Source organism: Pseudomonas xanthosomatis, assembly GCF_019139835.1.
Lineage (GTDB): Bacteria > Pseudomonadota > Gammaproteobacteria > Pseudomonadales > Pseudomonadaceae > Aquipseudomonas > Aquipseudomonas fakonensis.
In genome coordinates, this window is record NZ_CP077075.1 from 3523898 (window position 1) to 3581568 (window position 57671).

The 57671-nt window shown below is 63.1% G+C and carries 47 protein-coding genes and 1 pseudogene (2 of these 48 running past the window's edge); 23 read left to right on the plus strand and 25 right to left on the minus strand.

Features of this window, described 5'->3' with window-relative positions; genetic code table 11:
* On the minus strand, positions 1 to 516 hold the 5' end (the start) of the coding sequence (locus KSS93_RS15815; RefSeq protein WP_217884927.1) for an aminotransferase-like domain-containing protein. The gene continues 867 nt to the left of window position 1, outside the view; the window shows 516 of its 1383 coding nt (coding positions 1-516); its start codon is at positions 514 to 516; its stop codon lies beyond the left edge, outside the window.
* A gap of 121 nt (positions 517 to 637) precedes the next feature.
* On the opposite strand from KSS93_RS15815, the gene KSS93_RS15820 reads away from it, so the two are divergent.
* Positions 638 to 1507, plus strand: a complete 870-nt coding sequence (locus tag KSS93_RS15820; protein WP_217884928.1) for a DMT family transporter — start codon at positions 638 to 640, stop codon at positions 1505 to 1507.
* 211 nt (positions 1508 to 1718) lie between these two features.
* On the opposite strand, the gene KSS93_RS15825 is transcribed toward KSS93_RS15820, so the two are convergent.
* The 6 genes from KSS93_RS15825 to KSS93_RS15850 form a co-directional block, all read right to left on the minus strand.
* Positions 1719 to 5804 (minus strand): DEAD/DEAH box helicase, encoded by a 4086-nt coding sequence (locus KSS93_RS15825; RefSeq protein ID WP_225917197.1) that lies wholly within the window; start codon positions 5802 to 5804, stop codon positions 1719 to 1721.
* A gap of 171 nt (positions 5805 to 5975) precedes the next feature.
* Complete coding sequence (locus KSS93_RS15830) at positions 5976 to 7229, minus strand: arsenic transporter (protein ID WP_217884930.1); 1254 nt, start codon at positions 7227 to 7229, stop codon at positions 5976 to 5978.
* Positions 7230 to 7307: 78 nt separating this feature from the next.
* A complete protein-coding gene (locus KSS93_RS15835; protein ID WP_217884931.1) occupies positions 7308 to 8588 on the minus strand; it encodes a TRAP transporter large permease in 1281 nt (426 codons plus the stop codon).
* A complete protein-coding gene (locus KSS93_RS15840; protein ID WP_217884932.1) occupies positions 8582 to 9187 on the minus strand; it encodes a TRAP transporter small permease subunit in 606 nt (201 codons plus the stop codon). Before KSS93_RS15840 ends, KSS93_RS15835 begins: the two co-directional genes overlap by 7 nt.
* Positions 9188 to 9211: 24 nt before the next feature.
* Complete coding sequence (locus tag KSS93_RS15845; protein ID WP_225917198.1) at positions 9212 to 10261, minus strand: TRAP transporter substrate-binding protein; 1050 nt, start codon at positions 10259 to 10261, stop codon at positions 9212 to 9214.
* 49 nt (positions 10262 to 10310) lie between these two features.
* The gene (locus tag KSS93_RS15850; protein WP_217884933.1) at positions 10311 to 10982 is read right to left on the minus strand and encodes an RraA family protein; all 672 of its coding nucleotides are present in this window, start codon (positions 10980 to 10982) and stop codon (positions 10311 to 10313) included.
* 112 nt (positions 10983 to 11094) lie between these two features.
* Here KSS93_RS15850 and KSS93_RS15855 point away from each other — a divergent pair, with 112 nt between their 5' ends.
* Positions 11095 to 11994 (plus strand): LysR family transcriptional regulator, encoded by a 900-nt coding sequence (locus KSS93_RS15855; RefSeq protein ID WP_217884934.1) that lies wholly within the window; start codon positions 11095 to 11097, stop codon positions 11992 to 11994.
* Positions 11995 to 12043: 49 nt separating this feature from the next.
* Here KSS93_RS15855 and KSS93_RS15860 read toward each other — a convergent pair whose 3' ends face one another.
* From KSS93_RS15860 to glcC, 6 genes are all read right to left on the minus strand, one after another.
* Complete coding sequence (locus KSS93_RS15860) at positions 12044 to 12844, minus strand: HpcH/HpaI aldolase family protein (RefSeq protein WP_217884935.1); 801 nt, start codon at positions 12842 to 12844, stop codon at positions 12044 to 12046.
* Between the two features lie 17 nt (positions 12845 to 12861).
* Positions 12862 to 13665 carry a carbon-nitrogen hydrolase family protein gene (locus KSS93_RS15865; protein WP_217884936.1) on the minus strand — a complete coding sequence of 268 codons (804 nt, stop codon included), beginning with the start codon at positions 13663 to 13665 and terminating at the stop codon, positions 12862 to 12864.
* Positions 13666 to 13717: 52 nt separating this feature from the next.
* Positions 13718 to 14713 (minus strand): TRAP transporter substrate-binding protein, encoded by a 996-nt coding sequence (locus KSS93_RS15870; RefSeq protein ID WP_217884937.1) that lies wholly within the window; start codon positions 14711 to 14713, stop codon positions 13718 to 13720.
* A gap of 27 nt (positions 14714 to 14740) precedes the next feature.
* Positions 14741 to 16024, minus strand: coding sequence for a TRAP transporter large permease subunit (locus tag KSS93_RS15875; protein WP_217884938.1), 1284 nt, complete (start codon positions 16022 to 16024; stop codon positions 14741 to 14743).
* Positions 16024 to 16530, minus strand: a complete 507-nt coding sequence (locus KSS93_RS15880) for a TRAP transporter small permease (protein WP_217884939.1) — start codon at positions 16528 to 16530, stop codon at positions 16024 to 16026. The genes KSS93_RS15875 and KSS93_RS15880 overlap by 1 nt, the downstream gene beginning before the upstream one ends.
* A 429-nt stretch (positions 16531 to 16959) precedes the next feature.
* On the minus strand, positions 16960 to 17718 hold the full coding sequence (glcC, locus tag KSS93_RS15885) for a transcriptional regulator GlcC (protein WP_217843226.1): 759 nt from the start codon (positions 17716 to 17718) through the stop codon (positions 16960 to 16962).
* Between the two features lie 226 nt (positions 17719 to 17944).
* Here glcC and glcD point away from each other — a divergent pair, with 226 nt between their 5' ends.
* Genes glcD through KSS93_RS15905 form a run of 4 tightly spaced genes read left to right on the plus strand, consistent with a single transcriptional unit; the run spans position 17945 to position 22150 of the window.
* A complete protein-coding gene (gene glcD / locus KSS93_RS15890; protein WP_217884940.1) occupies positions 17945 to 19444 on the plus strand; it encodes a glycolate oxidase subunit GlcD in 1500 nt (499 codons plus the stop codon).
* Positions 19444 to 20487, plus strand: coding sequence for a glycolate oxidase subunit GlcE (gene glcE / locus KSS93_RS15895; protein ID WP_217884941.1), 1044 nt, complete (start codon positions 19444 to 19446; stop codon positions 20485 to 20487). Before glcD ends, glcE begins: the two co-directional genes overlap by 1 nt.
* Positions 20488 to 20490: 3 nt before the next feature.
* Positions 20491 to 21735 (plus strand): glycolate oxidase subunit GlcF, encoded by a 1245-nt coding sequence (glcF, locus tag KSS93_RS15900; protein ID WP_217884942.1) that lies wholly within the window; start codon positions 20491 to 20493, stop codon positions 21733 to 21735.
* Between the two features lie 13 nt (positions 21736 to 21748).
* Positions 21749 to 22150 carry a heme-binding protein gene (locus tag KSS93_RS15905; RefSeq protein WP_217884943.1) on the plus strand — a complete coding sequence of 134 codons (402 nt, stop codon included), beginning with the start codon at positions 21749 to 21751 and terminating at the stop codon, positions 22148 to 22150.
* A 16-nt stretch (positions 22151 to 22166) separates the two neighbouring features.
* On the opposite strand, the gene KSS93_RS15910 is transcribed toward KSS93_RS15905, so the two are convergent.
* Both KSS93_RS15910 and KSS93_RS15915 read right to left on the minus strand, forming a co-directional pair.
* A complete protein-coding gene (locus KSS93_RS15910) occupies positions 22167 to 22529 on the minus strand; it encodes a hypothetical protein (RefSeq protein ID WP_217884944.1) in 363 nt (120 codons plus the stop codon).
* Positions 22530 to 22656: 127 nt separating this feature from the next.
* Positions 22657 to 22902: a hypothetical protein gene (locus tag KSS93_RS15915; protein WP_217884945.1), complete on the minus strand. Its 246-nt coding sequence runs from the start codon at positions 22900 to 22902 to the stop codon at positions 22657 to 22659.
* A gap of 304 nt (positions 22903 to 23206) precedes the next feature.
* On the opposite strand from KSS93_RS15915, the gene KSS93_RS15920 reads away from it, so the two are divergent.
* The 3 genes from KSS93_RS15920 (at position 23207) to KSS93_RS15930 (ending at position 24170) form a co-directional block, all read left to right on the plus strand.
* Entirely contained in the window at positions 23207 to 23509 is a 303-nt protein-coding gene (locus tag KSS93_RS15920; RefSeq protein WP_217884946.1) for a hypothetical protein, read from the plus strand.
* A 226-nt stretch (positions 23510 to 23735) separates the two neighbouring features.
* Complete coding sequence (locus KSS93_RS15925) at positions 23736 to 23969, plus strand: PLD nuclease N-terminal domain-containing protein (RefSeq protein ID WP_217884947.1); 234 nt, start codon at positions 23736 to 23738, stop codon at positions 23967 to 23969.
* 9 nt (positions 23970 to 23978) lie between these two features.
* Positions 23979 to 24170, plus strand: a complete 192-nt coding sequence (locus KSS93_RS15930; RefSeq protein ID WP_217884948.1) for a hypothetical protein — start codon at positions 23979 to 23981, stop codon at positions 24168 to 24170.
* Positions 24171 to 24388: 218 nt separating this feature from the next.
* Here the strand turns inward: KSS93_RS15930 and KSS93_RS15935 are convergent, their stop codons facing one another.
* Entirely contained in the window at positions 24389 to 25246 is an 858-nt protein-coding gene (locus KSS93_RS15935; RefSeq protein WP_217884949.1) for an SDR family oxidoreductase, read from the minus strand.
* Positions 25247 to 25443: 197 nt separating this feature from the next.
* Here KSS93_RS15935 and KSS93_RS15940 point away from each other — a divergent pair, with 197 nt between their 5' ends.
* A complete protein-coding gene (locus KSS93_RS15940; RefSeq protein ID WP_217884950.1) occupies positions 25444 to 25968 on the plus strand; it encodes a hypothetical protein in 525 nt (174 codons plus the stop codon).
* A 60-nt stretch (positions 25969 to 26028) separates the two neighbouring features.
* Here KSS93_RS15940 and KSS93_RS15945 read toward each other — a convergent pair whose 3' ends face one another.
* Positions 26029 to 26568, minus strand: a complete 540-nt coding sequence (locus KSS93_RS15945; protein ID WP_217884951.1) for a type 1 glutamine amidotransferase domain-containing protein — start codon at positions 26566 to 26568, stop codon at positions 26029 to 26031.
* A gap of 171 nt (positions 26569 to 26739) precedes the next feature.
* Positions 26740 to 27432, minus strand: coding sequence for a DUF421 domain-containing protein (locus KSS93_RS15950; protein ID WP_217884952.1), 693 nt, complete (start codon positions 27430 to 27432; stop codon positions 26740 to 26742).
* Between the two features lie 196 nt (positions 27433 to 27628).
* Here KSS93_RS15950 and KSS93_RS15955 point away from each other — a divergent pair, with 196 nt between their 5' ends.
* Both KSS93_RS15955 and KSS93_RS26535 read left to right on the plus strand, forming a co-directional pair.
* A complete protein-coding gene (locus KSS93_RS15955; protein ID WP_217884953.1) occupies positions 27629 to 27871 on the plus strand; it encodes a hypothetical protein in 243 nt (80 codons plus the stop codon).
* Positions 27868 to 27967, plus strand: a pseudogene (locus KSS93_RS26535) (exodeoxyribonuclease III); the annotation flags it as partial. The gene KSS93_RS15955 and the pseudogene KSS93_RS26535, both read left to right, overlap by 4 nt.
* A 110-nt stretch (positions 27968 to 28077) precedes the next feature.
* On the opposite strand, the gene KSS93_RS15960 reads toward KSS93_RS26535, so the two are convergent.
* Positions 28078 to 29865, minus strand: a complete 1788-nt coding sequence (locus KSS93_RS15960) for a thiamine pyrophosphate-requiring protein (protein ID WP_217884954.1) — start codon at positions 29863 to 29865, stop codon at positions 28078 to 28080.
* 149 nt (positions 29866 to 30014) lie between these two features.
* Between KSS93_RS15960 and KSS93_RS15965 the strand changes: the two genes are divergently transcribed.
* A complete protein-coding gene (locus KSS93_RS15965; protein WP_217884955.1) occupies positions 30015 to 30530 on the plus strand; it encodes a cupin domain-containing protein in 516 nt (171 codons plus the stop codon).
* A 2-nt stretch (positions 30531 to 30532) separates the two neighbouring features.
* Here KSS93_RS15965 and KSS93_RS15970 read toward each other — a convergent pair whose 3' ends face one another.
* Positions 30533 to 31447: a LysR family transcriptional regulator gene (locus tag KSS93_RS15970; protein ID WP_225917199.1), complete on the minus strand. Its 915-nt coding sequence runs from the start codon at positions 31445 to 31447 to the stop codon at positions 30533 to 30535.
* A gap of 208 nt (positions 31448 to 31655) precedes the next feature.
* Between KSS93_RS15970 and KSS93_RS15975 the strand changes: the two genes are divergently transcribed.
* Together KSS93_RS15975 and KSS93_RS15980 are read left to right on the plus strand one after the other, a co-directional pair.
* Positions 31656 to 32678 carry a zinc-dependent alcohol dehydrogenase family protein gene (locus KSS93_RS15975; protein WP_217843307.1) on the plus strand — a complete coding sequence of 341 codons (1023 nt, stop codon included), beginning with the start codon at positions 31656 to 31658 and terminating at the stop codon, positions 32676 to 32678.
* A 187-nt stretch (positions 32679 to 32865) separates the two neighbouring features.
* The gene (locus KSS93_RS15980; RefSeq protein WP_217884956.1) at positions 32866 to 34296 is read left to right on the plus strand and encodes a hypothetical protein; all 1431 of its coding nucleotides are present in this window, start codon (positions 32866 to 32868) and stop codon (positions 34294 to 34296) included.
* Positions 34297 to 34618: 322 nt separating this feature from the next.
* Here KSS93_RS15980 and KSS93_RS15985 read toward each other — a convergent pair whose 3' ends face one another.
* Positions 34619 to 35143 carry a GNAT family N-acetyltransferase gene (locus KSS93_RS15985; protein ID WP_217884957.1) on the minus strand — a complete coding sequence of 175 codons (525 nt, stop codon included), beginning with the start codon at positions 35141 to 35143 and terminating at the stop codon, positions 34619 to 34621.
* A 71-nt stretch (positions 35144 to 35214) separates the two neighbouring features.
* Between KSS93_RS15985 and KSS93_RS15990 the strand changes: the two genes are divergently transcribed.
* Complete coding sequence (locus KSS93_RS15990; protein ID WP_217884958.1) at positions 35215 to 35778, plus strand: helix-turn-helix domain-containing protein; 564 nt, start codon at positions 35215 to 35217, stop codon at positions 35776 to 35778.
* Between the two features lie 56 nt (positions 35779 to 35834).
* Here the strand turns inward: KSS93_RS15990 and KSS93_RS15995 are convergent, their stop codons facing one another.
* The 4 genes from KSS93_RS15995 to KSS93_RS16010 form a co-directional block, all read right to left on the minus strand.
* Positions 35835 to 36290 carry a fasciclin domain-containing protein gene (locus KSS93_RS15995; RefSeq protein ID WP_263975050.1) on the minus strand — a complete coding sequence of 152 codons (456 nt, stop codon included), beginning with the start codon at positions 36288 to 36290 and terminating at the stop codon, positions 35835 to 35837.
* A gap of 179 nt (positions 36291 to 36469) precedes the next feature.
* A complete protein-coding gene (locus KSS93_RS16000) occupies positions 36470 to 37177 on the minus strand; it encodes an anti-sigma factor (protein WP_217884960.1) in 708 nt (235 codons plus the stop codon).
* Complete coding sequence (locus tag KSS93_RS16005; RefSeq protein ID WP_217884961.1) at positions 37174 to 37749, minus strand: sigma-70 family RNA polymerase sigma factor; 576 nt, start codon at positions 37747 to 37749, stop codon at positions 37174 to 37176. The genes KSS93_RS16000 and KSS93_RS16005 overlap by 4 nt, the downstream gene beginning before the upstream one ends.
* Before the next feature lie 233 nt (positions 37750 to 37982).
* Positions 37983 to 39482: a sensor domain-containing diguanylate cyclase gene (locus tag KSS93_RS16010; RefSeq protein WP_217884962.1), complete on the minus strand. Its 1500-nt coding sequence runs from the start codon at positions 39480 to 39482 to the stop codon at positions 37983 to 37985.
* Positions 39483 to 40501: 1019 nt separating this feature from the next.
* Here KSS93_RS16010 and KSS93_RS16015 point away from each other — a divergent pair.
* The 7 genes from KSS93_RS16015 to KSS93_RS16045 all read left to right on the plus strand — a co-directional run.
* Positions 40502 to 42151, plus strand: a complete 1650-nt coding sequence (locus tag KSS93_RS16015; RefSeq protein WP_217884963.1) for a VRR-NUC domain-containing protein — start codon at positions 40502 to 40504, stop codon at positions 42149 to 42151.
* Entirely contained in the window at positions 42148 to 44403 is a 2256-nt protein-coding gene (locus tag KSS93_RS16020) for an ATP-dependent DNA helicase (protein WP_217884964.1), read from the plus strand. Before KSS93_RS16015 ends, KSS93_RS16020 begins: the two co-directional genes overlap by 4 nt.
* A 79-nt stretch (positions 44404 to 44482) precedes the next feature.
* Complete coding sequence (gene pgm, locus KSS93_RS16025; RefSeq protein ID WP_217884965.1) at positions 44483 to 46120, plus strand: phosphoglucomutase (alpha-D-glucose-1,6-bisphosphate-dependent); 1638 nt, start codon at positions 44483 to 44485, stop codon at positions 46118 to 46120.
* Between the two features lie 192 nt (positions 46121 to 46312).
* Positions 46313 to 47200 carry a pirin family protein gene (locus tag KSS93_RS16030; protein ID WP_217884966.1) on the plus strand — a complete coding sequence of 296 codons (888 nt, stop codon included), beginning with the start codon at positions 46313 to 46315 and terminating at the stop codon, positions 47198 to 47200.
* Positions 47201 to 48291: 1091 nt separating this feature from the next.
* On the plus strand, positions 48292 to 52887 hold the full coding sequence (locus KSS93_RS16035; RefSeq protein WP_217884967.1) for an Ig-like domain-containing protein: 4596 nt from the start codon (positions 48292 to 48294) through the stop codon (positions 52885 to 52887).
* Between the two features lie 33 nt (positions 52888 to 52920).
* On the plus strand, positions 52921 to 57450 hold the full coding sequence (locus KSS93_RS16040) for a Tc toxin subunit A-related protein (protein ID WP_217884968.1): 4530 nt from the start codon (positions 52921 to 52923) through the stop codon (positions 57448 to 57450).
* A gap of 42 nt (positions 57451 to 57492) precedes the next feature.
* Positions 57493 to 57671, plus strand: the 5' end (the start) of a protein-coding gene (locus KSS93_RS16045) for a hypothetical protein (RefSeq protein ID WP_217884969.1). The gene runs 2404 nt beyond the window's last position; 179 of the gene's 2583 nt are visible here — the first part of the coding sequence; the start codon lies at positions 57493 to 57495; the stop codon falls past the right edge of the window.

Sequence of the window (57671 nt, forward strand, 5' to 3'; positions counted from 1 at the left end):
CATGATCTGCTCCAGCGGCGCTTGCAGGCCGATACCTGCCAGCCGGCGCGAGAGGAACTGGCGCAGCGGTGGGTGTCCCAGCGGTGAGGCGTATTCGGCAAGTTGCACGGTGTCGAGCCGGGCAACGTTGCGCAGCGCCTTGCGCAGGCCCGCCTCGAACATCCAGGACGCCGGCAGCCAGCCGCAGCCGGGTTTCAGCGCATCGCTGGAGGTTTCCAGTGCCTGGCGCGAGATCCACAGCGGGTCGACGTCACGGTCCAGCCGGGGGCCAAGTTCGGTCAGTGCCAAGGGCGCCACGGGCCCGGCCACGTAAAAGCCCGAGCCACGCCGGGCGCTGAGTACGCCTTCGGCCATCAACCGCTCGTAGGCTTCCAGCACAGTGGACACCGAGACCTGCATGGCCTGGGCCATGGCCCGCACCGATGGCACGCGCGCGCCTGGCGTGTAGGTGCGCGAGGCGATCCTGGACTGGATCTGGGCCATGACTGTTTGAATTCGCGTGCCGTGCCGTTTCATCGCACCCTCAACTGTGCTGGAGTTGTTTGCATAACAGTTCGGTAAAAGTGTATTGGATTGTACATGGCCTTGTTCAGCCTGTGGGTGCTGTACTGAACCCCGGCTTATCAAGGACATGACCATGGAAAAATCAACAAGCGGGTGGGTCAACGGCTTTATCGGCGTTGCCATCTTTGCCGGCTCCTTGCCGGCAACCCGCGTGGCAGTGACCGCCTTCGAACCGACCTTTTTGACCTGCGCCAGGGCAACGATCGCCGCGTTGCTGGGGGCGCTGTTTCTGATCGTGCTGCGCCAGCCCTGGCCTGCGCGCGCGGCCTTGCCGTCACTGGCCATTACCGCGTTGGGCGTGGTCATCGGCTTTCCGCTGCTGACAGCACTGGCCCTGCAGCATGTCACCTCGGCCCATTCGATTGTGTTTGTCGGGCTGTTGCCTCTGTGTACCGCAGGCTTTGCCGTGGTGCGCGGCGGGGAGCGGCCGCGGCCATTGTTCTGGTTGTTCTCGCTGGCGGGGGCCGGGTTGGTCACAGGCTATGCCTTGAGCAATGGCGCAGAGGCGTCGCTGCTGGGCGACCTGCTGATGATCGCGGCGGTGGTGGTGTGCGGGTTGGGCTACGCCGAAGGGGCGCGGCTGTCGCGCACACTGGGCGGCTGGCAGGTGATCAGCTGGGCCTTGCTGGTGGCCTTGCCGTTCATGTTGCTGCTGAGCATCGTCAACCTGCCTGCGCTCGATGCCTTCGCCAAGGTAAGCGCCCCGGCGTGGTTCAGCTTTGGCTACGTGTCGCTGTTCAGCATGCTGATCGGCTTTGTGTTCTGGTACCGCGGGCTGGTGCAGGGCGGCATTGCGGCTGTGGGCCAGTTGCAGCTGGTGCAGCCGTTCATCGGGCTTGGCCTGGCAGCCTTGCTGCTGCACGAGCACGTGAGCTGGATGATGCTGGTGGTGACGCTGGGGGCGGTGGCCTGTGTGGCCGGGGCGAGGAAATACGCCCGTTAGTGGCTGCTGCAGGGCCGCATAACCTTCAGGCCGGCGCTGTGCCTGCAGGAGATCACCCGGCCCCGAGGGCTGGGTGATTTGCTACCGGTACGGCACTGACCTGAAGCTCATGCAAACCCTGTAGAGCTGGCTTGCCAGCGATGAGGCCGGCACAGGTTGCACAAGAGCGCCCCGAAAAGATCGAGGCCGCGCTCGCCTTGGCCCCCTGCTATCACTGCCCCCCGCCTGCCAGCAGCGCCAAAAGCGCATCGGCATCCAGCTTGGCGCTCACCTCGCCACCCTCCAGCAAGCTGTCAGCCAGGTCACGTTTGCGCGCGTGCAGGCCGACGATCTGCTCCTCGATGGTGTTTTCGGCAACCAGCCGGTAAATCGTCACCGGGCGCTGCTGGCCGATACGATAGGCACGGTCACTGGCTTGGTCCTCGACTGCCGGGTTCCACCATGGGTCAAGGTGGATCACATAATCGGCGGCGGTCAGGTTGAGGCCGCTGCCACCGGCCTTCAGGCTGATCAGGAAGATCTCACCCGCGCCAGCCTGGAAGGCGTTCACCCGGCGTTCGCGGTCTTTGGCAGGTACGCTGCCGTCCAGGTACTGGTAGGCAATGCGTTTTTCATCGAGCAAGTTGCGCACGATGCTCAAGTGATCGACGTACTGGCTGAACACCAAGGCCTTGTGGCCATTGTCCAGCAACTCTTCGACGAGGGCAGTGAAGGCCTGCAGCTTGCTGCCTGGCAGGGTCGATTGCTCGACCACAAGGGTTGGGTGGCAGCAGAAGCGGCGCAGGCGGGTGATTTCCGTCAGTATCTGGAACGACCTGCCTGCTCCGGGAGCTGACTCGGACACGTTATCCAAGGCTTGTTGACGAAGCGCTTCGTAAAGATGCGCTTCCTCGTCGGACAACGGAACCTTGTAGGTGATCTCTGTGCGTGCGGGCAGCTCGTCGAGCACCTGGCTTTTCAAGCGGCGCAGAATGAAGGGTTGAATAAGCGCCTTCAATGCCCGTCGAGCGGCCGCATCGCCTTGTTCGATGGGGTTGGCGAAGCGGCTGTTGAAGCTTTCCTGGCTGCCGAGCAGGCCTGGGTTGATGAAGCGGAACAGGCTCCACAGCTCGCCCAGGTGGTTTTCCAATGGCGTACCCGTGGCGACCACGCGCATGTTCGCCTGCAAGGCCATGACCGCTTGTGAGCGCTTGGTCTGGGAATTCTTGATGGCCTGGGCTTCGTCCAGAACCACTGTATGCCATTGGCAGGCGCCGAAGGCTGCGCTGTCCTGCTGCATCAGGCCGTAGCTGGTGATAACCAGATCGCCGGGGCCCAGGCCATCCAGGTTGCGCTGCTGGTGGTACAGATGCAGCTTCAACTGTGGGGCGAAGCGCCTGCTTTCGGCCTGCCAGTTGAGGGTGACCGAAGTCGGCGCCACGACCAGTTGCGGGCCATCGGCTGCGCGCTGCAGCAACAGGGCAAGAATCTGCACGGTCTTGCCCAGGCCCATGTCGTCGGCCAGGCAGGCGCCCACGCCCCATTGCGCCAGGCGTGCCAACCAGGTGAAACCTTCATGCTGATAGGCACGCAGATCGGCTTTCAAGGTTGCGGGTAGCCGAGGCTGGTAATCGCGCAGCGATTGCAGTTTCTGCAGGTGTGCCTGCCAGCTTTTATCAGCAGTGAACTCACCGGCCTCTGCTGCCAGCTCGGCCAGCAGGGGAGTGGTCAGCGGGCTGAGCCGCAGGCCCTGGTCGGTGACCCGGTCGGCCAGGTGCGCAAGCTCTCCCAGGCGCTTGCGCAAGGTATCCTCAAGTGCCAGCCAATCGCCTTCGCCAAGCTTGAGGAAGCGCCCGGGGTTGGCCTTGAGCAGCTCCAGAAGCTGGCGCAGATGCAGCACCTTGCCGTCATCGAGCGCGACCTCGCCCTGCAGGATGAACCACTCGCCCTGCGCGCGCAGGCCCAGCTTGAGTTCGTTCAGTTTCAGGCGGCCCTTCAAGCGCATGCGCTCGCCTTCCGGCCACACGCAGTGCACCTGGTTGCCGTCCAGTGCGTGCAATTCGCCGAGTACCTGCAAGGCGTCCTGCGGCTGTTCCAGTTGCCATTCCTGGCCGTCGCTGTTGGCGTTGGCAAGGCCGGGGCAGGCCTGCAGCACCTGCTGCAGCGCCTGACGCTCGCCGGCCAGGTCGCGACTTACCTGCAACGGCTTGCCATCGCGCTCGCCGAGCACGTTTTGCGCGCCAACGCCGGGGCGCAACCAACTGCTCTCGGCCAGCGGGCGCACCAGCAACTGCAAGCGCAAACCTTCGGCAAGTGGCAGCAAGTGTGCGTACAGGCGTGTATCTGCGGGCTCCTGGTCCAGCTGCGCGGCAAGCTCGGGCAGGTCCGAGTGCACCGGCAGCAGCGGGGCGATCGCACTGACCACCTCGATCAGTTGCGCCCTGCCTGATTGCGGAACGCTCAGGCCATCGCCGATAACCTTGACGATCTGGCGCAGGTCGCCGTTAAGCGTAAATATCTGCAGGCGGGTGGGTGTTTGCTTGTGCAGGTAGTAGGCGTTTGCATTGACGATGCCCTGCGGCTCGAGGCGCAGATGCATCTGCCCGTCGCGCGCTTCGAGGTGCAGGCTGGCATGGCCGGCCTCAAGCTCGATGCGCACGTCCGGTGCGTCCTGCCAGAACAGCGCCGGGTGGCCGATCAACTTGGGCAGGCCAACGTCGGGAGGCAGTTCGTACTCGGCCCCGGAATAGGAATAGCGGCTAACCTGGATCACGCTGATCGCCTGGCGGTCCTGCTCGCACAAGAAGTCCAGCCTGTCGCCTTCCTCCAGCAGCCGCCTGAGCGCAACCGGGCGGCCCTTGCTCCATTGCCCCTTGGCGCCCAGTTTCTGCTCGCGCGGTTCCAGTTGATTGGAATAGCGGTGAAGATCCACCAGCCAGGCCAGGCGGGTGGTCTTCTTGGCCACGGGGCTGGCCGGTGTGTCGGCAGGCTTGAGTTGGCTCAGGGCGTCGAGTGCATGCTGCCAGGCTTCCCGGCGCTGGAGCAGCTCGGCCAGTGGTTTGAGCCCAGCTTGGTCATGCACATCGTGAGTGTGCCGAGGTACACCGAATTGCGCCGCGATCAGGGCATCGAACTCTGCGGCCAGCCAGGCGTAACCCAGCTGATCGAGTTGCGCCCGGTAATCTTGCAGGGTCGTGCACCAGTTCTGCTCGCGTGCGACCGGGGCATCCAGCCAGTACAGTGCGAGCGCCAGCAGCAGGCCATCGAGGCCATAAAGTTCGAATGAGCGCAGGTATGACAGCTCAGGTGTATTGCCTTGCAGTTGCTCGAAGAATTTGTAGAGCACCGTGTAGGCGCTGCCATAGTTCTGCTTTTCGCCCAGCATCAGTGCCTGCTTGAGTGCAGCGTGGTGCTGGCTGTCGTTTTCTGCGAAAAGCGCCAGGCAGTACAGCGCGTTGAGCAGCGGGTACAGGTCGATCTTGCGTTTTTTGGTTTGCCTGCGCTGCTCGGTGAGCCAGGCCCGAATCTGTTGCAATGCCTCGCTGGTTTGGCCGCGCAGCACCAGCTGAGCGCTTTGCAGTGTCAGCGGGTACTGCCCGCCGAAGTGTTGCAGCGCTTCCCAGTCGCCTCGCCACAGGGCTTGCTGCATCAATTGCAGGCCAAGCTCGGGGGTGGGCGCGTGTGCCATCTGCTGCTTGGCCAACTGATAGCTGCCTTGCGCCTCACCCAGCAGGGTGTTGTGCAGGCAAAGATGATCTTCCAGCAGCAGCCCGCGTACGGTTTCGTCCAGCAGGCCGAACAGCTCAAGGCCCGCAGGGTCGGCCTGCAGAAGGTGCATGGGGTGTTGAGGTGCCCAGTTATGCGCGTGCAGTGTCCTGGTCGACAGATACAACAAGTGCGGCACCTGGGCGCCGTTACCGCTCAACAGGTTGAGCCACAGCTCTTGTAATGCCCGGGGCGCGCCAGGGGCTTGCCACGGATTGAGCGCGGGCAGGCTGGTGGCAATCTGCTGCAGGTACTGCGTGCTGTCGGCTGTGCCCATCAGGCTGAGCAACACGCTGGTGCGCAGCTGTGTCGCCACGATGAAATATTGGCCTTCCCTGCGCTGCTCCACGTCTACCCAGCCTTGTTTGCGCAATTCTTGCAGCAGGTCGGCCAATGTAGTGGCATCCAGCTGTTTGCCTGCGGCATCACAGATACCCATGCTGCGCAGCAGCTTGAGCAGCGAGGTTTTGCCTTTGCCAGGGAACGCGGTTGCCAGGGCGTAGAGCAGTGCCCTGCAATTGTCGGGGAGTGAATCGAAGCTGAGCGGTTGCATCCTGGGCCTCATCTGGAGCGGTCGGGCGATTCTACATGCAGGCGGCCAAGTGCAGGGAGTTTGGCTTTTTCTTCTTCTCTTTGAGCTACTTTTTTCTGCAGGCTTCCACGTCGTTTTGTGTGTTCAATTCGGTGTGAATGCCAAGCCGGTATCAGCAGTAATCGAGCGTACTCAAACCAGCAACGCCAGCAGCGCCCCGACGAGCGCAGGCGGCATCACCAGCAACCCCAGGCGCAGGAAGCGCCAGGCACTGACGTGCTCACCCTCGCGGCGGATCGCCACCAGCCACAGCAAGGTCGCCAGGGAGCCGGTGATCGACAGGTTCGGCCCCAGGTCGACGCCGATCAGCAGCGCAGCGGTGGTCTGTTGCGGCAACCCCGCCAGCGAGCCCATGGACCCGGCAATCAGCCCGGTGGGCAGGTTGTTCATCAGGTTGCTGGCCAGGGCGACCGCAACGCCCGCCAGCCAACTGGCCTTGGCTGGCGAGGCTTCGGCAAGGCTGGCCAGCGCTTGAGCCAGGCGCAGCACCAGGCCGGTCTGGGCCAGTGCCTCGACCAGCACGAACAAGCCCGCCACCAGGGGCAGCACGCCCCACGCCACATGGCGCAGCACCGGCACTGGGCTACGCCGCTGGCGCAGGTGGACGAGCGCCACGGTGGCCACCCCGGCGCAGAAGGTCGGCAGGCCCAGTGCCCGGTCAAGGGCCGATGCGCCCAGCAACACGGCCGCGGTAAAACCGATGCCCAGTGCACACAGGCGAGCGCCGGCGCCCAGGGGCTGGTGGTCGATGTGCAGGGCCAGCGGCTGGCGGATCTGTCGGCGCTGGGTCAGGCGCAGCATCAGGTAGGTGAGGGCAATCGCCGCCAGCGACGGCAGGCTGAACTGCCTCAGCCAATCCAGTAGTGGCGGCATCTGGCTGCCGAACACCACTAGGTTGGCCGGGTTGGAAATCGGCAGCACGAAACTGGCCGCGTTGGCGATGAAGGCGCAGATGAACAGGTAAGGCAAAGGTTCGGCCTTGGCGGCCTTGCACGCGGCATACACGGCCGGGGTCAGCACAACGGCCGTGGCGTCGTTTGACAAAAACACCGTTACCAGCGTGCCCACCAGAAACACCAGGTCGAACAGCCGTTGCCCCGAGCCCCTGGCGTGGCGCACGGCATAACGGGCCAGCCAGTCGAACAAGCCTTCTTGGCGGCCAAGCTCCGCCAGCACCATCATGCCGACCAGAAACAGGTACACGTCGCTGCCTTCGGCCACTGCGGCCAACGCGCTGTGGGGTGTGATCAGCCCTAGGCCGACCAGCAGCAACGCGCCGCCCAGGGCCCAGACGTATTCCGGGATACGCCAGGGGCGCAGGATGACGCCGCAGGTGGCCAGGGCGGCAATCGCCCAGATGATCGATGTGTGTTCGCTGACGGGCATAGGGTGTTCAGGTTCCGGTCGCGGTTGCTGTTTACAGGTCGGGCCTGGTGTCCTGTCTCGCAATTCCAAGACAGGGCACTAGACGATGCCGGGCAGCCATAATGCCAGCTGCGGGAAGGCGATCAGTAATGAAATCAGCAGCAAAAGCGCCAGGCAGAACGGCAAGGCACCGTACACCACGTCCATGAAATTGCCGCGGCCGCGGATGCTCTGCACCACGAACAGGTTCATGCCGAACGGCGGGGTGATCTGCCCCATCTCGCACAGCACGATCAGCACCACGCCGAACCATAGCGGATCGAAGCCCAGGCTGACCACGATCGGCACAATCAAGGGCGCCGTGGTGATCAGCATGGCCAGGGTGTCCATGAAACAGCCCAGCACGATGTAGAACAGGATGATCGCAAGCAGCGTGGCCATGGGCGACAGCTGCAAGTCGGTGACGAAATTGATCAGGGTGGTTGTCAAACCGATGGAGGCCAGCACGAAATTGAGAAAGAACGCCGACAGGGTGATGAAGATGATCATGCCGGTGGTGCGCAAAGTGGCTTCGAAGGCCTGGCCCAGGCTCTGCCAACTGAACGCCCGGCGCCACAGCCCCAGCCCCAGTGCGCTGAGCACGCCCAGCGCGGCCGACTCGCTGGCGGTGGCAAAACCGCTGTAGATCGAGCCGATCACCAGGGCAAAGATGGCCAGCGGCGGTAACAGGTCGGGGATGCTCGCCAGGCGTTCGGCCCAGGGCGTGTGCTCTTTGTGCCCGCCCAGTTGGGGGCGCACCAGGCAGGCCACCACAATCAGCGCGACGAACAGCAGGCTGAGGACGATGCTGGGGAGGGTTGCGGCCAGGTAAAGCTTAGGCACCGAGACGTTGGCGATCAGCGCGAACAGGATCATGTTGATCGATGGCGGAATGAGGATGCCCAGGGTGCCGCCGGCGGCAATCGAGCCAAGAAACAGCGGCGCGTTGTAGCCTTTGCGTTCCTGCTCGGGGAGCGCCAGGGTGGAGATGGTCGCTGCAGTGGCAACGCTGGAGCCGCTGGTGGTGGCGAACAGCGCGCTGGCGCCGATATTCGAGTTCATCAGCCCACCCGGCAGCCACGACAACCATTTCTCCACGGCCTGGTACATACGCCCGGCCACGCCCGAGCACACCAGCAGCTCGCCCATCAGGATATATAGCGGAATCGCCACCAGCAGAAATTCGGCGCTGGTGTTCCAGGCGATCTCACCCATTGCATTGCTCAGGGGCAGGGTCGAGAACAGCTCTGACAGCGACATCCCCAGCAAGCCGACACTGACCGCAGCTGCGACGCTCAACGCCAGCAGGGCCAGCAGGATGAAAAGTGTGATGCTCAGCATGGCGTGTGCTCCTTGGATGCATGGCCCGCGGGGCGCAGTTCTTCCTCGATTTCTTCTTCGACGGTATTGATGCCGATCAGCGCACTGGCCGCTTCCCAGCGGCCACGCAGCAGGTGGCCGAGGCTTGCGAGCATCAGGGTAAGCAGGGTCAGGGCGAAGAACAGGTAACCTGCGAACCACAGCGATTGCGGTATCCACTGCGGTACCTGCAACGGGGTATTGGACACCGAGTGGTAGTCGATGGAGTCTTTCAGCACGCTCCAGGCGTGGTAGGCCAGGGCGGTGACCAGCACGCCCATGCAGGCCAGAGCGAACAGGTCGAGTGCCACGCGAGGCTTGAGGCCAAGGCGGGCGTAGAGAATGTCGACGCGGATGTGCGAGCGCTTGAGCAAGGTTACCGGGAATGCCCAGGCGCTGGTGATCGCCAGCACGTAGCCGGCGATTTCGTCGGCACCGCCCAAGGAGATACCCAAGGCCTTGCGCAGGATCAGGTCGATGGCAATCAACAGGGCGCAGCCGAGCAGGGCGAAGCCGCCTACCCAGGTGCTGGCCTTGGCTACGGCATTGATTGCCGTCAGGCCGGAAGGAACGGTATTCATGGCTGTGAACTCCGGGGCAAGTGGCTATGGGGCCAGTTGCAGGTCGATGGCCTGGCCAACCGTGGCATTCCAGCGCTGCACACATAGCGCGCCGCAGCGCTTGCCCCAGTCGTTGGCGATCCGCAGCGCAGCCTGGCGCAAGGCTTGACGCTCCTGCGGGGTGGGGGCCGAGGCGGTCATATGTGCGGGCTGGTGGATCTGGCAGTCAGCACGGCCGAGGTTGCAGGCCAGGGCGTAGCGGTTCTCCCTGGCGGTTTCTTGCCACAGGGCGTCTTCAAGTACCTGGGCCTGGCTTTGCAGCAGCTGTTGCACCTCGGGCGGCAACTTCTGCCAGCGCTTGAGGCCGATGCCGTAAAAGCCGATCGACCAGTCCACCGGCAGGTCGTACAGGTAGTCGGCCACGTCGTACCACTTGGCGGCATTGCCCGAGCCGATGCCGGTTATGGCGCAGTCGATCACGCCGGTCTGCAGGGCCGTCACCACCTCGGCGAAGGGCAGGGTGACCGGAGCTGCGCCGATGGCCTTGACCAGTTCGGCCATGTTGCGGCCCCGGGTGCGGATCTTGCGGCCCTTGAGGTCTTCCAGGGTTTGCACGGGGGCGCGACAGAAGAACACCTGCGCAGTGTAGGGCACGGTGGCCAGCAGCTTGATGCCATGGCGCTCGGCCATGCGTTGCTCAAGCACCGGCTTGTAAGCATTGGCGATGCTGCGCGCGGTGTCGATTTCGGCGGCCATGCCCGGCAGGTCGACACCTTCGAAGGTGGCGTCGTCACCGGCGACGAAGGCGAACACCCCCATACCGATATCCACTGCGCCAAAGCGCATCAGGCGAATGATCTCGGGGCCTTTCAGGCCGCTTTCGGACAACCCCAGCAACTGCGCTGTGACCTTGCCGCCGGATTGCGCGGGCAGGGTCGTGTTCCAGAACGGCTGTTCGACCGCGCGAAAGGTGTAGTTGTGGCTGCCGCCGCCGATCACGTTGAAGCGCATCTGGGGGTAATCACCGGCCCAGGCCTGCGGGCTTGCCAGCACCGCACCGAGCGCCATGGGCATGAGTAAGGAGCGAAGTTTCACGGTAGTCCTCTTGTTGTTGTTCGGGAGCTACGTCAGTGCGGGCCGGCGGTTACTCACGCGGTCGGGTTGCCGCCTCGATGGTTGCCCGTGAACCGACGATATCCGGGAATTTCTCGCCCTTGGCCAGGCGCGCCAGGGTGTGTTTTTCGTTGCGCTGAAAGTCGATGGCGCGCTGGGCCAGGCCGGCTGCCTGGCCCGGCTGCAGGAACACAATGCCGTTCTCGTCGGCCACCACCGCATCACCTGGGCGTACGATGACGCCGCCGCACTGAATGGGCGTGCAGAACTCGCCCTCCTGGCCCACCACCCGCGTGGTGATGGCACTGGCGCCGCGTGACCACACCGGCACGCCATGCTGGCGCAACTCACCAAGGTCGGTGACATAGCCGTCGACGATGATGCCGGCGACACCGGCCTGCTTGGCGGCATACGCCATGGCCCCGCCAAGCGCTGCGGTAATACGCTCGCCGCAGCGGTCCACCACCAGAAAATCGCCGGGGCGAACGCAGCCCATGGCGTAGTGCAGAATGCCGCCATCGTTGCCGGGCATGCGCACGGTCACCGCCGTACCGACCGCGCGTACATCCTGCAACAGCGCCTTGATCTCGGGGTGGGGGATGCCATGGGTGATGAAGTGGCCGATCGTTGCAGGTTCAGCGTCGATCAGCAGTTTGAGCAGGTCGGTGTTTACCGGGGCAGGCAGGGCTTCGATCAGGTACATAGTGGGTTCTTGTTATGCCGGATGCTTTTTCGAAGGGTTTCGGTCATCCTAACAACCACCTTGAACGGTCGATAATAAAAATCCGTAAGCAGTGGCGGGAGCAGTTTTTATCATGCGTATTACGCTGATGCAGATCGAGGCATTCTATTGGACCGCACGGCTGGGCGGTGTTCATGCCGCCTCGCGGCATCTTCATCTCACTCAGCCCGCAGTGTCGGCGCGTATCAAGGAAATGGAGTCGCTGCTCAGCGTCAAACTGTTTGATCGCAACAAACAGCGCATGAGCCTGACTGCAGATGGTCATACCGCTTTGCGCCACGCGGAGTTGGTATTGAACAACAGCACGCAATTGGAACAATTTGCCGCGCAGCAAAGAAAACACCGGCGCCTGCGCCTGGGTGCTGACGAATGTTCGGCCATGGTCGGGCTGACCGCGGTGATCAGTGAAATAAAGGCGCACTTCCCGGAAATTACCCTGGAAATCACCATCGATGTCGGTGCGGCGCTCAACCGCAAGCTCAACGACCATGAACTGGATATTGCCCTGCTGACAAACCCGGCCACCCGCGAAGATGTCACCGATATCTTTTTGGGCTGGATGACGTTTCAGTGGGTGGCGGCGCGGCATCTGGATATTGCCGAAGGGCCGTTTCTGGCCGAGCACGCCAGGCAATATTCCATCGTCACCCACAGTGCGCCGTCGACCTTGTATTCGGTGGTGGATCGTTGGTTGAAGGAAAGTGGCGCGGTCAGCCATGCCTTTCATTCGAGCAATTCACTGGCGTTTATCGCCAAGATGGTGTCGGCCGGGCATGCTATTGGTGTTTTGCCGGTGCCGTTGATTCGCGACATGTTGGCCGTGGACTTGTTGAAGACGTTGCCCTGTGAGCCGATGATTCCACCGGCAAAGTTCTGCCTGTCGTATTTGACCGAACGGCCGGATATGCAACTGGATGAACTGGTTTCGATCATTCGGGCAACGTTGGTCAAACAGAACTTTCTGGTCGACTGACGGTTCAGCATTCGGCCGGCCCGAGGCAGTGCCCTGGCCGGCCGGGCTGTCAGGTTAAAGCCTGTTTGACGACCGCGATGTGCTGCCCGGCCTGGTTGAGCCAGGACAGGTCACTGCCCATCAACACCATGTCGCTGCCCATGTCGACGAGCCGCCTGGCGGTTTCGCAGTCCGCCGGCGAGCAGGGCACCATCACCTGTATGCCGCGGGCATGGCATTTCTCGATCAGCACCTGCAGGCGCTGCAGCACCTCAGGGTTGCCAAGGCGGTAGTCAACCGGCAACTGGCGCGACAGCGAGTAATCAGCGGGCCCGAAATGCACGGCATCGATGCCCGCGACATCGAGTATCTCGTCGATGTTGTCGAAGAACTCGAAGCTCTCGGCCATCGGCACGATCACGCTGCGGGCGTTTTCTGCCTCGGTATAGCGGGCCCAGTCAAAGCCCGGCCCGGCGAAGCCTGCCGAGCGCACCGAGCTGTCACCGCCACGCCGGCCCAGCGGCGGGAACTTGCTGTAGTGGATGATCTGGCGCATCTGCGCGGCGTTGTGCACCTGCGGTACGATCACCCCGGCGGCGCCCATCTCCAGGGCCTTGCGGATGTCCCATTCGAGTGTGCCACGTACGCGTACAAGGGCCGGGATGGCTGCGTAGCTTGCCGCGAGCAGCAGCTTTTCCATGTCGCGGTCCACGCCCAGCGCTGTGTGCTCGGCGTCGATGAACACGAAATCCAGCCCCCAGTTGCCGGCCACCTCGACGGCCATGCTGGCGGTACTGTAGATGTTCATGCCAAAGGTCGTACCGCGCGCCATGCGCGCCTTCAGCAGGTTGTGTGTAGTGCTCTGGTTCATGGTCAAGGCCTTGTACGTCAGATGCGATAGGTTTCGGGCAGCCGGTCGCGGAACGGATGCACTTCGAACACGCCCGGGTCGCGGATCAGCGACTTGTTGCGGGCCTTGGCCAGGTCGATTTCGACGCTGTAAACACCGTCCTCCAGCCCGGCGCGCACCAGGGTCTTGCCCGACGGCTCGATGATGTGGCTGGTGCCGATGAACTGCATGCCTTCGTCCATGTCGTTGCGGTTGGGGGCGACGAAATACACCATGTTCTCGGCCGCACGCACGGTGCTGAAGAGGTCCGGCAGCATGCGCGCCTGCTCGGGCCAGGCGGCGGGTAGCACGACGATGTCGGCGCCTTCCAGGGCCAGGGTGCGTACCACCTCGGGAAAACGGATTTCGTAGCAGATGGCCAAGCCGATGCGGCCAATGTCGGTGTCGAAGACCGGCGGCGTCCACTCGTCGGGGCGGTCGGTGAAGCGGTCGCCGATCATGAACGGCAGGTGGCGCTTGCGGTGCAGGCCAATGATGCCCTGCGCGCCGATCAGTGCAGCGGTATTGAACACCTGGTCGGCGTGCCGCTCGTAGAAGCCGACCACGATAAGGATGCCGGTTTGCGCCGACACCTCCAGCAGAGGCGACAGGGCGTCGAGGGTAATGGCGCCGCGCTCGAGGTCTTCACGGCTGTCGAAGGCACCGCCGGTGATCAGGCATTCGGCAAAGGCGATCAGGCGCGAGCCTTCGGCAGCGGTCTGGCGGGCCAGTGTGGCGACTTTTTCGACAGTCAAGGCCGGGTTGCCAGCCACCGGGTGAATCTGGGCTACGGAAATCTTCATGCTAGTCCTTCATGGCAGTTGAAAGGCGCCGCTGCGCGCGGCGCGGTTGGTGTCACTTCGGCTGGTAGCCCATGGCCTGGTAAACCTTGCTCACCAGCTCGGGGTTGATTTGCTCGGCATAGGTGTCGACCACCGGGCGGATCTTTTCCTGAATGCGTGCGACCTCTTCGGGCGCCAGGTCGTTGACCTGCATGCCGCTGCTTTGCAATTCGGCGATGGCTTTGACGTCCGCCTCGCGGGAGATCCGGCGTTGCTCCAGGCGCACATGCTGGGCAACCTCCGCCAGCAGTTGCTGCTCGTCAGCACTCAAGGTGTCCCAGAATGTCTTGCTGATGAGCACGATCTGCGGGTTGTAGTTGTGTTTTGTCAGGCTCAGGTACTTCTGCACCTCATTGAAGCGCGAAGCCAGAATCAGCGACGCTGGGTTCTCCTGGCCGTCTACCGTGTGGGTTTCCAGGGCCGTGTTGACCTCGGTGAAAGGCAGCGGTGTGGGGTTGGCCCCCAGCGCCCGCCAGACATCCAGAAACAGCGGCGATTGCTGGGCGCGGATTTTCAGCCCGGCAATGTCTTCAAGCTTGCTCACCGGGCGCACGTTGTTGGTCAGGTTGCGCACGCCAAGCTCCCAGAAAGCCAGGCCGACCAGGTTTTTTTCGGGCAACTGGTCGGTCAGCATCTTGCCCACCTCGCCATCGAGCATGGCATCGACCTTGGCCGTATCGTTGTAGAGGAAGGGGAAGTCGAGAATGCCGAAGTCCGGGACATGGTTGATCATCAACCCGGCATTCCAGGTCATCATTTCCACCACACCGCCTTGCAATGACGACAGTACTTGTACATCGCCACCCAGCACGCCGTTGGGGAAGGTGCGGACCTTGATCTTGCCGCCGCTGCGCTGAGCGACTTCCTTGGCGAACAGCTCCATGCCGATTGCCGGCGGTGTGCCTTTGGGGCTGGTGGCGGCGAACTTGATGACGCGGCTGTTGTAGTCCGCGGCCATGCTCAGGCTGCTGGACAGCAACAGTGCGGCAATCAGGGCTAGTTTCTTCATGGTGGGTACCTTTTTTGTTATGGGGTGTCAGTGGCCGAACCACTGCGCAGGGACGGTGACCAGGTCGGGGAAGATGACCAGCAGGGCCAGCACGATGATTTCGGCTATCAGGAACGGGAAGGTGCCCTTGAGCAGTTCTTCGTAGCGCATGCGCCCGATGCCGCAGACCACATTGAGCACTGTGCCCACCGGCGGGGTGATCAGGCCGATCGAGCAATTGATCATGAACAGCACGCCGAAATAGATCGGGTCAATGTTCGCAGCGCTTACCACCGGCACCAGGATCGGTGCGAGCAGCAAGACGGTTGGCGTCAGGTCCATGACCATCGAGATCACCAGAATCAGCAGCATCAGCACGACGATCAGCAGGCGCGGGTCGTCCATGACCGGCTGGATCAGGTCGATGATCTGCCCGGGGATATCGGCAATGGTGATCATCCACGCCGGAATCGAGGCGGCGGCCACCAGGAACATCACCGCTGCGGTGGTTTTGCCGGCGCGCAGCAGCAGTTCATTGAGCGACTTGAGGCTCAGCTCGCGGTAGATCAACGAGGAAACCAGCAGCGCATAGATGCTGGCCACAGCACCTGCTTCGGTCGGGGTGACCACGCCGAAGCGCAGGCCGACGACGATGATCACCGGCAGCATCAGGGCCCAGAAGCTGTCCATCAGCGCCCTGAGGCGTTCTTTGCCACTGGCCTTGGGGCTCAACTCGACATCGTCGTTGCGCCGCGTCATCAACCACCAGGCAACCACGAGCGCGGCGGCGATCATCAGGCCCGGTGCGATACCGGCGAGGAACAGTTTGGTGATCGAAAGCCCGGAGGCGACACCCAGTACCACGAAGCCGATGCTCGGCGGAATGATCGAACCCAGTACCGACACCGATGCGATCAGGCCCCCGGAGCGGTTACGGTTGTAGCCGGCGATGGCCATCATCGGCAGCAGCAGGGCGGTCAGCGATGCGGCATCGGCCAGCGCCGACCCCGACAGGCTCGACAGCAGTACGCCGGCGAAGATCGTGACATAGCCAAGCCCGCCTCGCAGGTGGCCCACCAAGGTAATGGCCAGCTTGATGATGCGCTTTGACAGGCCGCCGGTGTTCATTACCTCGCCTGCGATGATGAACAGCGGAATGGCCAGCAGCGGGAAACTGCCGGCCGAGTTGATGATGTTCTGCGCGATGATCTGTCCATCGAACAAACCCAGCAGCCACATCAGTGCGACGCCGCACAGAATCAGGGCATAGGCGATGGGTACACCGACCAGAATGGCGGCCATCAGCACGCCGACGAAGACAGACAGGGCCATTATTCGACTGCTCCATGTTCGGCGGACGGGGTTGGCGCAGGCAGGGTGCCGGTGAGGTTCCTGACCAGCTGGATGCTTATCAGCAGCGCGCTGCTGATCGAGAAGACCAGGCCGGCCCCGTAGAACAGGGCCATGGAGACCCCGGTGGACGGTGCGCCGACGTGCAGGTTGATCACCGTCTGCTTCCAGCTGCCGTCCAGGAACAACCAGGTGACATACAGCATCAGCACCTGGGTCAGCGCCAGCAGGCACCTTGCCACGGGGGCACTGACACGGCGGGTGAGGATGTCGACGCCGATATGGCCATTTTCGTGGAGCATCAGCTGCGCGCCGGCAAAGACCAGCCAGACAAACGCCAGGCGGGAGATTTCTTCGCTGAAGAACAGGCCAGAATTGAAGCCATAGCGCAGCACGACGTTGGTGAAGATCAGGCAGGTGATGCCGATCAGGCAGGCCACCACCAGTGTCTTGAGCACCAGAAAGTAGCTATCGATCAGTGTTTTCATGGCGCCTCCTGGCAGGTCGTTACCCAGGGGGCGCCATGAGCGCCTGGAGCGAAGATTGGGACAGCAACGTCCACTGGTATCTGAGAAGGGGGCATGGGGGGTCACCTTTTTTGTTATTTGACATACGTCGTCGTATGACTGCCCCGATTGTTCAACTAAAAGCCCGGATCGTGCTGCCTCAAGATTTTTATCAAGGGGATAAGAAATGGCGATCAGCGGTGTGGGCCAGTGATCGGGGTGGGGGCATCGATGTGCCATTCACGGTAGTGAACCGCCGGAGCTCAGCCAGGCACAGGCCATGTGGGCGATTTGGCGTTCGGCTTGCAGGCTTTCCTCTCGTGGTAACGATGGGCGTGCAGACCGGAAATATGTTCTGGTTGGTCATTGTCGGCACTGATCAGCTTGAACCTGCACAGGTGCGTGACGGGCTTACCAGCCTTCCAGCCGCAAGGTTGCGCGCACCAGCCGTTGCTCTTCGTTTTCAAGCTCCTTCAACCGCTCGCTGATATCCAGAATATGCGTGCGGGCGGCCTTTTCTGCTGCTTGCGGCTGGCGCTGGAGAATGGCGCGGTACAGTTTGCTGTGGTGCTTGTCGAGCACATGCAGCTGCTCGGGGCGGTGGTACAGGTTGTTCACCGCGGCAAACACCGAACTGAGCATGAGGTCGGTGAGCGAGCGCAGGGTATGCACCAGCACCGGGTTGTGCGACGCCTCGCAAATGGCCAGGTGGAAGCTGTGGTCGAGCCGCGCATGCTCTTGCGAACTCAGCCCCTCGGGCGCGGCGTGGGCCTTGAGCATTTCTTCGTAGCGGCGGGTGATCAGCACAAGGTCTGCCTGGGTGCCGCGTACCGCGGCCAAGCGTGCCGACTCACCCTCGAGCAGCGCGCGTACCTCCAGCAGGTCATACAGGGTCCTGGGCTGGGCGCTGAACAGGTGCATCAGCGGGGTCTGGTTGTGTTGTGTGAGGTCGGCCACGTAGGAGCCTTTGCCCTGGTGCGTGTCGATGATCCCGCGGCCCCGCAGAATGCGCAGCCCTTCGCGCAGTACCGAGCGCGAGACCTGCAGCCGGTCACACAGGTTTCGTTCGGACGGAAGCAACTGGCCGGGCTTGAGCACGCTGTCGACGATCAGTTGCTCGATCTGTTCGGCGACCTTGTCGGCAATGTGCTGGGGGAGTGGCTGGCCCACTGTCGAACTCCTTGCTGGTATGACCAGTTGTCGTGCACTTGAAATTCTAATTTGAAGCGCCATCAAACCAGCTTTCATGGGGCTTTCAAAGGGTTTGCCCGGTGGCCCTTCAAAAAAACTGGTAGGACCAGTGTTGTTAGCGCTGGACGGCCTGCGGCGAAGTGTTAATGATCGGGCTCAAGGGCTGGTTGCAAGGCCCGTACAACAACAAAAACCGAGGCCGGCCATGACTATCCTTTACGACGAGCGCGTCGACGGTGAGTTGCCGCGCGTTCCCAAACAGCATGTGCTCCAGGCGTTGGCACGCGACGTGCCGGGCCTGACCGTGCTGCACACCCAGGAAGACCTGCGCCCTTACGAGTGCGACGGCCTTTCTGCCTACCGTACAACCCCCATGCTGGTGGTGCTGCCCGAGCAGTTGGCGCAAGTCAAGGCCATCCTCAAGGTTTGCCACGCGCTGGGTGTGCCGGTGGTGGCCCGTGGTGCGGGCACAGGCCTGTCGGGTGGTGCGCTGCCGTTGGAGCAGGGCGTGCTGCTGGTGATGGCGCGCTTCAACCGTATTCTCGAAGTCAACCCGGCACAGCGTTACGCCCGGGTGCAGCCCGGCGTGCGCAATTTGGCCATTTCCCAGGCGGCGGCGCCTTATGGGCTGTACTACGCGCCCGACCCTTCCTCGCAGATCGCCTGCTCCATTGGTGGCAACGTGGCAGAGAACGCCGGCGGCGTGCACTGCCTCAAATACGGCCTTACGGTGCACAACCTGCTCAAGGTTGAAATTCTCACCGTCGAGGGTGAGCCGCTGACCCTGGGTGCCGATGCACTGGATTGCCCGGGTTTCGACCTGCTGGCGTTGTTCACAGGTTCCGAAGGCATGTTGGGGATCGTCACCGAGGTAACCGTCAAACTGCTACCCAAACCGCAGGTGGCCAAGGTGCTGCTGGCGGCCTTCGACTCGGTAGAGAAAGCCGGCGCCGCCGTTGCCGACATCATCGCTGCCGGGGTGATCCCCGGCGGGCTTGAGATGATGGACAACCTGGCCATCCGCGCCGCCGAAGACTTCATCCATGCCGGTTACCCCGTGGACGCCGAGGCGATTTTGCTGTGCGAGCTGGACGGGGTAGAGGCCGATGTGCACGACGACTGCGAGCGGGTGGAGACCGTGCTGCGCGATGCGGGCGCCACCGAACTGCGCCTGGCCCGCGACGAGGCCGAGCGCACACGTTTTTGGGCCGGCCGCAAGAATGCCTTCCCGGCCGTAGGGCGCATCAGTGCCGATTACTACTGCATGGACGGCACCATCCCGCGTCGCGCGCTACCCGGCGTGCTGCGCGGCATTGCCGAGCTGTCAGCCGAGTACGGCCTGCGTGTCGCCAACGTGTTCCATGCCGGCGACGGCAATATGCACCCGTTGATCCTGTTCGACGCCAACGTTCCCGGCGAGCTGGAGCGTGCCGAGCAACTGGGCGGGAAAATCCTCGAGCTGTGCGTAGCGGTGGGCGGCAGCATCACCGGCGAGCACGGGGTAGGGCGCGAGAAGATCAACCAGATGTGCGCGCAGTTCGACAGCGATGAGCTGACCTGCTTTCACGCCATCAAGGCGGCCTTCGACCCACGCCGCCTGCTCAACCCTGGCAAGAACATCCCGACCCTGCACCGCTGCGCCGAGTTCGGCAGCATGCACATTCACCATGGGCAACTGCCTTTCCCTGAGCTGGAGCGCTTTTGATGGCCGACAACAGTGCACAACTGCTGGACCAGGTGCAGGGCGCCCTTGCCGCTGGTACACCGCTGTTCATTCACGGTGGGCAGAGCAAACTGCACCTGGGGCGTAAGGTTCAGGGGCAGCCCCTTGATACCCGTAGCCACCAGGGCGTGGTGAGTTACGACCCTCCCGAGCTGATCATCACCGTGCGCGCCGGCACGCCCTTGAAAGAGCTGGAGGCGGTGTTGGCCGAGCAGGGCCAGTGCTTGCCCTGTGAGCCGCCGCACCTGGGGGCAGGCGCCACGGTCGGCGGCATGCTCGCCACGGGCCTCGCCGGCCCGCGCAGGCCCTGGGCCGGTTCGGTACGTGACTTCGTCCTGGGTACCCGCTTGATCACCGGCCACGGCAAACACCTGAAGTTTGGCGCCGAAGTGATGAAGAACGTGGCGGGTTACGACGTATCGCGCTTGCTGGCAGGTAGCCATGGCTGCCTGGGGGTGATCACCGAAGTGAGCCTGAAAGTGCTGCCCAAGGCACGGGCGGTGGCCAACCTGCGCCTGCAGGTTGACCTTGCAGAGGCTTTGCAGCGCTTGGCCAAATGGGGCCAGCAGCCGCTGCCGATCAGCGCGGCCTGCCACGATGGCGAGGCCCTGCACCTGCGCCTTGAGGGCGGTGAAGGCTCGGTAGCCGCTGCTCGCGATCGGTTGGGCTGCGAAACCGTAGAGCCCGGTTTTTGGGAGGCGCTGAAAGAACAGCGTGCCCCGTTCTTTCAGGATGCACGGCCGCTTTGGCGCCTGTCGCTGCCCTTGGCTGCCGGCAACCTGAACCTTGCGGGTGAGCAATGGGCCGACTGGGGCGGCGCCCAGCGCTGGCTGAAAACCGATGCCAGCGCCGAGCAGGTACGGGCCATGGCGGCAGGCGCCGGCGGCCATGCCGTTTGCTACAGCGGCCAGCACGCACCATTTCACCCGCTGCCTGCTGCGTTACTGCGCTACCACCAACAACTCAAGGCCAGCCTGGACCCACAAGGCATTTTCAACCCCGGCCGGATGTACGCGGAGCTCTGACCCATGCAAACCCGACTCAGTGACCAGGCCCGCGCCCTGGCGCGTGGCGCCGAAGCCGAAAAAGTACTGCGCAGCTGTGTGCATTGTGGTTTTTGCAATGCCACCTGCCCAACCTACCAACTGCTGGGCGACGAGCTTGACGGCCCACGTGGGCGCATTTACCTGATCAAGCAGGTGCTTGAAGGCCAGGTGCCTACCGAACGCACCCGCGAACACCTGGACCGCTGCCTGACCTGCCGCAACTGCGAAACCACCTGCCCCTCGGGTGTGCAGTACCACAACCTGCTGGATATCGGCCGGGCTGTGGTGGAGGAGGCGGTGCCGCGCGCGTTCGGCGAGCGCGCGTTGCGCGGGGCGTTGAGGGCGGTGTTACCCACCCCGGCGCTGTTCCATACGCTGCTCAAAACCGGCCAGGCGCTGCGCCCGCTGCTGCCGCAAGCCCTGAAAAACAAAGTGCCCGGTCAGGTTGCGCCGGCGGGCATTCGCCCAGCGCCGCGCTTCGTCCGCCGGGTGATCCTGCTGGAGGGCTGCGTACAACCCACGCTGTCGCCCAATACCAACAACGCCACTGCGCGGGTGCTCGACCGGCTGGGTATCAGCTGCGTAACCGCCAGAGAGGCCGGCTGCTGCGGCGCTGTCGACTACCACCTCAATGCCCAGGAAAAAGGCCTGCAGCGGGCCCGGCGCAATATCGATGCCTGGTGGCCGCAAGTGTCGGCAGGGGCCGAAGCCATTGTGCTCACTGCCAGCGGCTGCGGTGCGTTCGTCAAGGATTACGGCCACTTGCTGGCGGATGATCCGGCCTACGCCGGCAAAGCCAAACGCATCAGCGAACTGGCGTGCGACCTGGTTGAAGTCATGGCCAAGGCGCCCCTCGAGGCCCTGGGCATCGCCACCGACCTGAAGCTGGCCTTCCATTGCCCCTGCACCTTGCAGCACGCCCAGCGTTTGGGTGGCGCAGTGGAGGGCGTGCTCACCCGGCTGGGTTTTCACCTCACGGCGGTGCCCGATGCCCACCTGTGTTGCGGCTCGGCCGGCACTTACGCCATCACCCAACCTGAGCTGTCGCGCCAGCTGCGCGACAACAGACTCAACGCCCTGGAAAGCGGCGCACCCCAGGTGATCGCCACGGCCAACATCGGCTGCCAAAGCCACCTGGGCGGTGCCGGGCGCACCCCGGTGCGGCACTGGGTCGAAATCGTAGACGAAGCGCTGGGCAGCCCCGCTCAACGTGCCACTGGTTCCTGACCTTGGAGACATGATGAACAGCAAACCGGTATTGGGCCTGCACGAGGCCACCCTGATTCTGCGCGCCGCCGAAGCCGAAGCTGCGGCCAACCAATGGGCCGTCGCCATTGCCGTGGTTGACGATGGCGGCCACCCGATCGCCCTGCAGCGCGTCGAGGCCTGCGCCCCCATCGGTGCCTACATCGCTGTAGAAAAAGCCCGCACCGCAGCGCTCGGCCGGCGCGAATCCAAGGCCTATGAAGACATGGTCAATGGCGGGCGCAGTGCGTTTTTGTCGGCGCCGCTGTTGACCTCGCTGGAAGGCGGTGTGCCGTTGATCATCGATGGCCAGGTGGTCGGTGCCGTGGGGGTGTCCGGGGTTAAAGCCGATCAGGACGCCCAGATTGCCCGCGCTGGCGCTACCGCACTCGTTTGAATGGGGCACTCAGCCCTCAACCTCCGGAGCTGCCGCCACCGGAGCCACCAGCGCCGGAGCCGCTCGAACCGCCGGTGCCGCCGCCAGAGCTTGTGCCCGTACCGTTCCCGCTTCCGGTGCCTGTTCCTGAGCCGTTGGTGGTGCCATCACCGCCGGTATTGTCAGTGCCATTGCTTTCGGTACCGCCAGAGCCGGTACCCATGCCATCTTCAGGCGTGCCTGAACCTGTGGGGCCGCCATTGCCATTCATGTGGCCGCTGTCTTGCGTTTGCGTGCCTGGAGCGCGTTGGTCGTTCATGTCGGTGGCTGCCAGCACAAGCGGCGCACTGGCGCCAAGACACAATGCCAACAACAACGAGCGGGCTTTGATGATCTTCATGGTGTAGCTCCTTTGGGATGTTCACCATTTATTTGTCGTGCTCCCGTGGCGAGCTGTGCGATGGCACTGACGGGTGGAACGAACGGCCTAGGCGCCACATTTTACGGCGCTCATAAGCACGACCCATTCAGCCTGGCTCCATCGCCGTGTTTTTCTTCCAGCCCCGCAGGTTCATGACGCATAGACAGACCTGCAGAACGATCAGCGCCCAGGCCTGTGCCTGCCATCCCCATAGCCCCCAAAGCACGTTGCTGGCGATGAAACAGCAGAAGCCCAGCTTGCGTCTGCCCGGGCGCCTCGAACCGATGCACCAGGCGGCCAGCACCGTAAGGAGCATCGCGGGCCATTCGAGAAAGTCTATCCAGTCATTCATCATGTACTCCGCCGGCGTCGATGCCGACCATGATCAACACCGAGTCGGCCACTCGGTAGTTCCTCGAGCAGTTTTTTCACCAGCTGATGGTCCTGGATCAGCAGTTCGATTGCGTTCATGGGGCACCTCTTCAGGGGCTGGGAAAATCAGGGTTGCTCTGGGTGGAGTGGGCTACAAGCGCAAGGGTTCAATGCAGATGAGGTGTGTTGCGCAGCGGTTGAAGGCTGTCATGCCGTTAACCTGTTGCGAGTGGTCCTTGCCACGCACTCGGCCTCGACAGTCAAAGCGGGCAGGGGCAGGCAGCATGAACGCGATCACCCAGCAGATCACCCAGGAGCAGCGTCGTATGGCTGCAGTGAACCTTTGGTTTGCGCTTTATGACGATGTCGAGTGCAGGCGCGACTGCCTAAGTAGCCACCATGAAAAACTGCTTCGCCAGGTCGACGAGATGGACCGCCTAGGGCTCATTGACTGGCGCGAATGGCGAGACCTGCGGCGACTCGCCGACCGTGGCTTTCTCAAAGCCATAGCCGGCGCGGACTACCAGCACGTTCAAGGCCTTCGCGTCGATTTGCAAGTTTGCAATGCCCCTAGCAATGGTGATTAGCGCCACTGATCCGGCTCAAGAGGTGACGCAGTGAACACGCGATGCTCAGTGAAATCTGTGCGGTGCAGGCAACCCAGCGGGATTGGTTGAACGCAACCTTGCCCGCCCATCCCATGCCGTAAACCTGGCCTGAACTTTGCCAATCACCCTGGCTTCCCTTGATATAGGGGCGGCATTTGCGTGTAAGCAGTGCGGCCCATTCACTAAGGCAGAGGGAGAACCGATCATGAATGATCCTGTCATGTACTTCTGGATAGCCATAGCGGCGATTATCTTGCTGGTTGACCTATGGGCAATCGTCAGCGTTTTCCGTAGCGACAAGTCTGACGCAACCAAAGTGATGTGGTCGTTGATACTGGTGGTACTGCCCATCGTCGGGCTGGCCATCTGGGGAGTGGCCGGGCCGCGTGGGATCAAGCGCGGCACCGGGCCGACTTCACCCGAACACAGCAAAGGGTAGGAGAGCAGCATGAACAAAGAAGCCCCACCACAGAAACCAGGCTCGCAAACAAAGCCGAACGGCGAAGAGGAGCGGGATAACGATGCGCATCGTCCGGATGGCTCGTCCGGTACACCTCATGACTCTACGGCCCAGAAAACCGCACGTGAGCACGGGCAGCAAAAAAGTGGAGTTTCCCCCGCCCCTGAAAATCAGGGGTAAGGCTAATGCCAGTCAGTTAAGCCAATTGGGGCTGCTTTGCAGCCCATCGCGGGCAAGCCCGCTCCCACAGGTGCAGCGCAAACTTTAGACATTGCGCAATCCTGTGGGAGCGGGCTTGCCCGCGATGGGCCGCAAAGCGGCCCCAATTACCGAAGATCAAACCTTAACTGACTGGCATTAGGGGTAAGGCTCGCCTTTTTGGGCGAGCCGCTTTTTCGTCAGAGGATCGGTTTACCGCCGGTGACAGCGTAACGTGACCCACTGATGTAGCTTGCCTCATCAGAGCCAAGCAGCACGTAAATTGGCGCGACCTCCACGGGCTGTCCAGGGCGTCCCATGGGATAACCGGAGCCGAAGTTCTTCACGGCCTCATCGGGCATGGTAGCCGGGATCAAAGGCGTCCATATGGGGCCAGGCGCAACGCTGTTCACCCGGATCCCCTTCTTCCCTAGTAACTGCGCCAGGCCCGCCGTGAAGTTGGCAATGGCACCCTTGGTCGCGGCATAGGCCAGTAAGCTTGGTGATGGATCATCGGAGTTGACTGAACTGGTGTTGATGATCGAGCTGCCCTTCGGCATGGAGGGCAGTGCCGCCTTGCAGATCCGGAAGATGGCGGTGATGTTGGTGTCGAAGGTTTTCACCCATTCATCATCGTCGATCTCTTCCAGGGTCTCATGGGCCATCTGGAAGGCTGCGTTGTTGACCAGGATGTCGATGCGACCGAACTGTTCGACGGTCTTCTGAACGATGTCATGGCAGTGCTGTTTCTGCGCCAGGTCGCCGGGCAGCAGGAGGCATTGTCGGCCTGCAGATTCTACCCAGCGCGCGGTTTCCTGCGCGTCTTCATGTTCATTGAGATAAGAGATAGCTACGTCAGCACCCTCGCGGGCATAGGCGATGGCGACCGCTCGCCCGATACCACTGTCAGCACCGGTGATCAGCGCAATCTTTCCTTCCAGCCGGTTGTGGCCGGTATACGACTGCTCACCGCAGTCTGGATAAGGCTCCATCTTGCGTTGTGAACCCGGAACGCTTTGTGGCTGTGAAGGGAAGGGCGGAGTAGGAAAGTCTCGCATGGTAGAAGCTCCTGCAGTTGAGAACGCTCATACCGTTTCGAAGCATCGAATTCCTGTGCGTTGGGTTGGATGTGCACCCGGTACGACGAGCGGTGCGCTGCTCGAATGCGAATTGAATTTCAAATTGCATCGCGGGCTCTACACGAACTGTTCTCCTTGCGCTCTTCTCGCCGGGAGCCGCATTGCAGGAGGAACAAGTGCCTCGAATCATTACCCCCGCAACCTCGGAGCATGAAATCAGCGAACACAACGCCAGGATGTTCGGCTCTCCCAAAGAACGTCTGGACTTTTACCGGCGTGAGATCCAGTACGAAACCAGCATTTTGGCCAATCGCACCGACGCCTACCTGGCTGCCCAGTCCTTTCTGGTCATCGCGTTCGTGTCCTCCATGGGCAACCTCAATCAAGGGTGGGGGGAAATGTTCACGCTGATCGTGCCAGCGTTCCTCGCTTTGCTGGGTGTGTTGAGCTCGCTCAATGCCTGGCCTGGAATCCGGGCGGCGTACAACATCATTGATCACTGGCAGCTCAAGCAAAGCCACTTGCTCCAGAGCGAGCCCATGATGGGGTTGGCGTACGATGAGTCGCCGCTGTTCTGCGAGGCTGAGACCTCCCGGGCAGGGCATCGAAAGTCGTTGCTGTTTTCCCTGCGTACACCTTGGATCTTCCTGGTGTTCTGGTTGCTGTTGGGTAGCTACTCGGTGTACATCCAGTTGGCGTGAAACGCCTCATCGGGCGTAAATGCGGCCCCCAGGAAAGGGGGCCGATGTGCTGGAACAGGCTCAGCCAGCCAAGGCTTTGATCAACTGTTCGTTGAAGGCGGGGATGTCGTCCGGCTTGCGGCTGGTGATCAGGTTGCCATCCACCACCACCTCTTCATCAACCCAATCCCCGCCAGCGTTGCGAATATCGTCCTGCAATGTCTTGTAGCTGGTCATTCGTTTGCCCTTGGCCAGGCCGGTCGAAACCAGCAGCCAGCCACCGTGGCAGATGACTGCCAACGGCTTGCCAGCCGAGTTGTGGCTTTTCACCAGCTCCTGAGCGCCGGGTATCAGGCGGATGGTGTCGGAATTCTGCACGCCGCCAGGTAGCACAATGGCGTCGTAGAGATCCAGGTGGGCACTGTCGAACGTTGCATCCACGGCGAATTCGTCAGCGGGCTTGTCATGGTTCCAGCCGCGTACATTTCCTTCCTTATCACTCAGGATGTCGACCACGGCGCCGCTTTGCTCCAAGGCTTCACGCGGGCCGGTCAGTTCTATCTGTTCGAAACCATCGGTGACCAGGAAGGCCACGCGCTTGCCGCTCAGTTGTGCACTCATGGTTGAGTCTCCGTTTTCAATGGGCCTGAAAGGGGAGGCTATTTATCGAGCGCGAAGTTCAAACACGATGCTGCGAATTCAGAAAGGCTGACCAATGGGCGGCCACTTGCGCTTCAGTCACAAAATGTCAGGGGTGCCTGCCCGACCCATACGCACTCAGGTCGAGGTGGCCTAGCGGTTGCGTAAGCTATCCAGCGCCGGTGACCAGATGTTATGCCCGCAACGTTCACACACGGCCGAGTCCTGAGGTTCAAGGAAGGTCGGGAAGCCGCAGCTGACGCAACAGTGCAGGCCAGCGTTCGGCGGCGCCCGGTACTCTGGACGGTGTTCAACCGGCAGGACTGACAGGCCCGGACGAGTGTCCTCGGGGTTGTAAAAATACAAGCTGAGGTCGCCATCGGTCTCCAACAGGCCCAGGCGCACCTGGCCGAGATGCTCTACACCTTGTTGGCGCAGTTCCATGAACAGCTCGTTGGACGAGATGTTCAAATTGCGCAGCGAATGGATCTCGTACATGCCGTCCTTTACCACCGTGATGGGTAAACCATCGATCCAGGCCTCGCATGTTCTGCTGCGCCTCATCAGGTAGACGGTTGCGCGATACAGCAGCAAAAGCGTGAGAAAAACCAATGCGACCGGGAGTAGAGGTACATCTTCGTAAAAGGTCACATCGCCTGCGGCCGATCCCAAGGTGAGGATAACCACGAGCTCGAATCGGGACAGTTGTCTGATGCCACGCCGACCGCTGAATTTCAGAAAGAAAAACACGGCTAGAAAAGCCGCTGAAACGCGAAGGGCGACCTCCAATAGAAAGGTCAGCGGGAACTCGCCAATGAGCATCCTGTGCAGGTCAAATGAAACCATTCGCTGTATCCCACCCGTTTCAATCTCCTGTTACAGATGACCGGCACTACTCGACCTTGGTTCATAAGGGGTCAAAGCCGTGAAGGCGCTTGGAGGCAACGAGCTATCACCGCATTGGCTTCAGAGCCGCACACTGGAGTTGAACATCACGCTATGCCAAGGCTCTGACCTGTAATGGTAAAGCGAGGACGTTCCCATGAGCATCGAACGCAGCATCCCCGAACTTGAGGCCTGGTACGCACAGTACGACGACATCAGCTACCGGCGCGAGTCGCCGGATGCCTACCACCATGAACTGGTCCGCACGGCCGAGGCCCTGCGCGACGACGGCGCCATCGACTGGGATGACTGGCTGGCGCTCAAGGAGCTGGCCGACCAGGCGCACATACGGGCGTTGGAGGATGCAGTGAGCGCCCATGTGAGCGACCCGGACGCATGAAAGCGCTGAAAATAGCCACCTTCAACATCAACGCAATCCACAGCCGCTTGCCGGCTTTGCGGCCCCTGGCTGGAGCGTGAAAAGCCTGACATCGCCTTGCCAGTGCTGCGAACGGTGCGGCGCGTGGTGGTACCGCCAGCGCGAACAACCTAGAAGCACGCCAGATAACGTATAAACCCGCGCCTGCGCGCGGGCTCCTGCCATCGCTATTTTTTGCCGGGCAGCACTGAGCTCAGGACCTGCTTGGCGGTCTGCACGATGACGCCGGCCTGATCCGGGTCGCCCTTGAGCAAGGTGCTGGCGAATTTCTTCGCCTGTTCCAGCTTGATGTGCGGCGGCAGTGGGGGCACGTTCGGGTCTGTCTTGAATTCGATCAATACCGGCCTGTCAGCCGCCAGCGCGCGTTCCCAGGCGCCGGCAATGTCTTCTTCGCGCTCTACGTAGATGCCCTGCAAGCCGATCGAAATCGCGAACAGGTGATAAGGCACATCGGGGATCGACTGCGAAGCTTCGAACTTGGGATCGCCTTCCATGACCCGTTGCTCCCAGGTCACCTGGTTGAGGTCTTCATTGTTGAACACCGCGCAGATCCACTGCGGGTTCTCCCACTGCCGCCAGTACTTGGCCACGGTGATCAGCTCGGCCAGGTTGTTCATCTGCATCGCGCCGTCGCCCACCAGTGCCACCACGCTGCGCTGCGGGTGGGCGAACTTGGCGGCGATGGCATAGGGCACCGCCGCGCCCATGCTGGCCAGTCCGCCGGACAGCGAGCACTGCATGCCCTGGCGGATTTGCAGATCGCGGGCAAACCAGTTGGCGCACGAGCCCGAGTCGCTGGTGACAATGGCCCGGTCGGGCAGGCGAGGGGAGAGCTCATGCACCACGCGCTGGGGGTTGATCGGGTCGGCTTTGACCAGCGCGCGTTTCTCCAGGGTCTTGTCCCAGTGCGCGCGCCATCTTTCGACCTTGTCGCGCCAGCGCCGCTCGCCCTTGTGCTCGAGCAGCGGCAGCAGGGCGCTCAGGGTTTCGCTGGCATCGCCGACCAGGTTGACCTCCATCGGGTAGCGCAGGCTGAGCATGTCCGGTTGCAGGTCGATCTGCACGCCGCGGGCCTGGCCTTCCTTGGGCAAGAATTCGGCATAGGGGAAGCCGGAGCCGATCATCAGCAAGGTGTCGCATTCGTTCATCAGTTGATAGCTCGGCTCGGTGCCGAGCAGGCCGATGGCGCCGGTGACCCAGGGCAAGTCATCGGGCAGAACTGCCTTGCCCAGCAGCGCCTTGGCCACCCCGGCGCCGAGTGTTTCAGCCACCGCGATCACCTGCTCGGTGGCCTGCAGTGCGCCAGCGCCTACCAGGATCGCCACTTTTCGCCCCGCGTTGAGTACCTCGGCGGCACGCTGCAAGTCTTGCTCGAATGGCACCACCCTGGGCTTGCTGTAGCCAACGCCCGAGTGCAGCGTGCCGTGGGCTCTGGCTGGCTCGTGGTAGGGCAGGCCCTGCAGGTCGTTGGGCAGGATGATGGCGGTGACCCTGCGCTCGCCAACGGCGGTCCGCACTGCGCGGTCGAGCAGGTGACGCACCTGTTCAGGCGTCGACGCCTGCTGGACGAAGGCCCCGGCGACGTCCTTGAACATCGACAGCAGGTCCAGCTCCTGCTGATAGTGCCCGCCGAGCGCCGCACGCGCCTGCTGGCCGACAATGGCCAGCACTGGCTGGTGATCCATGCGCGCATCGTACAGGCCGGTCAGTAGATGCGACGCGCCTGGGCCGGAGGTGGCGATGCAGACACCCAGTTCGCCGGTGAACTTGGCGTGGGCACTGGCCATGAACGCAGCCATTTCCTCATGGCGCGCCTGCACGAACTGAATCTTGCCGTCGGCCCGGGCCAGCGCGCCGAACATGCCGTTGATGCCGTCCCCGGGGTAGCCGAAGATGCGCCGCACGCCCCATTGATACAAGCGTTCCACCAGAAAGTCGCCTACCGTGCTGGTCATTGTCTTCACCCGTCCTGTGATCGATAGGGGTCTGGACTTGGCCTTGCTTGGGAAAGTTTCAAGCGTGTGCACGCGGGGCTACCGAGTGGAACCTTAGGCGTGGCCGCAGGTTCGCAACTGTACGGACAACAGCATCAGGAGGCCCCCCCATGAAGGCTATCGACACTGCCGATGCGAGCGTGCAGACCTTGTATTTCGAAGATGACGGCGCCACACCGAACAGCCGTTTACCCGTATTGCTCTATCACCTGCAGGTCGAACCGTACCCGGATGCCGCCAGTGCCTTCGAAGCGCTGTTCGCGGCTCACCGCTGGACGCCGCTGTGGCGTGGCGGGATCTTCGATTACCACCATTTTCACCCCAATGCACACGAAGCACTGGGCGTAGCCAGCGGGCGGGCACGGGTAACACTGGGTGGGGCGTCAGGGCAGACGGTGAGTGTGAAGCGGGGCGATGTGCTGGTGCTGCCGGCGGGCACGGGGCATTGCTGTGTCGAGAGCAGTGATGATTTCCAGGTGGTGGGCGCTTATCCCCATGGGCAGGAAGATTACGACATTCAGCGGCCCGACAGCTCGGTACACCGGCGGATGCTGGCGCGCATCGTTGCAGTGCCTGGCCCTGAGCAAGACCCGGTCAGGGGAGGCTTGATGACCTGTTGGCGTTAAGGTTAGAGACTGTCAGGGTCGCCAAAGAACATCTGTATCCGCGACCGCAACCACCGCTCTGCCGGGTCATTATCCTGCGCCCCCCGCCAAGCCATGTGCAGCTCGAAACTGCGTACTTCCATCGGCAAGTCTTCGGCCCGCAACCCTCCCGCTGCGGTCAGTGCATCGGCCGTATAGTCCGGCACCGTGGCAACAATATCGGTCCCGGCGAGCAAACTCCCCAGCCCGTTGAACTGCGGCACCGCCAGCACCACATGGCGCTTGCGGCCGATTTCATCCAGCGCCTCGTCGATGAACCCCGACAGGTCGCCGGCGAACGACACCAGCGCATGGGGCCGCTCGCAGAAATCGTCCAGGGTGATGCTGCCGGGCACGCTGTCGGCGCGCAGCAGCTTGGGCTTGCTGCGGCGCAGCACCTTGCGCTTGGCGTTGGCCGGCAGGTCGCTGGTGTAGCTCACACCCACCGAGATTTCGCCCGAAGCGAGCAGGGCGGGCATCAGCAGGTAGTTGACCCGGCGCACCACCAGCACAATGCCGGGTGCCTCGGCGCGGATGCGCTTGAGCAGTTGCGGCAGCAGGGCGAACTCGGCGTCGTCCGACAGGCCGATGCGAAACACCGAGGTACTGGTGGCCGGATCGAACTCGGCGGCGCGGCTGACTGCGGTGGAGATCGAGTCCAGCGCCGGCGACAGCAGGGCGAAGATTTCGTGGGCCCGCGCCGAAGGCTCCATGCTGCGCCCGGTGCGCACGAACAGCGGGTCGTCGAAGAGGTTGCGCAGGCGCGACAGCGCGGCGCTGATCGCCGGCTGGCCGAGGAACAGTTTCTCGGCGGCACGGGTCACGCTGCGCTCGTGCATCAGCGTCTCGAACACGATCAGCAGGTTGAGGTCTACGCGACGCAAGTCGTTACGATTCATTCGGTGCGGCTCGCCTGGAAGTGGTGCAGGGGTGAATCTTACGGGCAAAGGCTGTTACCCTGCACCGATTTCCGGGTGCCAATGCACATAATTGTCAGGGGCCCAATCAATGACAGGCATGTCGACTATTAACGGCCACTGATGGCCCTCGGCGCCAAGCCCGGATAAAGTCCATGGTAATACGAGGTTCACAAAGGCGAGGTATGCGATGTCCCGCATGATCCGTTTCCACAAGTTCGGCCAGGCCGACGTGTTGCGCTGCGAAGAGCAGGCCGAGCCGTCCCCGGCCGCCGGCGAGCTGCAGATTCGCGTTCAAGCCATTGGCGTGAGCTGGTATGACGTGCTCTGGCGGCAGAACCTGGCCCCCTCTCAAGCGCGCCTGCCGGCGGGCATCGGCCACGAAATGGCCGGTGTGGTCACGGCGGTCGGCGAAGGCGTTGACGATATTGCGGTGGGCGACCGGGTAGCCAGCTTCCCGGCCACCAGCGCCAACGACCACCCGGTGTACGGCGATGTTATCGTGCTGCCGCGTAGTGCCATCACCCGTTACCCCGACGTGCTCACCCCGATCGAGGCCAGCGTGCACTACACGCCGCTGCTGATCGCCTATTTTGCCTACGTCGACCTGGCCCGGGCCAAGGCCGGGCAGACTGCGCTGATCACCGATGCCAGCCACTGCGCGGGGCCGGCCTTCGTACAGTTGGGCAAGGCCCTGGGGTTACGGGTGTTCGCTGCCACCAAGGAGCCGGAGCAACGCGAGTACCTGCTGGGCCTTGGCGCCGAAAAGGTGATAGTCACCGAAGAGCAGGACCTGCTGATGCAGGTGGGCAAGTACACCGACGGCCGTGGCGTCGACATGGTGCTGGATGGCATGGGCGGCCCGCAGATGTCGCTGCTGGGTGATGTACTGGCGCCGCGCGGCAGCCTGGTGCTGTATGGCCTGCAGGGCGGCAACCAGACACCGTTCCCGGCTTGTGCAGCGTTTCGCAAGAATATCCAGTTCCATGTGCACTGCATCGGCAACTTCACCGGCAAGCCGGAGCTGGGCATCGCCCAGGACCAGGTTGCGCTGCAGCGCGCCCTGCGCGATATCAACCAGTTCACCGCTGACCAACTGCTGACGCCGCAGATCATCAAGGTGTACCCGTTCGGCCAGGTGGTCGAAGCCCATCGCTACATGGACGAGTGCCCCTGTGGCGGGCGGGTGGTGCTGGATATGGCGCAACCCTGAGTAGCGCTGGCTTGTACCGAAAGCCCGGGCATTGTCCCGGGCTTTTTTTCGGAATTTTCGCGCTGCACAGTTCCGAAAAAACTCCATGTTCCTTCACGATTATCGGAAATTTCCTGCAAGTTGAGCTTGATCTTCATCTGGCAAACTCGGGCCTTCGATCGGACCAATCCAGGAAGGTGAAGATCAGATGAACCACACCCCGCACGACCAAGCCATGCACTACGTCCATCAGCAGGTGCTGGAGCGCCTGCTGGCCCACATGAACCAGGCGCAGCGCGCCTCGGTGCAGTTGCTGATGCAGCGCCTGCTGGTGATTGCAGGCGGGCCGGAACATATCGGCAACTTCCGCACCCTGGTGCTGCATGGCGCCGACCGGCGCAGTGCCCAATTGCTGGCCTACCTGCGCGCCGCCCAGTTGAGCCTGGCGGTACGCCACCACGACAGCTTTCACCTGCGGGTGCTGGTGGCCCGCTCGCCGGGCCTGGACAGCGCCACGCTGGCGGCCCACGACCAGTGTTTCGGTGCGCTGTTTCTGCATGACGACCCGCGGGTGGAGCTGTTGCGCGCCGACGCAGGCCAGGTCGGCCCCTACAGCGCGCGGCCGGTAGCCTGCAGCGAGCAGCGTGACGCGGCACGCAATGCCTGGCTATTGTTCGGCCACCTGGGCGGCGGGCGGCCCGAGGTGTTGCTGGGGGCCAGGGCCTACCTGGAGCTGGCCTCGGTGCTGGACCAGGCGCTGACCGCCGGCGCCGGCGTGGACGCGCTGCTGACCGTGACCCCGCCCAGGCAGCGCCTGCGCCTGATGGCCTGGGGGCGGCGCTGCCTGCGGGCTGTGACACAAAACGCGCCCACCACGCTCCCCCACGGTGTCGGGGGGCTGGCCGAAGGCCTGATGCAACTGCACCACGTGCTGGCCCTGGCGCTGCAAAAGCCCGCGCCGATGGCGCAGCGTGCGGCGGGCAATGATTTGCAGGTGGTGGCGCTGGAAGCTGTGCTGCACAACCTGGACGAAGGCGGGCTGCTGGAGCGCATGCTGGGGCGCAAGGAGGGCTTGCCCTGCGAGGTGCACGGCCCCGCCGGGCTGTTCGACCCGCTGCCGCTGGCCCATGCCCGCGGGCTGTACGCCCAGTACATCGAGCAGCGTAATTACCGCGATGGCAGCCAAGCCGCGTTCCAGCGCATCGTCGAACGGCCGCTACCCTGGCCCCAGGGGCAGGAGCTGCAGCAGCAGGCGCAGGAACGCCTGCTCGACAGTTACGGCGCCAGCCAGGACCAGTTGGTCTGCCAGGCCTTCGCACCCTTTACCGGGCAGGGCCGGCGCCTGGAGCAGTTCGTCCAGCGTTACCATCCACGCATGCGCATCGCCTTGCCCTACCTGCACCGGGCGTTGCAGGGGCGGCCGTGCCCGGCCCCGGTAGTTCGCTGGTTGATGGACATCAGCGGGCTGGATCTGGCGCAAATGCGCGCCTTGTATGCCGGCGCCTTGCGTCCGCAGTTGGTCCAGCTGGTGCAGCTGCTGGGGCGTCGCGACGTGGCGCTGCGCCTGCTGCCGCAGGCCGGCCCGGCATTACCGGCCTGGGCTCGGCTGGCGGGGCACGCGGGGCGATGGGGCGGTTGACCGTTGATCCCATCGGCGGCCAACAGATTTTGGAATGACGACTATTAAAATCAGGGGCTTAGGGGAGGGCGGGGCTTAATTTGGACTGAGAGGTCCCGCAGAAAATAGACTGATCGATAAAACGCACTTGATAGGGAAACTCCGAACAAGTTGCTCATCAGCCAGAAATGAGCGGCTTGGGCACGCCGAAAAGCCCGATTTTCAGCCGCTGATTACTGGCGCTTGATCACACAAAATGGATGTTCGACTTTATTCTGGCGTCTGTCATGGGACGAAAGCGCTCTGTGGGCTCGGTCAGACTTGAGCCCCCTCGCCCCAGCCTTTAATCCTCGTCGGGTACCAACGGCGTCTGCAAAATCAGCTGGTAGAACCCCAGGTCCAGCCATTTGCCGAACTTGTAGGCCGCTTGCCTGATCACGCCCGCCTCGACAAAGCCGAGCCGCTCATGCAGCGCGATACTGCCCAGGTTGGTCGTATCGATCCCGCCGATCATGGTGTGGACATCCCGCGCGATAGCCTCCTCGATCAGCTTCTGCATCAGCAGCTTCCCCAGCCCCTGGCCACGGCATTCATGGTGGATGTAGATCGAGTGCTCAACGCTGTACTTGTAAGCAGGCCATGCCCGGAAGGTAGCGTAGCTGGCAAAGCCGAGCAGCCTGCCGGCGTCATCCTCGACACCCAGCACCGGGAAGTGGTTTCGCCGTTTGGTTTCAAACCAGCCGACCATCGACTCAGGGCTCCTGGGCTTGTAGTCGTACAGCGCTGTGGACGTCAGGATTGCATGATTGAAGATCTCGAGGATCGCGGCTGAATGCCGTTCCTCTGTGCAGTACACCGAGTTGATCATGGCGCCTTCTTAAATTCCACTATGTGATACGATTCGTATCCTAAATAGGATTTCTGAAAAAGAGAAGGCAGATGACGGTTGACCAGGTGATAGCAGAACGGCTTGCGGCACTTCGCCAGGCACAGCGCCTGAGCCTGGCGCAGCTGGGCGAAAAAGCCGGCGTCAGCAAAGCCATGATCTCGAAGATCGAACGACTTGAAAGTAGCCCGACGGCTGCTGTCCTGGGGCGATTGGCAGCAGGTTTGGGTGTATCTCTGACTGATCTGCTCAAAGAGGAAAGTTCACCCCCAAACTCGATCCTAAGGCGCCAGGCAGACCAGCCAACCTGGCAGGACAGCCAGACCGGTTACATCCGTAGGCAGGTAGCAGAGCGCAGGGCATCTGGCAGCAGCGAACTCATCGAGATAACGCTGCCAGCCGCGACCCGGGTCGATTACCCTCAGTGGCACAGCAACCCCTACCACCAAAGAGTCTGGGTGCTGCAGGGGAGGCTGGAGGTCCGCTACGGTGACGACAGCTACACGATGGCGGCGGGTGATGTGCTTGAGTTCGCCGTTGACCTGCCTGTGAGTTACATCGCCGACCCCACCCAGGGGTGTCGCTACCTTCTGAACATTCTCTACGAGCGGGCTTGATCGAAAGGCGGTGCAACTTGCGGCGGCCCAATGCGGGCCGTCGCAAGGCGGCCTACCTATTTGGGCATCAGCACAGTATCAATGACGTGGATCACGCCATTGGATTGCATCACATCGACGATGGTAACCGCTGCCTTGCCTCCCTTGGCGTCCATCAACCAGAGTTTGCTGCCGTGGAGCATCACGGTGAGCGGTTCACCCTGGACGGTGGTCAGCGTGGTTTTGCCGCCATGCATCTTGGCCTCGTCCATGAGTTGCTTGGCCGTATGCGTACCTGCTACCACGTGGTAGGTCAGGATCTTCGTGAGGTCGGCCTTGTGTTCCGGTTTCACCAAGGTGTCCACCGTGCCTGCCGGAAGTTTGGCGAAGGCTTCGTTGGTGGGCGCGAAGACGGTGAACGGGCCTTTGCCGTTGAGGGTATCTACCAGGCCGGCGGCTTTGACAGCTGCCACCAGTGTCGTGTGATCCTTGGAGTTGGCCGCGTTTTCAACGATGGTCTTGTCCGGGTACATCGGCGCGCCGCCTACCAGTGGCAGGCTTGCGGCATAGCCATTGGATGCCACAAGGCACAGGGCGACCAGGCAGGTTTTTGCGAGGCGTTGAGCAAAGCTGAGCATGATGCATCTCCTCGATTATTCGACCCTTCGAATGAAGGTGAGGAATATACGGAGCAGCCCGGCAAACGGATGCATCACAGCGACGATATTTTTCCTTGAGCGATGACAGGGCCGGTGGGCAGGCCTGTAGGTGAACCGTTTTCAGGCTCCAGCGATACGGCCAGCGCTGCACCATCGCCCAGTGATGCCGCCAGTTCCGCTGGAATGGCCAGGCCAGCGGCCGCATTCGCCGGGAGCAGGCCCAGCGAGTGCGGTTTGCCATCCTTGCCGATCAGCCAGGCTTGGGCGCTGAGGTCCTTCCAGTACGAGGCACGGGTGGGCACGAACAGCACCGCGCGGTCGCCAGGTCGAACCGTTGCGGTAAACAGGACATCACCGTCACTTTGCTCAAGGCGGGCCAGCAGTGTTGGCGCTACCCGGTGCTCAGGCATGCCGAGGGTGATGACAGCGACGATCAGGCAGGCAGCCAGGGCCGCAGTGGTCCAGCGCCAGAAGCCGACGCTGTGCCACCCGCCACGGCGAGTTTGCTGCGTTGAAGGGTCATTCGGGAACAGTTGCGCTTCGATCCGCTGCCAGGTGTGCTCAGGTGGGTTGGCCTCAGGTACCTGACCCAGCCAGCCCTCGAACTGGCGCTGCCATGCAGCCACGGCGGCTTGCACGGCTGGGTCGCGCGCGGCCAGCGCCTCCACCTCTGCGCAGGCTTGGTGGTCAAGCACGCCCAGCACGTACTCGGCGATCAGAAGATCGCGATCATCGTCCGGGGGAAGTTCGTGTTCGTTCATAGGCCAAGGCACACACGCAGTCTGATGAGCCCACGGCGAATCCAGCTCTTCACTGTCCCTAGGGGGACGCTGTGACGTTCAGCCAGTTCAGCGTAGGAATAGCCTTCGAAAAATGCCACACGAATGTAGCGCTGCTGGTCTTCCTCAAGTGTTGCAAGGCAGCGTTCCAGGGCACTGCCTTGGTGATCGCGCTCGACGCTGTCCACCACCGAATCCTGCGTGGGCCACTGGGCGACGGTTTCAAGAGGTTCGTGCATGTGCCGCGAACGGCGTCGGTCGATTGCCTTGTGTCGGGCAATCGAAGCCATCCACGTGCTGGCACTGGATAGCGCCGGATCGAAGCTTGCGGCCTTGAGCCAGACACTGGTGTAGGTCTCCTGAAGGACTTCTTCTGCCTCGGCCCGGTTGCTCAGGTAGTACAGGCAGATACCGAACAACTTGGCCGAGGTGGTGCGGTACAGTGCCTCGAATGCCAGACGGTTGCCGGTGCCACAGGCCAGCAGTAGCACGGTCTGCGCTGTGGCTTGCGGTTGCTCGGCATGATGACCTGTGATGTCAGCGCTTATGGCCAATGTGCGGTCTCCTGAAGGCGCTAGTGTCCTGTCTCGGAAATAAGCTGTTCACTTTTGGCGGCGTCTCGGGCGCCCGGCCCGCGTTGCCACTCCTCGCCATAGCCCTGCTATGACTCGTCGCGGCGCCTTGGCCGAACACCCGAGCCACTCGCCAAAAGAGAACGTATTTCCGAGACAGGACACTAGACAACCTTAGTCTGGATTTTCAATCGCCGGCGCCCTGGCTGCTGGTTTCAGCCGATGTGCACACAGTTGCGGCCTGCGCCCTTGGCCCGGTACAGCGCCTGGTCGGCGCGCGCGAGCAGGGTTTGCTCGCTGTCCAGTTCAGCACCCGGCGCGCAGGCGATGCCAATGCTCACGGTCACCTGGGCAAACGGGCTGTGCTGGTGGGCGATAGGTTCCTTGTTCAGGCATTCGAGCATTGCCTGGGCGACGATGACCGCGCCGGCACTGTCAGTGCCGGGCAGTATCGCGGCCAGCTCCTCGCCGCCATAGCGGGCCAGCAGATCGGGAGGGCGACGCAAGCACGCCGATAGCCGCTTGGCCACCAGGTGCAGGCAGGCATCACCGGCCGGGTGGCCATAGGTGTCGTTGTAGCGCTTGAAGTGATCGATATCGATCATCAGCAGGCTCAGGGCACCGGCGCTGCGCCGGGCCCTTGCAGTTTCCTGGGCCAGGGCCTGGTCGAAACTGCGGCGGTTGGCCAGCCCGGTCAGGGCATCGTGCATCGCCAGGCGTTCGAGCTGCTGGTTGCTGTCGAGCAGCTGTTGCTGGGCCACCCTCAGGTTACCTTCGGCCAGGCTGCGCCGGCGCATGGCGCGGATCAGCAGCCAGCCGATGGTGCCGGTCAGGCCCAGCAGCGCGCACACCACCAGCAACGACAGTTGTGCCTCCATCCGCCAGGCTGCCAGTGCTTCATGCTGCCCCAGGGCGACGGTGGTCACCAGCGGCAGCTGGTCACTCTTGCGAAACGCATACAGGCGCTCGACTCCGTCCAGGCTGGAGGTGAACGAGGCGGTGCCGACCGACTTGTCGACCAGGTACTTGGTGTAGATCGGTGACTGGGAGAAGTTGCGCCCCATGTCCTGCTCGCGGAACGGGTAGCGCACCAGCAATGCGCCGTCGGTATAGGACAGCCCGATGGCGCCCTCACGGCCGACGTCGATCTGGCCGAAAAGATGCAGGAAGTTCTCGACCCCCAGCGTCACCGCCACCACGCCGGCGAATTCGCCGCTGGCATCGTTGAAGCGACGACTGATGGTGATCACCCATTCCTGGTTGGCACGGCTGCGGATGGGCAGGCCGATGAACGATTCGCGCGAAGGGTCGTCGCGGTGATGGATGAAGTAGGCCCGGTCACTGCTGTTGGCACCGGCCGGGATCGGGCGATTGGACGACATCAGCCAGCGCCCGTCCCGGGCGTACACGGTAATGCCGCTCAACTGTGGCATCAGCGGTTGTTGCCGGTCGATCAGCTGGCTCAGCCGCTCAATCTGTGCCAGCCCGCTACCCTCGGTTTCCAGGCGCTCCACCAGGCCGAGCAGGATCAGCGAACTTTGCCGCACGATGCCTTCGGAGTAGGTGGAAAGCGCCTGGGTGAGGTTCAGGCTGTGGGTGTTGATATCTTCCAGTACGCGTTCACGTGAAGCCATGACCTTCCATAGCGTCAATGAAGCGAGTGAACAACCAATGACCGATAGCAAAAGGACAACGAGATGAATGTCACGCTTCACGTTAGTACCTGAGAGAAGTCCGGATTTCGACTGGCGCTCATTGGCTGAAGGCCATGGCACTTAGCCATTCCTGGCATGGGCAAGGATACAGGGGAGTCGAACCGAACCGCAGTAGCTACTTGACGTAAATGAGCATTTAGATGGGCTGATTGTTGCAGCTAAATGGCTGCTTGCGACCCATGCGGCCATTGTGAGGGTACTGCTCTTGCTCATTTTTCGAAGCCGGCGCGATCCCTGTGGGAGCGGGTTTACCCGCGAAACAGGCAACGCGGAGGCTGGCACGGGCTTTGCCCGTGTTCGCGGGTGAACCCGCTCCCACAAAGGCAGCTTGGGGTCGAAAGCGGTCCGTCAGGAGTGAGCGCTCTCACCCCTGCGTTTCGCGCAGGGCGTAGCACCCATGAAAACGGCTCTGGTGAGGGGGCAGGGTCTGGTCGATTGCCTGTCAGCGCAAAGTGATACAAATTTCCCACAGACATTGAATCTGAACATCGAGGCTTGAATGAGGGATGCAATCACATGAATTCAGCCCCTCCACCACCGAGGGGCTGATTGCCGCCACGATCATGGAACTGGTGCGTCCGACCTCCACGTGCAGTGGCTGACCTTTGAATAACCCACCCATTGATGGTCCTGCAGCCAGGACAAGGCTGATCGCCACCGACCCTGAACCAAATGGCCGCCAGTGGGTGTCGATTATCGAGGGCACCTTCTTCATATCTGGAACGTGAATGCCAACACTTGAGCCATCCTGCGTGGTCTCCCACGCCCAATACTTCATCCGTCAACCACGACGGCGATTTCGCCTGTTCTTAGGTCTAAATAAACCAACCATTCGTCGCCGTAGCGCCACAAGCTTAGGGGGGGCAAGATGCAGCCCGGAGTAGAGATAGCGGGCTCGGTCCGATTTCTGTTGACCTCAGTTTAAAATCTGTTGGCCGCCGACGTGATCCGTAGCGCTTGCCCAACCCTTGGGTCTGTATGTATAACCAGTGGCCATTCCCACGCCCGACCTAACCTCTGTGATCGCCCACTCCGTAGACGACCCGCTGTACTACCTGCACAACTTCCGCCAGGTGCTGGGCTGGGTCGGGCAGCGTTATGCCGACCTGCTCGACCACCACGAGCAGGGCTTTATCGATGCCTTCGCCGGCCTGCCAACCGCATCACAGGCGCTGTTGGTGCGCATGGTGATGCGCAAGGGCGAGCTGTTTCGCAGCGACAAGCTTGAGTACGCCGAGATCGGCGACACCCACAACGCCCTGGCGCCGCTGCTGGCGCTGGGCTGGGTCGACGCTGACGCGCCGCTGGCACTGGAGCAGTTGTGGCCGCTGCTGCGCAAGGACGAAGCGGCCAGTTGCTTTGCCGGGCAACTGGCGCGGCCCAGAGCGGGCAAGGCCGAATTGCTCGAGCAACTGCAGCCACTGGCGTTGCAACCCCGCCCGCTGGCCCAGTGGTTCCCGGGGTTTACTGCGCAAATCGTGCATTGGCGCCTGCAACCTTTGTGTGACCGCCTGCGCCTGCTGTTTTTCGGCAACCTGTACCAGGACTGGCACGAGTTCGTACTGGCCGATCTGGGCGTTTGGCGTTACGAGCAGGTGCCGTTCAGCGACGATTCCCGCGCCCTGCGCCTGCGCTGCGAGGTCGACCTGGCCATGGCCCTGCACCAGTGCGCCGAGCGCCTGGAGCAGGGCGAGGCACCGGCCACCCTGCTGGCCTTGCTCGAGGGCCTGGACAGCCATAACCCCTGGCTGGCCCGGCGCCGCGCGCGAGTGCTGTATGCCGTTGGCCAGCAATGCGAGCGCATGGCTGACTGGGCGCTGGCGCTGCGGATCTACGGCGCTTGCGCGCACCCCGAGGCGCGCATCCGCCAGGTGCGGGTGCTGGAGCGCAGCGAGCAGTGGGCCGCAGCCCATGCCTTGGCGCTGAATATGGCCGCAGCACCGGCCAATGCGTTGGAGCGCCAGGCCCTCGAGCGCCTGTTGCCGCGCCTTGCGCGCAAGCTGGGCGGGCCGCCGCAGCCACGCCGGCGGGCCAACCCGGTCGAGCTGATCGAGCTGCAGCTGCCGGCCGAATTCGCCGCGCTGGGCGTGGAGGAGGCGGTGCGGCTATACCTGCAGGGGCAGGGTGGGGCGGCCCACTATGTCGAAAACACCCTGTTCAACAGCCTGTTCGGCCTGCTGTGCTGGGAGGCGATTTTCGCCCCGTTGCCCGGGGCGTTCTTCCACCCGTTCCAGGCCGGCCCGCAAGACTTGCACGATGCCGACTTTCAGCAGCGCCGCGCGGCGCTGTTCGAGCGCTGCCTGGGGCGGCTCGAGGATGGCAGCTACCGTGATGCCATGCGCACCTGCCATGGTGCCAAGCAGGGGCTGCAATCGCCGTTCGTGTTCTGGCAGATGCTCGACGAAGAGCTGTTGGAGCAGGCCCTGGCCTGCCTGCCGGCAGCGCACCTCAAAGCCTGTTTCAAGCGCCTGTTGCAGGACATCCGCAACAACCGCGCCGGTATGCCCGACCTGATCCAGTTCTGGCCCGAGCAGGGCCGTTATCGCATGGTCGAGGTCAAGGGGCCGGGTGACCGCCTGCAAGACAACCAGCTGCGCTGGCTTGAGTTCTGCCAGCAGCACGGCCTGCCGGTTGCGGTCTGTCACGTGCGTTGGGCGCCAGCGGCATGAGCTACACCGTCGCGGTGCGCGCCCTGTGCGAATTCAGCGCCAAGGTCGGCGACCTCGACCTGCGCTTTACCCCTTCGCCCACCGCCCAGGAAGGTATCGCCGGCCATCGCCGGGTGGTGGCCCGCCGCGATGCCGGCTACGAGGCCGAAGTGGCGCTGGAAGGCGAGTACCAGAGCCTGCGTGTACGCGGCCGGGCCGACGGCTACGACCCGGCGCGCAATCGCCTGGAAGAAATCAAGACCCACCGCGGCGACCTGGCCCGCCAGCCGGCCAACCATCGCCAACTGCACTGGGCCCAGGCAAAGGTCTACGCCTGGCTGCTGTGTCAGGCACGCCAGCTGGGCGAGATCGACGTTGCGCTGGTGTATCTCGACGTCGACAGCGACGGCCAGACCGTTATCAGCGAGCGCCACACGGCCGTCGGGCTGCAAGCCTTTTTCCAAACCCAGTGCCAACGTTTTCTGGCCTGGGCGCACATGCAGCAGCAACGTTTGCTGGCCCGCGACGACGGCCTGCGGGCGTTGACCTTCCCGTACCCCGAGTTTCGCCAGGGCCAGCGGCAACTGGCCGAAACCCTGTACAAGGCGGTGAGCACCGGCCGCTGCCTGATGGCCCAGGCCAGCACCGGCATTGGCAAGACCCTCGGCACCTTGTTCCCGCTGCTCAAGGCGGTGGTGCCGCAGCAGCTCGACAAGCTGTACTTCCTCACCGCCAAGACCCCGGGCCGCGCCCTGGCCCTGGATGCCCTGCGCCAGCTCACCCGGCACAGCCCGCAGCCGGCGTTGCGCACGCTGGAGCTGATCGCCCGTGACAAGGCCTGCGAATACCCCGAAAACGCCTGCCATGGTGAGTCCTGCCCGCTGGCCAAGGGTTTCTACGACCGTCTGCCCGCAGCCCGCGAAGCTGCAGCGCAGGTGGCGCTGCTGGACCGCGCGGCATTGCGCGAAGTGGCCCTGGCGCACCAGGTGTGCCCCTACTACCTGGGGCAGGAAATGGCCCGCTGGGCCGATGTTCTGGTGGCCGACTACAACTACTACTTCGATGCCCACGCGCTGCTGTTTGGCTTGGCCCAGCTCAACCAGTGGCGCACGGCGGTGCTGGTCGACGAGGCCCACAACCTGGTGGAGCGCGGGCGGGCGATGTACAGCGCGGGCCTCGACCAGGGCCAGTTGCTGGCCCTGCGCCAGAGCAAGCCGGCAGGCCTTGGCAGCGCGCTGGACCGCCTCAACCGGCAGTGGAATGCCCTGTATAAAGCCCAAGTAGCGCCTTACCAGGCCAGCGAGCAACTGCCGGAGGCCTTCCTGCGGGCGCTGCAACAATGCATCGGGCAGATCCAGGAACGCATGAACCAGGCCCCGGCCGAGCTTGAGCCCAAGGTGCTGGAGTTCTTTTACCAGGCCTTGCAGTTCAGCCGGGTTGCCGAGCTGTTCGATGAGCACTTTCTGTTCGACATCAGCCCGCGCAGCGGCCCCAAAGGCAAGCGCCTGGCTACCCTGTGCCTGCGTAACGTGGTGCCGGCGCGGCTGCTGGCACCGCGCATGGCTGCAGCGCGCAGCGTGACGCTGTTCTCGGCCACCCTCAACCCGCGGCATTTTTACAGCGACCTGCTGGGCATGCCCGCCGACACCGCCTGGCTGGAGGTGGCCGCGCCGTTTCGTGCCGAGCAGTTGCAGGTGCGCATCGTCAGTGATGTTTCCACCCGCTACCAGCAGCGCCAGGCCTCGTTGGCGCCCATCGTCGAGTTGATCGCCGGGCAGTACCAGCGCCAGCCGGGCAACTACCTGGCCTTTTTCAGCAGCTTCGAGTACCTGGAGCAGGTGGCCCGGCTGCTAGCCGAGCGCTATCCGGGCTTGCCCCAGTGGCGCCAGGCGCCGGGCATGGATGAGGCCAGCCGCGAAGCGTTCCTCGCGCGCTTTGTCGCCGATGGTCAGGGCGTGGGCTTTGCCGTACTGGGCGGCGCTTTCGGCGAGGGCGTCGACCTGCCCGGTACGCGTCTGATCGGTGCATTCGTCGCGACGTTAGGGCTACCCCAGGTCAATCCGGTCAACGAGCAATTCAAGCAGCGCCTGGGCCGCCAATTTGGTGCAGGTTTCGACTACGCCTACCTGTACCCGGGGGTGCGCAAGGTGATCCAGGCGGCCGGGAGGGTGATCCGCGGCGATGACGACCGCGGCGTGCTGCTGCTGATCGACGAGCGCTTCGCCGAACCGCGGGTGCGGCAGATGTTTCCCAGCTGGTGGCACTGCGCCTGAACGCCCCCATCGCCTGGCGCTGAAACTCCCAGTACACTGCGCGTTCCAACCCCAACATTCGTTGCTTTCGAGGTTCTGCATGACGCTCAGTCCTTTGGCAGGCAAGCTGGCTCCGGCCAGTGCGCTGGTCGATATCCCCCGCCTGCTCACCGCCTACTACACCGGCCGCCCCGACGCAGCCGTGGCGGCCCAGCGCGTGGCCTTCGGCACCTCGGGCCACCGGGGCAGTTCGTTCGACCTGAGCTTCAACGAGTACCATGTACTGGCGATCACCCAGGCCATCTGCCTGTACCGCCAGGAGAAGGGCATCGACGGCCCGCTGTTCATCGGCGCCGACACACACGCGCTGTCTGCCCCGGCCGCTGCCAGTGCCCTGGAAGTGCTGGCCGCCAACGGCGTGCAAGTGGCCCTGAGCAAGGATGACGAGTACACCCCGACGCCTGCTGTGTCCCACGCCATCCTGTGTTACAACCGCGGCCGCCAGCAGGGCCTGGCCGACGGCATCGTCATCACCCCGTCGCACAACCCGCCGCAGAGTGGCGGCTTCAAGTACAACCCGCCCAACGGCGGCCCGGCCGACAGCGACGTGACCAAGTGGGTCGAGGCCAAGGCCAACGAGCTGTTGGCCGCAGGCCTGGCCGGCGTCAAGCGCATGGACTACCAGCAGGCGCTCAAGGCTCCGACCACCCGCCGCCATGACTACGTGACCAGCTACGTCAACGACCTCGAAAGCGTCATCGACTTCGAAGTGATTCGCGCCGCCAACCTGCGCCTGGGCGTCGACCCGCTGGGCGGGGCAGGGGTGCGCTACTGGTCGGCCATCGCCGAGCGCTACCAGCTGAACCTGGAGGTGGTAAACACCGAAGTGGACCCGACCTTCCGCTTCATGACCGTCGATTGGGACGGGCAGATCCGCATGGACCCGTCCTCGCCCCACGCCATGCAGGGCCTGATCGGCCTGCGCGAGCGCTTCGACGTGGCCTTTGCCTGCGACCCGGACCACGACCGCCACGGCATCGTCACCCCCGACGGCCTGCTGCAGCCGAACAACTACCTGGCCGTGGCCATCGACTACCTGTACCGCAACCGCCCGCAATGGCGCAGTGACGCCGCCGTGGGCAAGACTGTGGTCTCCAGCGGCTTGATCGACCGAGTCACTGCGGGGCTTGGCCGCGAGCTTTATGAGGTGCCGGTGGGCTTCAAGTTCTTCGCCCAGGGCCTGTTTGACGGCTCGCTGGGCTTTGGTGGCGAGGAGAGCGCGGGTGCTTCGTTCCTGCGCCGTGACGGTTCGGTCTGGGCCACCGACAAGGACGGCTTGATCCCGGCCCTGCTGGCTGCCGAGATGACTGCCCGCACTGGCCGCAACCCGAGCCAGATCTACGCCGACCTGACCGCCAGGCTGGGCAAGCCCTACGCCACCCGCGTCGAGGCAAAGGCCGACGCCCGGCAAAAAGCCCTGCTGAGCAAGCTGGCGCCGGAGCAGGTGAAGTCCACCGAGCTTGCCGGCGAGCCGATCGAGCAGATCCTCAGCCACGCACCGGGCAATGGCCAGGCCATTGGTGGCCTGAAGGTGATGACCGCCAATGGCTGGTTCGCCGCACGGCCGTCCGGTACCGAGGACATCTACAAGATCTACGCCGAGAGCTTCATCGACGAGGCGCACCTGGCGCGCCTGGTGCAAGAAGCGCAGGTACTGGTGGACGCGGCGATCGCCTGATCGGCCACTGACCCTATCGCGGGGCAAGCCCGCTCCCACGCCATGCCTCATTACGGGGTTTACGCGTGGGGGCGGGCTTGCCCCGCGATGGTTTGGGCTGTTCCATTGATGGAACGATCCATGCCAATACAGCTATCTACCGCCTGATTGGCTTCACCGGTAAGGTGATACCTATCCAAGAGGAGCCAGTTCATGAAAAACATCCAGGGTATCCACCATAGCCCCCACGCCCATTGGGTAGGTGACGGCTTCCCCGTGCGCAGCCTGTTCACCTACGACCATCTCGCCCGGCATATCAGCCCGTTCCTGCTGCTGGACTACGCCGGCCCTCACGTATTCAACCCCACCACTGAGCGCCGTGGCGTCGGCCAGCACCCGCACCGGGGGTTCGAGACGGTGACCATCGTCTACCAGGGTGAGCTGGAGCATCGCGACTCCACCGGTGCTGGCGGCCTGATCGGCCCGGGTGACGTGCAATGGATGACCGCTGCCGGCGGCATCATCCATGAGGAGTTTCATTCCCAGGCGTTCGCCCAGAGCGGTGGCACGCTGGAGATGGTGCAGTTGTGGGTCAACCTGCCGGCCAGGGACAAGCGTGCTGCGGCGGGCTACCAGACCTTGCTGGCCAGTGATATCCCGGTTGTGAGCCTTGAGGGGGGGGCTGGCAGCCTGCGGGTGATCGCCGGGCGTTACCTGGGGCAGCAGGGGCCTGCCCGTACGTTCACCGACATGGATGTGTGGGATATGCGGCTCAAGGCCGGGGCCAGCCTGCAGTTGCCTGTGGCTGCCGGGCGCAATGCCGCGCTGGTGGTGTTGCGCGGGCGCTTGCGGGTCAATGCCGAGCGCGAGGCGGGGCCGGCCAGCCTGGTGTTGTTCGAGCGTGAGGGGTACGGTGTGCGGGTCGAGGCGCTGGAGGATGTCAGTGTGTTGCTGCTCAGCGGTGAGCCGATCGATGAGCCGATCGTGGGGTATGGGCCGTTTGTGATGAACAGCCAGGCTGAGATTGCTGAGTCGTTCGATGACTTCCATGCGGGGCGGTTTGGGGTGATGGGGGGGAGTGAGAGAGGGCCGGCTCACTGATTTCAATGCCGTTCGGCGGGGCGGCCTTTCTGCGTTAGTTGTAGGAGCCGGCTTGCCGGCGATGGCGTTTGTGCAGGTGGCTTAAGTTTTGTGTTGTACGCTGTTGGTTTGTTGATCGGAGTTTAGTTGTTTTAGTTGTTTTGGATGGGTTTGGAAGTTGTATGTGCATTCATTATTTGTATTGACGCTTATTCACCTTTCCGCCCTTACGGCGGGTAACTTTTTGAAGGATCAAAAAGTCACCAAAAAATCCTCGCTCCATTCATCCGGCCCCTGCGCTTCGCTCCGGGGTTCCCTCACTCCGGGCTTGCTCCGGGGGTACGCGCCGACGGGCCGTCCCTGGCCCGATCGGCGCTCGACCGGCATCCATGCCGGTCGCCCCCCTACGCAATCCCTGCGTTCGGCCTCCTGAAGTCGCGAAGTTAGTGGCGGCGCCTATGAGTACGCAGCTCGGTCGCTAGTTGCCACCGTGGGAACTCAGGATTGAATCGCTGGACAAGCCCGCTCCCACGCCGGCCGTGTACTTACTGTGGGAGCGGGCTTGCTCCGCGACGGCGTTAGAACAAACAACACATCAATAACAATCAAACCAACATCCCAGCTCTTGATCTGGCTCTTGATCTTGCTTCTAAGTGCGCGGTAGTTCAGACAACACAAATCGCGACTTCAGGAGGCCGAGCGTAGGGATTGCGTAGGAGGGCGACCGGCATGGATGCCGGTCGAGCGCCGATCGGGCCAGGGACGGCCCGTCGGCGCGTACCTCCGGAGCAAGCCCGGAGCGAGGGTACCCCCGGAGCGCAGCGTAGGGGGCCGGATGATAGGAGCAGGCGGTTTTGCCTACTTTTGCCAAGACAAAAGTAGGCCGCCGTAAGGGCGGAAAGGTGACGAAAAGCGCTCATCGTCAACGAATGCGCATACATCTCCCAAAGCAATCACCCTAAAGCCCCGAACCCGAACCCGACCCCCAGCCATCCATCCCCCACCCCGCAACCCCAACCCCACCAGTTACCCCATTCGCCCCCAACCTAGCATCCAGCCCATATCGCAACCCGGCGAAGGGCGTTCCAAGGCCTTCGCCCCAAGGAACCCCCATGCCTGAACATAACGACTGTACCCCCTCAACCCCCCTGCAGCGGATCCTCGAGACCGAACCGGGCACCCAGCCAGCCCCTGACGGCCAGCGCTCGCTACTGGCATTGCAACGCAAGCCTCTCCAGGCGCTGATGGATAGCTACCCAAGCGTGCAGATGGACGAAGCGAAGCGCTTGAAGGCGCGCCTGGACGTTGGCGCCGCGGCCATGATGCGCGCGTTCCGCGAGCAGCGGCTCAAGGTGCAAGGCCGGCGCCCCGGCGATGAAACCAAAGGCCCTCTGGCCCTGAGCAACGGCCCTACCTTCGAAAACCAGTTCTCCCCCAGTTGGGGCGACAACACCCACCCCCAGGCCGTCGACGCGACGACCTCCCCGGCGGCATACCTGGTCGACATGCTCATGTTTGCCAGCGAGCACGTCGAAGCACTCGGTGACCCGAACAAAACCCTGACCCTGCGCAACCGTCGCCCAGACCTGTTTGAGCTGTCGCTCGACGAGCAGACCATGAATCGCGAGGTAAGCCAGGTCGAGGTAGTCAACCATGTACTGGCGCATGCCATCGGCAGCGAGTCGCACCAGGCAGCCGATAGCCGCATGGCGCTCGAAGACACTTTGCTACAGGTCTTCACGCCGCTCAGGCAGTTCCCTTATGAAGCGCACTGGCAACAGATCAGGACGGTGCTGGCTCACAACAAACTAGGCCTGAGCGATGTTTCCCGGCTGTCGGATCTGGACAGCCCCTACTTCATTCAGCCCGGCGCCCACTCGCAGTGGTCGGATACCGCCCTGCAACAGGACGCATCGCTGGGCCCCGGCTTGCGCGCGCTGCTCACCGAGGCGCCGTACTTCGGCACCCCAGGCGTGTTGCGGTACAACCCTCAGAGCCGCCGCTTGACGGGCCTGCCGCAAACCGCAGCCGAGGATGATGCGGGTTTCTTCATGCGCTACTTCGGTGTGCCGGCCTTTCCAAGCCTGCAAAACGTGGTCAATTTCTGCCAGGCAGTGCAACTGAGCCAGCTCGAGATGGAGGCGTTGTTCGGCCTGGCCGCCTGCGCACCACGGCGTTCTGAAAATGCGCTCGAAAGTGCCATGTCCGGCCCGGTTTCCCCGGGCCTGTTCGGTGCACGCTTCATCAATAGTGGGGGGCCTGAACCCGTGTCGGTGGCCAACGATGCCGGCGATCCCTTGCTCCACCAGTTCCGCTTTTTGAGCGAGGCGCGTTGTGACCGTGTGCAGCGCCTGATGCGCCTGGCCCTTGCCCTGCAACTGCCTTTCCAGCAGGCAGACCAGGTGGTGTGCGCGTCCATCGATGCCGAGCGCCTGGGGGCTGTCGACGAGCAGGGCAAGCCGCTGCAGATGACCGCCAACACGATACGCGCACTGGGCCTGTTCCAATACTTGCGCGAGCGTTTCGCCTGCAGCGCCGAAGACTTCGCTGCGTTGTTGTCGGACATGTCGGTGTTTGCAGTTGGCGACACGCTGAGCCATTTCGACCGGGTGTTCAACCGTGGAGTGGCGACTGCATTGGTGCTCGACGGCCAATGGTTCGACATTGCCGGTGAAGATGCACAGAGCAAACTCACCGTCGACCTGCTGTGCAGCGGCTTGGGCATCAACCTGGAAACGTTTCGCTACCTGGCACGCAGCGTGATGCAGGGGCAAGGGCAGGCGCGGCTGCGACGATCGCTCGCCACCATCAGTGCTTTCTACCGGGTAACCCTGCTGGCCCGATTGCTGAAGGTCAGCACCATCGAGCTGTTGTCGCTGCTTGAGGTGCTCAGCCCGCAAGGGCAGTTCGCCCTGCAGTTGACCGGTACGCCGCACAACGCGATGTACCGAAGCTACGCTCAGGCCGACACTGTCAGCGTGGTCCATGCGGTGTGCCAGTGCGTGCTCTGGTGCCAGCAGCAGAGCCTGCCCATCGCCTGGCTTGTGCAGCAATTGTTGCCGGTGAGCAACGCCGATGTGGTGCCTGAGGCGGTCGTTACGCTGTTCAGTGAGCTCAAGCGCGACCTGCTGCCTTACCTGGACCTCGAGCGCGCCCTGGAGCAGGCAGGCGTAACGCCGCTGAAAAGCACCCGCTGGCATGACCACCTGAGCCAGATCGTAGACGCGCACGGGCTGGTTACCGACACTGGGCACACCGAAGAGGACCTTGACCCCAAGCTGTACGAGAACTTCGCCGAGCGCGAGATCGACGTGGTCATCGCGCGCCTGGAGAGCAGCGACGAGCAGCCTGACAACGAGCTACCAGCCATGCCGCAAGACCTGCGTGAGCGTCTCAAGGCATTGGTGCTGGGGGTGATTCTGCGCATGCGCCTGGAGCAATGGGGGGTAGTGCAGGCGCGGTTGTCGCAGATGCTGTCGTTACAGGCCAGCCACGTGGTGCCGGTGATCTTCTGGGCCGACGGCAAGGTGCACGGGTTACTTGAGGCTGCGGTGGGCTTCGAGCCTGTGCAGCATCAATCTGTGGCGATGAAGAACATGACCACCCTGCTGCAGCGCATGGAGCGCTGCGCCGAGGTGGTTAGCCGGTTCGCCTTGAGCCCGGCGTTACTGAGCAGCATGCTGACTAGTGCCGAGCAGCCACGCTTCAGCCTGCGCTCGACCGAACTTACCCTGCACACACTGTATTACCTTGAGCGCTACACACATTGCCTGCGCCTTGCAAAGCAGCCAGAGGAGCACCTGCTGGGGTACTTCACCAGGCTTGCAGCGTTGGGCGAGATGACGCCCAACGAACAGCGCCTGGTGCGGGACGCGGCGGCACAGAAAATTGCCAGCTGGCTGGGTTGGGGGGTACGTGAGGTACTGGATGTGGCGGGGTATGTTGCCGCCGACGGTATCATCCGCAACCTGGCACAGTTGTGCGTGCTGGTGGATACACGCGAGCTTTGCGAGCACACCGGGTTGAGCGCTGCATCGTTGATGAAGCTCAGCAAACTCAGTGAGCACTCAAGTACCCAGGCTCATCGCGACGCGGCGCAAGAAATGCTCAGCAGCCTGGAGCGTGCAGTCCAACAGGCCCCCCAGGATGGCGAATTGCGCCAGAGCCTGTCGTCGCGCTGCCTGGTGAGCCAGGCGCGGCTGATTGCGCGCAAAGCGGGTGAAGCCTGTACGGTCACCTTGACCTTGCTGGATATGAACAGCCAACCGGTTGCCGGTATCCGGGTGGCGTGGGCCACGACCCTGGGGACGCTGCTCGACCATTACAGCTATACCGACGAGCAGGGTGTGGCCAGCGTGCAATTGCAGGCCGGGCGGCAGGTAGGTGTTGCGAACGTGAGTGCGACCTACCTGTTGGACAGCCAGGCCTTCGCCCCCCCGGTTGTCATCGACTGCGATGAAGACTCGCTGATGTTGCTGCCGGTAGAGGGCAAGCCGCGTGAGCCTTGGCAGTTGGCGGGCAACAAAGGGTTCTACAGCTTTGCCGCGCGGCTGCAGGACAAATACGACAACCTGGGCGTAGACCGCCTGGTGCATTGGGTCAGCCAGATAGGCGAATTCGCCGGCACCGACGGGCAGACCCTGACCGACAGCGAAGGCTACAGCCGCATTGACCTGCGCAGCCTGCAGCCGGGCCAGGGGCAGGTGAGGGTGTGGTATGCGGGCGGTACTGCCAACCCCGAGCTGTTCACCGTCGGTTTCGACGACCTTCCATACGCAAGCGCACTGCTGCTCACCAGCCAGGCGGTGGTCGGCGAGCCCATCGTGGTGCAGGCCACGATCCTGGGGCTCGATGGCGCCCTGGTCGCCGGCCAGGCGCTGGCCTGGGCATGTACCGGGGCTGCACTGGGCGATCACGATCAGCAGAGCGATGCGCAAGGGGTGGCCAGTGCAACCCTCGATGCCACTCAGGCCGGTACCGTCAGCGTCACTGTCACGCTGGTGTCCGCCGCGGCTCCCGAGGGCTACTTCAGCAAGGTACTGACCTTCGATGTGGTAGCCGATGCGCGGCTGCATGATTCCCGGGCAAGCCTACACTGGCCGCTGGCCGACGGTATCAGCGCGAGTGAATACGAAGTGCATATCTTCAGCAGCGCCGGCCAACCGGTGGCGCGTTACCCGATTACCTGGGCAGTTCAAGGCCAGCAACTGGAACCAGTACTGCGCCAGACCGGGCCGGACGGCATTGCCAGGTTCCTGCTCAAAAGCGAATCGGCTGGCGAGCAGACGGTGACCGCCAGTTGGGGCGAAGGCCAGTCCTGCACCTTTGCACCTGTGAAGTTCCTGCCCCCGCTCGAACTGCAAGTCCTGTTCGACGGCCAGCCGCTGGAGGGCCCTCTGGTGATTGCCCAACCGGCCAGCGAGACGGTCCAGCACACCTTGACGTACCGCCTGGCAGCCGATCATCCGCTGCTGGCGGAGCCTATGCAGCTGTTGTACTCGGGCCGCAATTCTGCCCCTTCGCTGGGCCTGGTGTTCGACCCGCCGCCGGGTGCGGATAACCCCTTCAAAGACCGTGAAGTGGCCTGGACGATCACCTGCAAACCAAGTGGCCTGCGCCAGGAGGCGGCGCTGCAGCTGGGGCTGACCCATGAGCACGCGATGGCCCCGTACTGGACCGACGCCGTGGTCAATCCGCCGCGCGACTGACAACGGTATTCAACCTTCTGAATCGAGAACCTTATGGAACAATTACTGACTCAACGCCTGGCCGAGCAATGGCGTGACGCGCTCAGTGCGTTTGCTGTGCACCATGTCCTGCCTGGCAAGCTGCAGGCCTCGGCACTGAACATGATCAGCGCCGAGCACCTGGACCGTTACCTGATGATGGACACCCAGTGCACGTCGGCCGTAACCACTTCGTACCTGGCCGAAGCCCTTGCGTGTACGCAAGGCTACCTCAACGCGATTTTCAACAATATCGAGCCTGGCTACGACGGGCAGTTTGCACCGGGGCTGCAGGCGTTCTGGCAGCAGGCCATGTCGAACTATTCGGTATGGGCGGCCTATCAGATGCTTGAGGACTACCCCGAGAACTACATCCGGGCCGATTTGCGGCCGGGCAGAACGCAGCTGTTCCAGGCCCTGGAGAGCGAGTTGGGGCAAGGCCGGATCGACGATGCCAGCACCCAGCGGGCGCTGCTGAACTACCTCAGGCAATACGAGTTTCAGAACAGTATTCGCGTGCAGTCCGGTTACATCGACTACCCGGGCCCGCACCACGATGAAGGCCGGTTTGCCGGCCACACCCTGGCCAATGCCGATTACTACCTGCTGGGCAAGGATACTGCCTCGCCGCCGCGTTACTACTGGCGCAAGGCAAAGGTCAGGCTGGACCAGGCCTCTACCTTTATCCAGCCGGATGCCTGGAGTGAGTGGCAGGCGATCAGCATGCCTTCGGGGCAAAGCGTGGTCCAGGCGCGGTTGGTGATGTTCTGCGGGCGGCTGTACCTGGCCTGGTTGCACCATGGCGCGGCGCTGGAGGTCAGCGGTGAAGAGACCTGCCGGTATCCGTTCAGCCTGGATGTGATGTACCTGGGGCTGGACCGGCAATGGTCCACGCCAGAGACACTGTCCAGCTGGAACCTGGACCTGCCACCGGCTACCGCGTTGGACCTGGCGCCATACAGATTGCTGGCGCTAGCGGTGGCGGGCGCCCAGGCCAGCGACGATCAGTTGCTTGTTGCGGTCGGCAAGCGTAACGAGGCGACGGTGGAGTGTTGCTACCACGTGCAGCGCGATGTACTCAAACGCGTGGCGCCTGATGCCGACGCGCTTGACCTGGCGGCCCGCACCTGGCTTTTCGACTACTTCGAGGAGAGCGCCGGCAAGGTGGCCTTGCAGCGACGGGTTGCCGGCAGCGAGAGAGCGCTCAGGAGCATCAAGCCGAGTGCTGACAACGATCGCTACATGGCGATGGATGCCTTGCTTGAACCACGCCGCGAAGGCAAGCACCGGCTGCACCTGCGCGCCCGTTCGGCGCGGGTAGTCACCCAGGCGGTCCCGGTGGGCATCAACATTTTGAGCTACAGGACATTGCCCGGCGGCAACTGGTTATTCGTCGATGTGTACTCCAACGGCCGCGATGAGCTGTCACTGCGCTGCAGGTTGCGAGGTGCGCCGAGCTTCGAGCACGTGGTATTGACGCACCCGAATACCCAGGACACCCGCATCCTGAAGACAGCCTTCGAGCAAAACAGCTACGGCTGGTACGAAGCACGTGCATCGCTGGACCTGGCCAGCCTGAGCGACACGCTGGGCGGTTACGGGCCCCAGGCCGTTCGTGACGGGGCCGGTTTCGAGCTCAGCATCGATGGCGCTGCCCGCCAACCTCTGGCAAGCATTGGCAACGTCATTACCGTGACTGTACGCCAGGCAAAGCCTGTAAGCATGGTATTGAAGGCTGCCAATACCAGCCTCTGGGAAGGCGAGCTCACGCTCAATGGCGCTGCGGCTACCGATTGGGTCGTGCATGAGTGGCCGCAAACTGCAGGCGACAGCATCAACGTCACCTTCGGCGCGGCAGACGAGGAGTCCAGCTTCACCCTCATCCGGGGTGACATGGTGGATGCGGTGGTAACGCCCTATATCGATCGCCAGCCGAGTGGCACCGACTTCCTGGTCTTCGAGTATATCGGTGGTACGCACGCACCCCTTGCCGCACGCCTGAACTCGCAGCATGTGCCAGACCTGATCAACCGCGCCGAAGCCTCCCCGCAGGCGGTGTTCGCCTGGGATGCACAACACCTGCGCGAGCCTGCCTATGTGGCCGGGGCGTCGGGCATGGCTTATGAGCGCTGGCGGCCAAGCGCCGCCGACCCGCTGATGGACCTCTACGATGCCAATGGCTTGTACTTGCGTGAACTGTTCTTCCACGTACCGCACCTGATCGCTTCGCGGCTTCAGGAAGAAGAACGCCATGCAGAGGCACGCCGTTGGCTCGGGCTGATCTTCGACCCGCAGCACAAGCTGCAATCGGTGCGTCATCCAGCCACCGACTACTGGAATTGCGCGTGGATACTGCAGGAGGATACCCAGGCCGCCGGGGTTGAACACGAACTGACCGACCCCCATGCCATTGCCCTGTACGCGCCTTCTCATTACCGCAAGGCGGTGTTCGCACAGTATGTGGAGCTGCTGATCGGCGAGGCTGACCTGCTGTACCGCCGCCAGACGCGGGACAGCCTGGCCAATGCCTGGCAGCTGTACCGCATGGCAGCGGACCTGATGGGTGAGGCACCTGATGCGCGGGCAATCGATACCTGGCAGGCGAAAACCGTGGGCGAACTGCTGGCAGCGGCGCCGGCTGAATTGCCGTCGGCCGAGCAGGGGCGGCTACGTCTGCCGGCGGACCTGCCCAAGCAGATGTCGACCTTTTTCTGGGCCGGGGCGGCGGCGCACCCTGCATTTCGCCTGCCGTTCAACCGCCAGTTGCTGGACACCTGGAGCCTGCTGGAGCAGCGCTTTGCCAACTTGCGGCACTTCCTGACCATCGATGGCATGCCCATGCGCCTGGCGCTGTATGCGCCAGTGGCCAATCCGTTCGACCTGCTCTCGGCGCGCATGGGCGGGCAGGCCAACCTGTCGCACCTCATGGGGACGATGGCCAGGGTACCGGCCTACCGCTTCCGTACCCTGATGGCCAAGGCCCAGGACACGGTGAGCACCTTGATCCAGTTCGGCGAGATGCTACGGGGCTACCTGGAGCAGGGGGAGCGTACCCAGCTTGAAACGCTGCAGTTCAAGCAGGCTGCGGAAATTGCACATTACACCATCGACGTTCAGCAACAGTTTCATCAGCAGCAGCTCATGCAAGAGCAAGCCTTGGGCGCGCAGCGAAAGGCCATCGAACAGCGCCATGAGCATTTTGCAGCGCTTTACGACAGCAATATCTCGGACGAAGAACGGGCAGCGATGTCGCTACAAGGCAACGGCCGCTCATTGTCGCGTGTCGCCAGTGACTTGATCGGGGCTGCTAATACCAGTGATGCGCTGCCGAACATGTTCGGCCTTGCCAATGGCGGATCGCGGATCGCGGGCCCGATGCGGGCGGCGGGGCAGGCCATCGAGTCCATCGCCAACGCCGAGCTTGGCGCCGCCGAAGTGGTGAGGGAGCGGGCCGGGTATCAGCGCCGCCGGCAGGAGTGGCAACTGCACGCCAGGCAGGCTGAAAGGGAGCTTGATGCGATCGACAAGCAACTCGACGTGCAGCGGCTGGCCACGCAGGGCGCCGCAAATGCCTTGGCGCAGAGCCAGAAAGCGTTCAAGCATGCCGAGCAGTTGCATACCTTCTACTGCAACAGAGCCAGCAGCGAGGCCCTGTATGGCTGGTTGCGGGCCCAGGCATTGTCCTGGCACCGGACCCTGTTCGGCATGGCCTGCGAGCTGTGCTACAGCACCGAAGCTTGCTGGCAGTACGAAACCGGCAATTTCGCCCAGCCGGTCATTCGACCAGTGGCCTGGGATGACAGTCGCCATGGCTTGAACGCCGGGGGCAGTTTGAAGCTGGAATTGCAACGTCTGGAAGCCGAGTCGTTGTTGCGCAACGAGCGGCACCTGGAGATTCGCAAGACCGTCTCGCTGCAGGCGTTGCTTGAACAGGGGCTGGTCAGCGACCACAGCGGTAACGTGCTCGACGATTGGCAAGCGCTGCGCCAGGCGCTGCTGGAGCATGGCGAGCTGGGCTTTCGCTTGACCGAAACCTTGTTCAACAAGGATTACCCCGGCCATTACCTGCGCCGCCTGCACTCGGTAGCGCTGACGCTGCCGGCCTTGCTCGGGCCCTATCAGAACGTGCGCGCCATGCTCACCCAGACGGCCAGCCGGTTGTTGGTCAAGCCGGACTTCGAAGGTGTGCTGTTGCTGTCACCGGACCTGGCCGGTGATAACGAAATCACCAGCGAAACCCATGTGAAGACCAGCTTGCGCCCCGCGCAGCAGGTCTGCCTGTCAGTGGCAGGCCACGACAAAGGGTTGTTCACCGCCGCTGAAACCGACGATCGCTACCTGCCCTTCGAGGGCACCGGCGCAGTCTCCGACTGGCAGCTGCGGTTCCCCCGTCACCAGGGGCAGGCCGAGCTGTTCGAGGGGCTGAGCGACATCATCGTCGATGTTTATTACTTCGCCCTGCATGGCGGGGAGCTGTTCGAGACGCAAGTCGATGAGCTGCTCGCCAGGGGCGAGGCTGCAAAGCAACCGCGCTCGCATGCCTGAGCCGGTTGCATCACTTCAATACCGTTGCATAAGGAAATGATCATGAACAAGAACACTGTACTGGCGGGCGCTGATACGCCTGGCCACCATTTACTCCAAGCACCTTCGTTCCCCGAAGGCAGCATCAGGCAGGACGGCAGCGGCGCCTGGCGCTGCAGAAACCTGGATTTTGCGCACTACCGGTCTGACGACGGTGGCACCTATGTAGGCCTGCGCGCGGC

Excerpts from the sequence above, each read along its gene's own strand:
- KSS93_RS15820 (WP_217884928.1), top strand. The coding sequence starts at position 638 with ATGGAAAAATCAACAAGCGGGTGGGTCAACGGCTTTATCGGCGTTGCC.
- KSS93_RS15825 (WP_225917197.1), bottom strand. The coding sequence starts at position 5,804 with ATGCAACCGCTCAGCTTCGATTCACTCCCCGACAATTGCAGGGCACTG.
- KSS93_RS15830 (WP_217884930.1), bottom strand. The coding sequence starts at position 7,229 with ATGCCCGTCAGCGAACACACATCGATCATCTGGGCGATTGCCGCCCTG.
- KSS93_RS15835 (WP_217884931.1), bottom strand. The coding sequence starts at position 8,588 with ATGCTGAGCATCACACTTTTCATCCTGCTGGCCCTGCTGGCGTTGAGC.
- KSS93_RS15840 (WP_217884932.1), bottom strand. The coding sequence starts at position 9,187 with ATGAATACCGTTCCTTCCGGCCTGACGGCAATCAATGCCGTAGCCAAG.
- KSS93_RS15850 (WP_217884933.1), bottom strand. The coding sequence starts at position 10,982 with ATGTACCTGATCGAAGCCCTGCCTGCCCCGGTAAACACCGACCTGCTC.
- KSS93_RS15855 (WP_217884934.1), top strand. The coding sequence starts at position 11,095 with ATGCGTATTACGCTGATGCAGATCGAGGCATTCTATTGGACCGCACGG.
- KSS93_RS15860 (WP_217884935.1), bottom strand. The coding sequence starts at position 12,844 with ATGAACCAGAGCACTACACACAACCTGCTGAAGGCGCGCATGGCGCGC.
- KSS93_RS15865 (WP_217884936.1), bottom strand. The coding sequence starts at position 13,665 with ATGAAGATTTCCGTAGCCCAGATTCACCCGGTGGCTGGCAACCCGGCC.
- KSS93_RS15870 (WP_217884937.1), bottom strand. The coding sequence starts at position 14,713 with ATGAAGAAACTAGCCCTGATTGCCGCACTGTTGCTGTCCAGCAGCCTG.
- KSS93_RS15875 (WP_217884938.1), bottom strand. The coding sequence starts at position 16,024 with ATGGCCCTGTCTGTCTTCGTCGGCGTGCTGATGGCCGCCATTCTGGTC.
- KSS93_RS15880 (WP_217884939.1), bottom strand. The coding sequence starts at position 16,530 with ATGAAAACACTGATCGATAGCTACTTTCTGGTGCTCAAGACACTGGTG.
- glcD (WP_217884940.1), top strand. The coding sequence starts at position 17,945 with ATGACTATCCTTTACGACGAGCGCGTCGACGGTGAGTTGCCGCGCGTT.
- glcE (WP_217884941.1), top strand. The coding sequence starts at position 19,444 with ATGGCCGACAACAGTGCACAACTGCTGGACCAGGTGCAGGGCGCCCTT.
- glcF (WP_217884942.1), top strand. The coding sequence starts at position 20,491 with ATGCAAACCCGACTCAGTGACCAGGCCCGCGCCCTGGCGCGTGGCGCC.
- KSS93_RS15905 (WP_217884943.1), top strand. The coding sequence starts at position 21,749 with ATGAACAGCAAACCGGTATTGGGCCTGCACGAGGCCACCCTGATTCTG.
- KSS93_RS15910 (WP_217884944.1), bottom strand. The coding sequence starts at position 22,529 with ATGAAGATCATCAAAGCCCGCTCGTTGTTGTTGGCATTGTGTCTTGGC.
- KSS93_RS15915 (WP_217884945.1), bottom strand. The coding sequence starts at position 22,902 with ATGAATGACTGGATAGACTTTCTCGAATGGCCCGCGATGCTCCTTACG.
- KSS93_RS15920 (WP_217884946.1), top strand. The coding sequence starts at position 23,207 with ATGAACGCGATCACCCAGCAGATCACCCAGGAGCAGCGTCGTATGGCT.
- KSS93_RS15925 (WP_217884947.1), top strand. The coding sequence starts at position 23,736 with ATGAATGATCCTGTCATGTACTTCTGGATAGCCATAGCGGCGATTATC.
- KSS93_RS15930 (WP_217884948.1), top strand. The coding sequence starts at position 23,979 with ATGAACAAAGAAGCCCCACCACAGAAACCAGGCTCGCAAACAAAGCCG.
- KSS93_RS15935 (WP_217884949.1), bottom strand. The coding sequence starts at position 25,246 with ATGCGAGACTTTCCTACTCCGCCCTTCCCTTCACAGCCACAAAGCGTT.
- KSS93_RS15945 (WP_217884951.1), bottom strand. The coding sequence starts at position 26,568 with ATGAGTGCACAACTGAGCGGCAAGCGCGTGGCCTTCCTGGTCACCGAT.
- KSS93_RS15950 (WP_217884952.1), bottom strand. The coding sequence starts at position 27,432 with ATGGTTTCATTTGACCTGCACAGGATGCTCATTGGCGAGTTCCCGCTG.
- KSS93_RS15955 (WP_217884953.1), top strand. The coding sequence starts at position 27,629 with ATGAGCATCGAACGCAGCATCCCCGAACTTGAGGCCTGGTACGCACAG.
- KSS93_RS15960 (WP_217884954.1), bottom strand. The coding sequence starts at position 29,865 with ATGACCAGCACGGTAGGCGACTTTCTGGTGGAACGCTTGTATCAATGG.
- KSS93_RS15965 (WP_217884955.1), top strand. The coding sequence starts at position 30,015 with ATGAAGGCTATCGACACTGCCGATGCGAGCGTGCAGACCTTGTATTTC.
- KSS93_RS15970 (WP_225917199.1), bottom strand. The coding sequence starts at position 31,447 with ATGAATCGTAACGACTTGCGTCGCGTAGACCTCAACCTGCTGATCGTG.
- KSS93_RS15975 (WP_217843307.1), top strand. The coding sequence starts at position 31,656 with ATGTCCCGCATGATCCGTTTCCACAAGTTCGGCCAGGCCGACGTGTTG.
- KSS93_RS15980 (WP_217884956.1), top strand. The coding sequence starts at position 32,866 with ATGAACCACACCCCGCACGACCAAGCCATGCACTACGTCCATCAGCAG.
- KSS93_RS15985 (WP_217884957.1), bottom strand. The coding sequence starts at position 35,143 with ATGATCAACTCGGTGTACTGCACAGAGGAACGGCATTCAGCCGCGATC.
- KSS93_RS15990 (WP_217884958.1), top strand. The coding sequence starts at position 35,215 with ATGACGGTTGACCAGGTGATAGCAGAACGGCTTGCGGCACTTCGCCAG.
- KSS93_RS15995 (WP_263975050.1), bottom strand. The coding sequence starts at position 36,290 with ATGTACCCGGACAAGACCATCGTTGAAAACGCGGCCAACTCCAAGGAT.
- KSS93_RS16000 (WP_217884960.1), bottom strand. The coding sequence starts at position 37,177 with ATGAACGAACACGAACTTCCCCCGGACGATGATCGCGATCTTCTGATC.
- KSS93_RS16020 (WP_217884964.1), top strand. The coding sequence starts at position 42,148 with ATGAGCTACACCGTCGCGGTGCGCGCCCTGTGCGAATTCAGCGCCAAG.
- pgm (WP_217884965.1), top strand. The coding sequence starts at position 44,483 with ATGACGCTCAGTCCTTTGGCAGGCAAGCTGGCTCCGGCCAGTGCGCTG.
- KSS93_RS16030 (WP_217884966.1), top strand. The coding sequence starts at position 46,313 with ATGAAAAACATCCAGGGTATCCACCATAGCCCCCACGCCCATTGGGTA.
- KSS93_RS16035 (WP_217884967.1), top strand. The coding sequence starts at position 48,292 with ATGCCTGAACATAACGACTGTACCCCCTCAACCCCCCTGCAGCGGATC.
- KSS93_RS16040 (WP_217884968.1), top strand. The coding sequence starts at position 52,921 with ATGGAACAATTACTGACTCAACGCCTGGCCGAGCAATGGCGTGACGCG.